We start from the raw sequence: 52,481 nt of genomic DNA, 5'->3' as shown, positions 1-52,481 counted from the left end.
TTCAGGAGTCAACTGCCTCCGACTGGCACTCCACGGTCACCACAGAACTCATCCCGTCTCGATCTAGGCATAACCGGGAACTGTGCCTAAAAGCGCTTATACGCTGCGGAGGATAAGCGCTTACCTTGTTCATACCTCTATCAAGTCTGGTTCTATCTTGCGAAGGGAGCGCGTGGCGCCGCCTTGAACATTCAAGGGTATTTCTACTGGGATCATTCGATCACGCTTCATGGCAGCGGGGAAGAACGAGGATGAACCTGTCGATTCGCACGCTCAGAGCGAATTCGCATTCATCCAGTCGAACAAAAACAAGCGCAGCGCGAATTGCTGCTCGCCGCTCATGGATTCGAACTCGAGGCCATGCGCGACCAAACCATCGGCATCTCGACTGTCCTTCACGTTACGCACCACGGCGACAGCGTCGAATTCGGTGTCGATCTGGGCCGTGCTGATCGGAAACGAAACGTGGACGCGCGCGCCAACCTCGCCAACCGCGCGCGGAGCGACGAGCGACATGCCCTGCACGCTCAAGTCGCGGCCGAGTCCAAGTCCTTGCCGCGCGTCGTGCGAGTCCGGCTCGCGATACGTGACGGCAAGCCGTGTTTGCACTCTCGTCGCTTTGCGCTCGCGCAGCATGCGGATAGCACCGGGCGCGGAGAGCACGAGGTAGTGAAACGGTTGGCCGCAAGCAGCGAGCACGGTGCAGGAGAACGAATAAACCGCATACGCTCCGATCGCGACCGCCTGCACGTTCTCGCCAGCCGTCAGGACGAGAGGCAGCTTGCCGACCCTAGGCGCGGTGACAAACAACGAGTGGTCTGGACTAAAGCCGATGATTCGGCTGCGCCGCATTGGACTGCTCGTTGCGTAGAAGCTGCGCATGCCGATCGGCGAGCCGATCGACAGCCGCATGTCAGCCACAGCGAGGTGCTCGGCTTGGCCGTCGACCGAACTCGCGCCTTGCGGTGCATCTGTCCTGGGTGCTCCCGCATAGAACGAAAAGTGCTCGAGCAGGAAGCACCGCTCCTCCTCGCTCGTGATCACGGTTCCCGCGCGCAACAATAGCCGGCCTTCCTGATCCAACAGCGGCCAGGCAAGCGCGGCGCCAACGACAATTTTCGCATCGGCAATCGGCTCATGCCGCTTGGTCTCGGGCGAGTCACTCATCGGTCGATTCCGCCATCGGCGCGTAACGATATGTTCATACGATCCTACTCCAATTGGCGCCTCGCGACGGCACACGTCTGCGTCGAATTTCGCCACGATTGATCCACGTCAAGCATGTTTCTTGTGCAGGAAGCGGATCAATTCATGGAAAAGGACGTGCTCGTGCTTGATCATGCAACGCCATTTCGGGACCCAGCTAGCATTCACACCATCAAGGTTTCACCGGCGCGCGCATCGAGGTTCGTACAGGCTTGGTGCGCGAAGGAGACTGCCGCGTCACATACAAGAGATAAGTCAGCAGCAAACTCGCAACCGCAAGAATCACGTAGACGACGTAGCCCCTACCGTACCCAACCGCTCCCATCGTCTGCGCAATGTGCCCGAGGATCGGAGGCACGACAAATCCCCCCAGCGCGCCGAGCCCGCCGACCCAACCCGCCGTTCCACCCACGGCGTCAGGCACATATTGGGGGACCAGTTTGAAGACGGCCGCATTCGCGCCCCCCATCCCTACTGCCACCAGCACTTCCCCCGTCACCGACAGGCCGAAGCTCCGCGACAGAGCCATCATCACCGCCCCAATCAGCAACAGACAATAAGACGCAAAAGCGATTCTCTCGCCGCCAAACCGATCGGACCAGTTTCCGGCCGGCACGCGGATCAAAGACGAGAGCAGCGAAAAGCTCGCCGTTAGCCCCAGCGCCTCCCAGTGAGAAGCCTTATACGACGCTCCCCAGTAGATCGGCAGCCATGCCGTCAACGCCAGAAATCCGCCGAAGGAAGTGAAATAGAGCGCCACGAGCGGCCATGTGCGCCAACTCGTCGCGGAATCGATCAACGCGCGCGATACGCTGGGCGCGGGAAACAGTTCCTGCCCAAGCGCCTTCGCCGCGTCGCGAGCCTCGGCTTGCGCCATGCCATGGCGTCGCAATTGAAAATACGGCGCGTTAAAACCGAGGACCACGTACAAACCAATTCCGGCAATCACGATGACGAGCGAAACGAAGTAGCCGACCCAGAGCCCGCCAACCGCGATGATGAGCGGCAGCACGATCGCCACGAGGCCGGGCGACGTATTGCCGAGCCCGGCATAGAACGAGAGGGCCTTGCCCTGCCGCTCCTTCGGAAACCAATAAGAAACCTGGCCGACGCCAACGGAAAACGTCGCGATGCCGCACCCGCCCAGTGCACCGAACAACAGCAACCAGGGATAGTGTTCAGCCGTCAAGTGTTCCGGATAGAGCGAAAGGAGCATCCAATAGAGCCCTCCTATGCCGACGACCGAGGCCAGCAACAACAGGAGGAACGGCATCTTTCCGCCGTTCAGGTCGACCCACGCTCCGAATGGAATACGGAGCAGCGAACCCGTGAGCATGGGCATCGCCACGAGCAAGCCGACTTGTTCCGGGCTCAACTGCATGACTTTGATGAAACTCTGCGCCGTCGGTCCGAACAGCGAAACCGCCCCGAAACCGATAAAAAAGCCGATGGTCGCCCCGGCCAACGACCGCGACGCACTACCGCCGGCGGCCGATATGGATGACGTGTTCGATCGCATGTCACTCTCCAAGTGAATGGCGAGTGTCGGAAGCGCACTCGCACGTTTCGCATGAACAATGTTCGCCGATCGCGATCAGCCGCACATTGACTTGACTCAGGTTCCGTTGGGAAGGACGAACAAAAAGATTCGCCTTCTCCGGTATCGGATCGGCGCCTGACTTCCCGCTCATTGAACCAACGGGTTATCGGTCCCGCCTAGTTCAACGCCGTCGACTTGGGCACCGCCGGCGAGCACGGTCAAATATTGACGCGTCGCACGAAGCCGCACCTGCTTGGACAGGAAGGCCGCAATCGCATCGGCGACATCGGAGAACGGAACGGTGTCGCCTTCCACGCGGCGATCGACGCGGACGATGTGAAATCCGAATCGCGTATTGACGAGGCGAGGCAGCAAACCCGCTTCTCGCGTGCCAAAGACGGCGGACTCGAATTCCGGCACGGTATCGCCGCGCATCAACTGCCCCAGGCTGCCGCCGACGCCGCTGGACGGACAATTCGACATCCGGCGAGCCACGTCCTCGAACGTTTCCGGTGCGGCAAGCACGCCTGCAAGCGCAGCTTCCGCATGTCGCCGCAAGGCCGAAAGCGGCACCCCATCCGTCACCGCGAAGAGAATATGGCTCGCATAAACGATATCGTTTCGACGAAAGCGGGCTGCATTGCGCTCGTAATAGTGCCTGCAAGCGTCAGTGTCCGGCATCGGCACGTGGGTCAGCTCGCACGCGAGCAATCGATCGAGTGCGTCGTCGTCGATCGGCTCATCTTGATCGATCAGTCCAAGGGCGAAAGCGCGCTGCCTCAGCAGCTCGCGCACGGCTAGCGCACGCCGCGCGGCATCCAGCGGATCAAACGCGTCGGCGTGATGGGCGCTCTCCGCCGAAATGGCATCGGCGTCCAAAACCACACCATTGATGCGCAGACAACCGTCGCCTGCGATCGCGTGAGAATCGAGTACGTTGCTCGCCATGACGCCCTCAACGCTTGCGAACGAGCTGATACGGACGGATCGCGTACGCCAGCGACGCAACACCGCTCCAAATATGCACCATCCGCGTGAACGGCGACACGAGAAAGATCGTGAAGCCAAGCAAAATGTGCAATCGATACGTCAGCGGCACACCGATGAGTAGGCCAGCGATGCCAGGCCGGAACGTCACGACGCCCTTCACGTAGTCGGTCAGTTGCTCAAACAAGGCACCGTCCATATGACGCATCGACAGCGCAACCGTACCGAGCCCTAGTGCGAGCTGTGCCCACAGCATCAACACGATGACGATGTCGGATTTGCGGCTATTACGCCGGATCCGCCGGTCTCCAAGCCGCCGCGCGATCAGGATTGTGAGGCCGACGATCGATACCGCCCCCGCCGAGCCGCCGGCGACCATCGCGACGAGCTGGTGACCCGACGCGGACAGAAACGGCGAGACGAGCCAATGCGGTGCGAGAAAGCCGGCGAAATGACCCAGCACGACGACGAGCACGCCCCAGTGAAACAGATTGCTGCCGAGCTTGAGCGCGCCGTGACGCAGCAGTTGAGAAGAGTCGCTCTTCCACGTGTACTGCTCACGATCGAAGCGAATGAGGCTGCCGATAAGCAACACCGCGAGACAGATGTACGGGTAGACGCCAAACAGAAATTGATGAAAATAGTCATTCATGGTTTTCCTCTCGTGGCATCGTGGAGCGCGGCGGTGACATGCCGCGGGCAGGCCGCTTGTCGTAAAACCGCATCGGTTGTTCGGCTGGCTCTGCAGCGCCGACGAAGCGTACCGCCTCCTCCGCGTATGAGGCGTCGAGCGCGCGGTAGTCGCCTGCGCTCGGCGTGTCACCGGCCGCATCGTCTTCGGGCTGATCAGGGGCGCCGACCGGTGCCGCGCCTGCGAGCGGCAGCAACGCCCCCACGACGCAGCTGTAGTGACTGCCTCGCTTCGCGAGCTGCTGCGCGAGCGCGCGCAAGATTTCTCCCGTCTCGCCGAGCAAGTCCTTCGCCTCGTTCGCCGGCAAGCGAGACAGATACTCGAGAAACACGGGCAGGTAATCGGGCAATTCGCCGGACCGGAGATAGAGCCCACGCTGCTCGTACATCCGCAGCAAATCGACCATCGCCTGTCCGCGATCCCGCGACTCGCCGTGTACATGCTCGAACAGATGCAGCGATGCCGCACGGCTGCGGTCGAACAACGCGACGTAATTTTCCTGAAGCGTCAATAGGTCACGTTCGCGCAGGTACCGAAAGAAACGATCGAGTTCCGCGCAGACCGCCTCCGGTAAATGCCTTGCATCGCGTACCAGAGATTCGATCGAATCGAGCGCGTCGATCAAACCCTCGTCCGGATAATCGAGCATGACCGAGAACGCCGCGTAGATCGAGTCGGATGCCAGGTTCATGTCATCGCTCCTGCCGGATAGGAATCGTCTTCGGCCCATTCCTAGGGCTGAACAAGCTCGCCTCGGAGCGTCCGCCCGAGCAGCCGTTGCCGAACGAGAAACCACATGATGCGCGCAGATCGAACGCATCTTCGGCATACTCGCGATGCGTCGTCGGAATCACGAAACGGTCCTCGTAATTGGCGATGGCTAGGTATCGATACATCTCCTCGGTCTGCTCGCGCGATAGCCCGACCTGGTTCAGCACCCCGGGCGCGTCCATCCGATCGACGTGGCGCGCGCGCATATAGGCGCGCATCGCAAGCAGCCGCTCGAGCGCGAGCTTCACGGGCGCCTCGTCGCCGGCCGTCAACAGGTTGGCGAGATAGCGCAGCGGAATGCGCAGCGATTCGACGTCGGGGAGATAACCGTTCATTCCGAGTTCGCCGCTCGTAGCCGCCGCGTTGATCGGCGACAGCGGAGGCACGTACCAGACCATCGGCAGCGTCCGATACTCGGGATGCAGCGGAAATGCGATCTTCCAATCGATGGCCATCTTGTAGGCGGGAGAGCGTCGCGCCGCGTCGAGCCACGCGGCAGGCACGCCGTCGCGTTCGGCCTGCGCAATGACGGCGGGATCGTTCGGATCGAGGAACAACGACAACTGCGCTTCGTAGAGGTCAGTTTCGTTCGCGACGCTCGCCGCCTCGGCGATCCGGTCGGCGTCGTAGAGCAGCACCCCGAGATAGCGGATGCGCCCGACGCACGTCTCCGAACAAACGGTCGGCTGGCCGGCTTCGATGCGCGGATAGCAGAAGATGCACTTTTCGGCCTTTCCGCTCTGCCAGTTGTAGTAGATCTTCTTGTACGGACAGCCCGATACGCACATCCGCCATCCGCGGCATTTGTCCTGATCGATCAACACGATGCCGTCTTCCTCGCGCTTATAGATCGATCCGGACGGGCACACCGCCACGCATGCCGGATTGAGGCAATGCTCGCAAAGGCGCGGCAGATACATCATGAACGTGTTCTCGAACTGCCCGTAGATGTCCTTTTGCACGGCCTCGAAGTTGTAGTCCCGCGAGCGCTTCTCGAACTCGCCGCCGAGGATTTCTTCCCAGTTCGGCCCCCACTCGATCTTCTCGAGCCGTTCGCCGCTCACGAGCGACCGCGGCCGCGCAACCGGCGTCGCTCGGGTATCTCCCGCTTCTTGCAGATGCGCATAGTCGAAGGTATACGGCTCGTAGTAATCGTCGATCTCGGGCAAATTCGGATTCGCGAAAAGCTGCGCCAGTACCCGCCACTTGCCGCCCAGCTGCGGCTCGATCTTGCCGTCGGCTCGCCGCTTCCAGCCGCCGTGCCAACGCTCCTGATTCTCCCAGTCCTTCGGATAGCCGATGCCGGGTTTCGTCTCGACGTTGTTGAACCACGCGTACTCCATACCCTCCCGGCTCGTCCATACGTTCTTGCACGTCACCGAGCAGGTATGGCAGCCAATGCATTTGTCGAGGTTCAGCACCATCGCGATCTGTGCTCGGACTTTCATGACGTTTCCCCCGTGCGCTCGTTCTGGGCTTCGGCACCGACGCCCGAGCCTTCCCCGTCGAGCCAGTCGATCTTGCTCATTTTGCGAACGATCAAAAACTCGTCGCGGTTGGAGCCGACCGTGCCGTAATAATTGAAGCCATATGACAGTTGAGCGTAGCCGCCGATCATATGCGTCGGCTTCAGCGCGACACGCGTCACCGAGTTATGAATACCGCCACGCGTTCCAGTGATTTCCGAGCCCGGCGTGTTCACGATCTTCTCCTGGGCGTGATACATCATGACCATTCCCGCCGGTATGCGTTGGCTCACAACCGCCCGGGCGCACAGCGCACCGTTGGAGTTGAAGCACTCGATCCAGTCGTTGTCGGCAACGCCTATTGCCTTGGCGTCCGTCTCCGAAATCCAGACGATCGGCCCACCGCGCGAGAGTGTCAGCATCAGCAGATTGTCGGAATACGTGCTGTGAATGCCCCACTTCTGGTGCGGTGTGAGGAAGTTGAGCACGCGCTCGGGCTGGCCGTTCGACCGCTTGCCAACCATATGAGCGTAGCTGCCCGTATCGATCGGCGGTTTGTACACGCAAAGCGATTCACCGAACGCCCGCATCCACGAATGGTCCTGATAGAGTTGTTGGCGCCCGGTAAGCGTTCGCCACGGCACCAGCTCGTGCACATTCACGTAGCCCGCGTTGTACGACACATGCTCGGATTCGATGCCGCTCCAGGTCGGTGACGAAATGATCTTGCGTGGCTGCGCCTGGATGTCGCGGAAGCGGATCTTCTCGTCGGCCCGCGCCTCGGCCAGGTGTGTATGGTCGATACCCGTTATCTGCGACAGCGCGCCCCAAGCCTTCATCGCAACAGCGCCGTTGGTTTCCGGCGCGAGCGAGAGAATGACCTCGGCCGCATCGAGCGCCGTTTCGATACGCGGCCGACCATGGGTCGCCCCGTAGTCGTTCACGCAATAATTGAGTTCGCCAAGCTGCGCCACCTCGTCCCTCGTGTCCCAGCCGATGCCTTTGCCGCCGTTTCCGAGCCGGTCCATTAGCGGGCCAAGCGACGTAAATCGGCGATAGGTGTTCGGGTAATCGCGCTCGACAACCGCGACCGAAGGCATCGTGCGGCCCGGTACGGGCTCGCATTCGCCGCGCTTCCAGTCTTTCACCTCGAACGGTTGCGCAAGCTCGCCCGGCGTGTCATGTGCGATCGGCGCGAGCACGAGATCGCGCTCGACGCCCAGATGGCCTTCGCTGAGTTCGGAAAAACGCTTCGCGATTGCCTTGAAGATCTCCCAGTCGGTTTTCGACTGCCAGGCCGGATCGACAGCCGCCGACAGCGGATGGACGAAAGGATGCATGTCGGACGTGTTCATGTCGTCCTTCTCGTACCAGGTCGCAGTCGGCAGTACGATGTCCGAATACATGCAGGTCGTGGACATCCGGAAATCGAGCGTGACGAGCAGATCGAGCTTGCCGCGCGGCGCTTCATCCCGCCATGCGACTTCCTCCGGACGCGCCCCGCCGGTGACGCCAAGGTCGTCACCCTGCACGCCGTGCGTCGTGCCGAGCAGATGCTTGAGGAAGTATTCGTGTCCTTTGCCCGACGAGCCCAGCAGGTTGGAACGCCAGACGAACAGGTTGCGCGGGAAATTGCACGGGTCGTCCGGATCCTCGCAGGCCATCTTCAGCTCGCCCGATTCGAGCCGCTTGGCGATCTCGCGCCCCGCTCCCGAAGCATCGCCGACGCTTCGGCCGACGGCGAGCGGGTTTTCAGCGAGCTGCGGCGCCGACGGCAACCAGCCCATGCGCTCGGCGCGCACGTTGTAATCGATCGGCGCACCGTGAAAGTGCGCCTTATCGGCGAGCGGCGACAGCAGCGCCGACGTGTCCATCGTGTCGTAGCGCCACTGGTCCGTGTGTGCGTAGAAGAATGACGTGGCGTTCATCTGCCGTGGAGGACGGTTCCAGTCGAGCGCGAACGCGAGCGCCGTCCAACCCGTTTGAGGCCGCAGCTTTTCCTGGCCGACGTAATGCGACCAGCCGCCGCCCGATTGGCCGACACAGCCGCACATGATCAACATGTTGATGATGGCGCGGTACGACATGTCCATGTGGTACCAATGGTTGATTCCCGCACCGATGATCACCATCGACTTGCCCTGCGTCTTGTCCGCGTTCTGCGCGAACTGACGCGCGACCGCGATCACGTCGGCGCGTTTCACCCCGGTGATGGCTTCCTGCCATGCCGGCGTGTACGGCAGATCGTCGTCGAAGCTCTCGGCGACGTCGCGCCCGCCCAGTCCCTGATCGAGACCGTAGTTCGCGACGAACAGATCGTAGACGGTTGCCACGAGCATGGTACCGCCGTGTGTCGCCACGCGACGGATACCAATCCGTCGCGAGAGCGTCGAGCCGTGCGACGTGTGGTTGAAATGCGCGTGGGGCTGATTGCCGAAATAAGGGAAGAGCACGTCGACGACGTCATCGTGCGCGGAAACGAGCGACAGTCGCGGGGATAACGGCTCGCCTCTCGACGTTTCGGCGCGCAGGTTCCACCTGCCCTTTTCGCCGCCGTCGCGCTGCTCCCAGCGAAAGCCGGCCGATCCGACTGGAACGACGAAGTCGCCGGTCGCGTCGTCGAGCACGACGCTCTTCCATTCCGAGTTTCTCGTCTCGCCGAGCGCACCGTCGAAATCGGACGCGCGCACGATCCGTTCGGGCACGTAGCCCTCTCCGTGCGGCACGAGCCGCACCAAGCAAGGCATGTCGGTGTAACGCCTGCAGTAGTCGATAAAGTAGCCGCTCTTGCCGGACAGATGAAATTCTTTGAGGATCACATGCCCCATCGCCAGCGCCAGCGCGGCGTCGGTGCCCTGCTTCGGGTGCAGCCAGAGATCGCCGAACTTCGCACCCTCCGCATAATCGGGGAAGATAGAGACGACCTTGGTGCCGCGATAGCGCGCCTCGACTAGAAAATGCGCATCCGGCGTGCGAGTTTGCGGCACGTTGGATCCCCACATGACGATGAAGGTGGAGTTGTACCAATCCGCCGATTCCGGCACGTCGGTCTGTTCGCCCCACGTTTGCGGCGAGGCCGGCGGCAGGTCGCAATACCAGTCGTAGAAGCTCAGGCAAACGCCGCCGATCAGCGAGAGATAACGCGAGCCTGCCGCGTAGGAGACCATCGACATCGCGGGAATCGGGGAGAATCCGACGACGCGATCGGGACCGTAGCGCTTCACCGTGTAGACGTTTGCCGCCGCGACGATTTCATCTACCTCGTCCCAGCGCGCCCGCACGAAGCCTCCAAGGCCGCGCCGGCTCTGGTATGCACGCCGCGCCTCGTCATCCTCGACAATCGAGCGCCATGCATCGACTGGCGCAAGCGTCTTGCGGCGCTCGCGCCAAAGCTTGACGAGCGCGCTGCGCACGAGCGGGTACTTGAGCCGATTTGCGCTATAGAGGTACCACGAATACGAAGCGCCGCGAGCGCAGCCACGCGGCTCGTGATTCGGCATGTCGGGACGCGTGCGTGGATAGTCGGTTTGCTGCGTTTCCCACGTGACGATGCCGCCTTTGACGTAGACCTTCCACGAGCACGAGCCGGTACAGTTCACGCCATGGGTCGAGCGCACGATCTTGTCGTGCTGCCATCGCTTGCGATAGCCGTCCTCCCACTGTCTGTCCTCGTTGGTGACAGCGCCGTGACCGTCGGCAAACTGCGGCCTTGTCGTCGAGAAATAGCGCAAGCGGTCGAGAAAATGGCTCATATGGGGTCTTCGTAGAGTGGTCGCTGCGGCAATGAGCCGCGGCGGGCATTGCCTCGGAACGCTAGCCTGCTTCTTGCCAGGCGTTCGATACGTGCCGTTGGCCGTTCGGGCACGTGCCTTGCTGGCGCTGCGCTCCTCTGGGTTGCCGGACTCAACGGTAGCCGCTAATCGCCGGGAAGCAGTTGACGCGCATCAAATGGTCCGAGAAGAGCGGCAGGGTGCGGGCGGTCGGTAGGTCACGGCGGGAAGGCGGCACGATGCCGGACCGGACGACGAAAACCGTTGATCTCGATCAGGCCGCGGAGGCACCTCACCTCCTATCGTGGATGTATCGCGGCGCCAGCGGGAGGAAGGACGTGAACGACGGCAAGGCACAATCGGTCGATCAGACCGAGGGGCACGTAATAGCCGTGCGCGGCGCAGTTGTCGATATCGAGTTCCGCCGCGCACCGTTGCCCCCGATCGACGACGCCGTCGAGATCGAATGCGAGGCCAGCGCACCGATCATCGCCGAAGTGCAAGCGCATCTAGGCGAACATGCGGTGCGGGCCGTCGCCTTGCGAGCGACATCGGGCTTGGCACGCGGCGTCGTGGTGAAACGGCTCGGCGTCCCGCTCACGGTGCCCGTTGGCGCTGCGGTGCTCGGGCGGCTAGTCGACGTGACGGGCGCAGCGTGCGACGGCGGCGAAGCATTGCCGGCCGATACCGCCCGGCGTCCGATTCATCGGACACCGCCCGCGCTTGCGGTGGGTCAGGCTGGTACCGCGATTCTCTCGACAGGTATCAAAGCGATCGATCTATTGACGCCTATCGCTCACGGTGGAAAGGCCGCCATGTTCGGCGGGGCGGGAGTCGGCAAGACCGTGCTAGTCATGGAACTCATCCATGCAATGGCGGAACGCTATAAAGGCATCTCCGTGTTCGCCGGCGTCGGCGAGCGCTCGCGCGAGGGTCAGGAGATGCTGTCCGATATGCAGGCATCGGGAGTACTCAGCCACGCAGTGCTCGTTTATGGTCAGATGAACGAGCCGCCCGGTGCGCGATGGCGCGTCCCGCTGACGGCACTGACGATCGCCGAGCACTTTCGCGATGATCAGAACCGTAACGTGCTGCTGCTGATGGACAACGTGTTCCGCTTCGTCCAGGCGGGCGCGGAAGTCTCGGGATCGCTCGGACGCATGCCGTCGCGCGTGGGCTACCAGCCGACGCTGGCAAGCGAAGTCGCAGCGTTGCAAGAGCGGATCGTTTCGGTCGGAGACGCGTCGGTCACCGCGATCGAGGCAGTCTATGTCCCCGCGGACGATTTCACCGACCCCGCGGTGACTGCCATCGCCGCGCATATGGACAGCATGGTGGTGCTCTCGCGCTCGATGGCGGCCGAGGGCATGTATCCCGCCATCGATCCGATCGCGTCGTCATCGGTGCTGCTCGACCCATTGGTCGTAGGTGAAAACCATGCGCGCGTCGCAACGGAGGTGCGCAGGCTCATCGAACATCATCGCGAACTGCAAGATGTCATCGCCCTGCTCGGCATTGACGAGCTGAGTGCGAACGATCGCCTGCTCGTACAACGTGCCCGGCGGCTCGAGCGGTTTCTCACACAGCCGTTCGCGGTGACGGAAGCATTTTCAGGAGTGCGAGGCGCTTCCGTCGCCATCGAAGATACGCTCGCCGGCTGCAACGCCATTGTTTCGGGCGAGTGTGACGACTGGCGAGAAAGCTCGCTTTATATGGTCGGCACGCTCGACGACGCACGTGTCAAGGAAGGCGCCAGCGCAGCAAGCGCTCGCGAGAAGGTGGCGCAATGAGACACGTTTGCTTGACGCTGTGCATCGCAACGCCGACGAACGTACCGGTCGACGCCTTGCCGATCCTATCGTTGCGCGCGGAGGACGAAAGCGGCTCGTTCGGCGTCAGGCAGGGTCATGCGGACCTCGTTGCGCTGTTGACGCCGACCGTCGTTCGTTGGACTGCAGCCGATGGCACACCCGGATTCTGCGCGGTAGACGGCGGCGTGCTGACCGTGTCTCTGGGCACGCGCATCGACATCGCCTGCCGTGATGCGGTTCGCGGCGACGACCTGGCGCGGCTCGAGGAGACGGTCTACGCGACCCGCGCCGCGCGTCTCGACGCGACGCGGCGTGCACACGTGGACGCCGTGCGGCTACATGCGCGCACGGTGCGGCAGATCGTTCGCTATCTCAGCTCGAGCCCCCCATCCGAAGCCGGATACGACCCGGCCGCACCAGAGGTGACACGATGACGACTAACGCGTCGGACGAGAAAGCGAAACCCAATCATATGGCGCACGCCGCGCGTCGGGCCGCGGCCGATGCGAAGCGGGCCGGCGAGGACCCGGAGCCCTCGCTCGGACGGCGGCTGGGCCAAATTGGCGTACTAGGCTGGACCATCGCGATGTCGGCGCTGGCCGGGGTGCTCACGGGCCGCGTGCTCGACCGGTTCTTCGGAACGCGCGTGCTCTTCAGCGCGGCGCTGCTGATGGTGGGCGCCGCGTGCGGTCTCTGGTTCGCATGGAAATGGATGCACGGCCAGCAACGGAGCACGCATGACTAACCTCCCTCTCGCCGCCATCCTCATCGGACTCGGAGCTGGTCTCGGAATCGGCTCGGCGCTATCCGCGACGCTGTATTGGAACGGGTGTCTGTTCGCGCGCGGACACGTGCTCGCCGCACTCGCGGCACAGCTGCTGCGGCTCGCTCTCGCGGCTCTGATGCTCGTGGTGCTTGCACGCATCGGCGCAACAACGCTCCTTGCCTCGTGCGCCGGCATCGTCGTCGCTCGCACGTGGTCGATTCGGCGCGTACTGGGGACGCTGCCATGACTCGCTCGCCGCTTGTCTCGGTGCCGCTATGGCACGTGGGCCCGCTCTCGATCACCGGCGCGGTGCTCACGACCTGGGCACTGATGGCGCTGCTCGCGGCGGGGGCCGCGATCGCGACACGCCGTCTCGCGCTGCAGCCCTCGAAGCCGCAGGCGCTGCTCGAACTACTGATCGAAACGATCGACGCACAGATCCGCGCGACGATGCAGACCGAACCCGCGCCATACCGCGCGCCGCTCGGCACCCTCTTCCTCTTCATATTGACTGCGAACTGGTCGTCGCTCGTGCCTGGCGTCGAGCCGCCGACATCCAAGCTTGAAACCGACGCGGCGCTCGCTTTGCTCGTGCTCGCCGCAACGCTGTATTACGGTATCCGAACGCGGGGCCTGCGCGGCTACCTCGCTACGTTCGCACAACCTTCATGGCTCATGATCCCGCTCAATGTCGTCGAACAACTGACGCGCACGTTTTCGCTGGTGGTGCGACTCTTCGGCAATGTGATGAGCGGCGTGTTTGTCGTCGGCATCGTGCTGTCCATCGCGGGCCTGCTGGTGCCGGTTCCGCTGATGGCGCTCGAGCTGTTGACGGGCGCCGTGCAAGCCTACATTTTTGCGGTGCTCGCCATGGTGTTCATCGGTGCCGCCATCGCGGAGCCGAGCGCACCGATCCAGCCCACTCACCGGGAAAGCCCATGAACCTGATTGAAATGGTCAGTCTTGCCGCCGCAGCGATCGCTGTCTCGTTCGGCGCGATCGGTCCCGCTCTGGCTGAGGGGCGCGCGGTAGCCGCTGCCATGGACGCTATCGCGCGGCAGCCCGATAGCGCCGGCACGCTGTCGCGCACGCTGTTCGTCGGTCTGGCGATGATCGAGACGATGGCGATCTATTGCCTCGTCGTTGCATTGCTGCTGCTGTTCGCGAACCCGTTCGTGAAGTAAGCATCGCAGATGCGAATTGCGCAGACTTACGCTGCCCTATCCGATTGACGCAGGTCAACGATGCCCACTCGCCACGGGACGATCATCAGATTGCAATTAACCGTAGGAGATATCATGAAGGGCCGAGTCATCGTCATAGGCGCCTCGCATGGCGGGGTCGAGACGCTCTCGCGACTGATCGAACTGCTGCCTGCCGATTTCCCGGCGCCTGTGTTCGTGACTCAGCACCTGGGAGCCGGAAGCCTGGGTACGCTTGCTCAGGCCTTGGGCCGCGGTAGCCGCTTGCCGGTTGCACATCCCGAAGACACCGAGATTTTCCAAAGAGGGCGAATCTACGTGGCGCCGCCGGACCGCCACATGCTTGTCCAGCGAGGCCATATCCGGCTCTCGAACGGCCCCCGCGAGAATTACTTCCGTCCCGCGATCGATCCGCTGTTTCGGTCTGCCGCCGTTGCTTACGGTCCCGCGGTCGTCGGCGTGGTATTGACCGGCGATCTCGATGACGGCACGGCCGGCTTAATGGCCGTTAAGGATCGCGGCGGCATCGCAATGGTCCAGGATCCCTCGGAAGCCATTGCCCCATCCATGCCAAGGAGTGCGGCAGCCCGCGTTTGCATCGATCATTGCTGCAAGGTTGCGGAAATGGGAGACATTCTCGTGAACCTAGCCAACGACGACTGGGCGCCTCCTGAGTCGGACGCTCACGATGAACTCGCTCAATTCGAAACCCGCATCTCGGAAGGCACGTTCGACGTTTCCGACTGGTTGCAATTCGAAAAGCTGAGCGTTCCGAGCGGTCTCACCTGTCCGGATTGCCAGAGCGCGCTGTTCACACTGAGTGATGAGCGGATGCTGCGCTTCAGATGCCGTGCCGGACATGCGTTTTCGGCGCGCTGCCTGCTCGAAGCGCAAGCTCGATCGCGCGAAGACAAGCTTGCGGCGCTATTCCGCTGCCTCATGGAAGAAGCCGTGCTCGCGAGACGCTTGTTGGAACCTCCCGAAGCCCAAAGCGCCGAGATTCGTGCCGCTCTGAACAGAAAAATCGCGAAGGCGGAGCAAGAAGCGAGACTGGCATGGGAACGCCTGTGCGCGCCTTCCGGCTTCGCGCCTCCGACTGTGACCGGCACTTGTGCTTCGCCGCCTCTCGAATCGCACCGCGGGTAATGCCGCAGCGGTTTCCATTTTGATCTGTCGACCGCTTTGAAGACACCATCGCTCAACCAGTTCGAAGCATTTTCGAGGGATTCCATCATGCACGTAAAAGCCATCGTCACACGGCCGGTAGAGACCTGCACTATCGACGAAAGCGCAGCCAATCTCGCGGCCCGGATGTTGCACAGCCATGTCGGTGACCTGATCGTCATCGAATATCGGAAAGACCAACCTGTGCCGATCGGAATCGTCACCGATCGCGACCTTGCGATCTCGGTCATGGCACCCAAGCTGAACCCGGAATCGGTAACGGCGGGACAAATCATGTCCCGCAGTCTGATCGTCGTCTCCGAGAAAGACGATGTCAGCGTCGCGTTGGAGGAGATGCGGCGCTCGGGCGTCCGGCGCCTTCCGGTCGTCAACGAAGACGGGCGGCTCTCAGGTGTCCTCGCGCTCGACGACGTGATGGCCTATCTTGCGTCGATCATGGTCGACATATCGCGAATCGGCCGCGTTCAACAAATCGCGGAGCAACGCACTCACGCGTGAGCGGAAGCGTCACGCGTCTTGATCGCGCGACGGTCAACCGAGATCGATGCGGGACCCGATTGCTTCCGCCCAGCGCTTCGCGGACACAATCGCGATACGGATCGCTCTTGCTTCCGGCAAACCGCGTCTCAGCAGCGCATTGGCAATCTCGATCGCCTTCTCCCTCACAGCGGGATCCAGGTTGCCCATTGACTCTGGGTAGTGATGCGAATTCCACGGCACCGTCGTCTCCTTCACGTCCTGATTGCAAGCGTCCGTTGACAGGAGCCGCGACCATGAATAGGGTTTATATCTTATGAATGACGCATACGTACGTCGGCCACGCTTCGCCCACAGGTGCCCTGCGAGCAATAAATCGCGCCTTGCACGATCGCATCCCCTTGATGTGCTCATTGCACTCACGTTCGTCGCGGCTCGCCTTGACTTCCATCAAGGACCGTCAATGCATGCCGCACTGACCGTTGAGCGTTGCACGGCTCGATGCGTCGCGTTTCGATTTCGCTCGATGAACCGGTGCGTGTGGCTCGTGTGGCTACAACATGGTTTGACGCTCGTCAGTCTGCGATACCCCGGTTCGTCCTAGCCTAGTTTTACCAAACCGTGATATCAGGAGGCTCCGGATGAACAGCTATCGCAGCGTGCTGGCCTATATAGGCAACGAGCAAGAGTCGGCGAGCATTCTTTCCTGGACTAACGTAATCCGCTCTTCGCAAGACGCCTTGTTGAGCGTGATGGCGAACGATGCTCTGCGCGATCGGGGGCTAGTCGAGCGACTTCGCAGCGTCGGGCTGTCGGCCAAGCCGGTCTGGATCGACGCTCGGGCCGACATCCCCGATGCGCTCGCTTCGGCGTCGCGTTATTGCGACGTGATGGTGGTCCCGCAACCCAGCGATAGTCCCGGGGACTTGTCGCACAGGCAGGCTTCCATGCTGGTCGTGGCCGCGTCGTGCCCGATAGTCCTCGTACCGCCCGCATCCGTGGCGCACGAGGTCAAGCGTGTGCTCATTGGATGGTCGGACACACGCGAAAGCGCTCGTGCGCTGCACGACGCGCTACCGCTGCTGCAACGCGCCCGCGGCACCGTTCAGGTGTGCCAATGGGTGTATGACGAGCGACGCACTCACTCGCTGGATGAACTCGAATGCTACTTGCAAGCGCAAGGCGTCAAGCCCCAATGCGTCGTGGAACGGCTGCGTGGCATGTCATTCGATGAGCGCATGATTACCCCCACGGTGGTGGATGCATCGATCGCCGAACGTCTGCTGTCGCACGCGGCCGAGATGAATGCCGACCTCGTCGTGACGGGGGGATACGGACATGCTCGATTGCATGAATGGGTACTCGGCGGCGTCACGCGAACGTTGCTTGGATCGATGACCGTACCGGTGCTGATGTCGCACTGAGCCGACAAGCGTTAGGACGCGCGAACTTCAACTACGGCGACACTCATGCGGATCACGGTGCATTGCACCGATCCCCTCGAAGTCAGAGCGCCCCTTGAAGCGCAAAGTAATCGTAGCCCAGCACGACAGCCGAACAGAACAAGCCCAGCGCGATATTCGTCAATCGATGCTCGAGGTCCGGATGACGCGTCGGCAATACGATAGCGATAAAAAGCACGCCGACGACAACCTGCACGGCGAATACGGCAAGCATGAGCACATACTCGTAGCCGGTCTGATTGAACTCGGCGAAGTTCATCCCAAATTGGGAAATCCAATATCCGACGCGATAGATCTCGTAGATCACGATCAACACCGGAAACAGGTAGCTAACCACGTAGGTCGGAACGGTAGCGTGCCGCAACTCGGGATGAAAAGCGTGGTGGGTTTGCATTTTGATCTCCTCGCTTGCGGAAGACATAAGTCAAGCGTATTGCCGCAGCCCGTCTGGACTTTGACGGAGGTCAATGGTTTGCCACACGTCAGCGACGCCGGTCGGAGTCGCGAGCCTTTGACATGCATCAACGGCGCTCCCCGTGCCGCGCGTAGGTTATCTGTCAAGCATGGACCGCGCCCCAATCACTCTTGTTCGCGGACAAAAAATGAAAGCACGAGCGCTTTGCTGCTTATTGTTGCTGTTGATCGCGCTCGGCTTGTCCGGATGCGGCTACAACGCCATTCAAACCGAAGATGAGCAGGTCCAGGCAAGCTGGTCGGAGGTGCTGAACCAGTATCAGCGCCGCGCCGACCTTGTGCCGAACCTCGTCAACACGGTCAAGGGATACGCGAACCAGGAAAAAGACGTGCTCACGAGCGTCACACAAGCTCGCGCTCAGGTGGGTTCGATTCAGGCGACGCCGGAACTCCTGTCGAACCCACAGGCATTCGCCAAATTCGAGGCAGCGCAGGGGCAGCTGACCTCATCGTTGTCCCGCCTTCTCGTGGTGTCCGAGAATTACCCACAACTGAAGTCCGATGCGAATTTCAGAGACCTGCAGTCGCAGCTCGAAGGCACCGAGAACCGCATTGCAGTTGCGCGGAACCGGTACATCAGGTCGGTGCAGGCGTACAACACGACCGTGCGTTCGTTTCCGAACAATCTGACGGCGAAGATGTTCGGGTATCAAGAGAAACCCAACTTCTCAGTCGCAAACGAGGCGGAAATTTCGAAGCCGCCGCGGGTCGATTTCGGCACAACGCCGGCGCCGGCAAGCGGAGCTTCCAATTGAAGTCTGTGCACGCGGTGCTCGCAATCATCGTCGCATTTGTCGGCGTTGTCGGAGTCGGGGCCGGATTCGGCGTCCAAGCCGACCAGCCGGTGCCGACCTTGACCGCAAGGGTGACGGACGAAACCGGCACGCTCTCAGATGAGCAAAAGGCCACGCTCGAGCAGACATTGAAGGACTTCGAGGCGAAGAAAGGGGCTCAGATCGCGATTCTCCTGGTTCCGACCACCGAGCCCGAGACCATCGAGCAATACTCGATACGTGTGGTCGAGCAGTGGAAGCTAGGTCGCAAGAACGTCGACGACGGCGTGCTCCTGATCGTGGCAAAGAACGATCACGCGCTGCGTATCGAGGTCGGATATGGCCTCGAGGGCGTGCTCACCGACGCGATGAGCAATCGCATCATCGGCGAGACGATCGTGCCGCGCTTCCGTCAGCAAGACTTCTATGGAGGCCTCTCGGCGGGTATCGAAAGCATCATGCGAGTCGTGAGCGGCGAGCCCCTGCCCGCACCGCCTGAACGGCCACGCGATTCCGGCGGCTTGGGGGCCTTGCTGCCGGTGCTGTTCTTGCTGACCGTCGTGGCAGGCGGGCTGCTGCGCGCGATGTTCGGCAGGCTGCCCGGCGCCGCCGTGACGGGCGGTCTGGTCGGCTTTCTGGCGTGGCTGTTGTCCGGCGCGATCTTCATCGCCATCGCAGCGGGCGCTATCGCGCTGTTCTTCACGCTGGTGGGTGGTGGAATGGGCACCTACCTCGGCGGCGGCGCACTAGGCGGGCGTTCGAACCGCGACATCTTTCGCGGCGGTGGGGGCGGATTCGGCGGCGGCGGCGCTTCAGGCAGGTGGTAGCCATGGACCCGAAACGACTCCTGCGGCACCTGTTCATGACCCGTTGGCGTGTCAACGCGGCATTCCCTCAACGTTCGCTTGCCGCGATCGAAAAGGCGGTGCGCGAGAGCCATCAGGCGCATATCGGCCAGGTCCGGTTTGCCGTGGAGGGCGCCCTGCACAACTCCGCGCTGTTCAGGGGCCTGTCGGCCCGCGAGCGCGCGATCGATGTTTTCTCCCAGCTTCGGATCTGGGATACGGAGCACAACAACGGCGTACTCGTCTACGTGCTTCTCGCCGACCGGGCCGTGGAGATCGTTGCGGATCGCGGCATTCACGCGAAAGTCGCCGGCGAAGAATGGGAAGCCATCTGCCGAAACATCGAAGCAAATTTCCGGCACGGCCAATACCAGGCCGGCGTCATTCGAGGTATCGAACAAGTGACGAAACTTCTGCGTCAACACTACCCCGCTCGTCGTCCGCCGCACGAGGAGCTGCCGAGCTCGCCGGTCGTGCTTTGATCGCTGCGTGCAGCTTGCGCACCGCGCTCACCGCGCGATGTTCGGATAAAGGCGCGCGCTGATCGCCACCACGGTGGCGAGCGAGCAGATCAATACGGCGCAGTCGAGCCCGAGCCCGAGGTGCGCCGTCTGCGCGAAACCCGGCAAGAGCAGCACCCGCAGCGCATCGACCTGATAGGTCAGCGGATTCATATGGGAAATCGTCTGAAGCGCGCGCGGCATCAGCGAGGTCGGATAGATCGCATTGCTGGCGAAAAAGAGCGGCATCGTCAAGAGCTGGCCGACGCCCATGAAACGCTCGCGCGTTTTCACGAGGCACGCAATGATCAGCGAAAAGCTCGAGAATACGGCCGCCCCCAGCACCACGAACACGATGAGTCCGGCAAGGGCCAAGGGATCGGCACGCATGTGCACACCAATCGCCGCGGACAGCGCGAGCACGACGGCAGCCTGGATCAGCGCGCGCACGCCGCCGCCGAGCGCCTTGCCGAGCACGAGCGACACGCGCGGCGTCGGGCTCGCGAGAAACTTGTGGACGATGCCCAGGTCGCGCTCCCAGATGATCGAAATGCCGTTGAAGATTGCGATGAACAGCACGCTCTGCGCGAGAATTCCCGGCATCAAAAAGTCGAGGTATGGCAGCCCGGCCGAATCGATCGCATGCGCACGGCTCATTACCTGTCCAAAGATCAGCAGCCACAGCGCGGGCTGAATCGCGCGGGTCGCAAGCTCCGTCGGATCGTGTCGCAGCTTGCGCACTTCCATGTCGGCGATTGCTAGCGTCTTCAGTGCAAAAGCGGCGAAGGCAGCAATGCGCGAAGGCGTCGGCTCAACCGAGCCGGTGCGCCGCTCGGCGAGTCTGAGAGGTCTCATCGTAGGCTCCAGGCAACATCGTATCCGCACCGGTGAAACGCTCGAATACGTCTTCGAAGGTCGCACCTGCGCCGACAGCGGCTTTCAGCTCAGCCGGCGTCCCCATCGCGGCGACGCGCCCGCGGCACAGAATCGCGACGCGACGGCACAGTTCCTCCGCTTCCTCCAGATAGTGGGTTGTGAGCAGGATCGCGCTGCCGGACTGCGATTGCAGCCGGCGCACCTGCTCCCACACTGAGACACGCGCGACGGGGTCGAGGCCGACCGTCGGCTCGTCGAGAAACAGCACGCGGGGACGGTGCAGCGTCGATTGCGCGATTTCAAGGCGGCGGATCATCCCGCCCGAGTAGGTCTTGACCAGCTTATCGGCGAAGTCCGACAGCCCCATGATGGCGAGCGAGTCGCGGATGCGTTCGGCCCGCTCGCCGCGCGCAATGTCATAGAGCTTCGCGAACACGAGCAAGTTCTCGTAGCCGGTTAGATCGCCGTCCGCTGACAGTGCCTGGGGCACGTACCCGATGCAGCGCCGAACCGATGCCGGCTCGCGCACGATATCGTAGCCGCCCACCGTCGCGCTTCCCGAGGTCGGGGGCAACAGCGTAGTCAACATCTTGATGACCGTCGACTTGCCTGCGCCATTGCGGCCGAGCAGCCCGAAGATCTCACCTGGCTCGACCGACAGCGTCAATGCGTCGACGGCTGTGAACGTGCCGAAGCGGCGCACCAACTGGCGTGTTTCGATGACAGGGTGACCGTTCATGAGCTGAGGTAACGCAACAGGTAACGAATGGATCGTGAGGCCTGCCTGTTGGTCGGCTCGCTCATCATCAGTCCTCCTTCATGTCAACGGAGAATTCATGATCGTCCGGATCGTCCGTTTCGAATTGACTCAAGTCAACTCAGGCTTTGCCAAGAGTTTCAGGCTTTGACGGTCGACTTCGCGGGGCGAGGTTGTAACCACCCCTGCGACCCATGGCTCTGCATTCAACTGGGCGACTATGGGGCTGAGTTCCGCAGGAGCAATCGACTCGAACGTAACGATCAGTTCGTCGATCCGTTTTTTGCCATCGCGGTGAACCCGCGTCCGCTTCGCCTTGGCGCCATATCGACCCAACGCTTGCCAGATCGAGATGATCCTCAACTCGCCAGCAGCGGCGCGCACCGCCAGGTTCAGCGAGAAGGTGTCGGTGGATCGATCGGAATTCGTCATCGGGATATGCTCAGAAATATCTGGTATTCGGTGTCAGTCAACCGTCGCCGCGGCAAAGTTCGTTATGCCGTCGGCCATTTTTTCAGATTAGATCGCTACGTTGACAAGCGCAACGTGGCCAGTGCGGCCGTTCATACTCTGACAGAGCGGAGCTCAACCGTCGTTGATTTCCTCGACCGAAGTTGATGCCCGTCAACGTGCACTCGCCCAACGCGGCGAAAGTGATCGTTATTCACCTCTGCCCAACGCGTTCCGAAGGCTCGCCATGTGGTATCCCCTTTTCGAACAGCAGCGTCAATGGCTGCGCATGTGGCGTGCGGCGACCCGGTCCGCGTGCGACGCATGGCCGGCGACGACGTTGCCCAATGCCGCGTCGTCGTGCTTTGCCGATCTGTTCGAGCCCCTGCTCGGTCTGACGGCCGGCGCGCCGCCGTTCGCGATCAGGTCCGTCGCGCTCGATGGCCATTGCAGCGACGTCGAGGGATGCGACCACTACGGACTGTTCACCGGCGAGACGTGGCGCGACAAGGTGCATCCGGTACTGCAAGCGGTGTTTGACCAGGCCGAAGCGGGTGGGCCGCGGCCGCACGTGCTTCGTCGGCAATTCCGTGCCACGGCAGGATAACGCCGCTACGCGGCAGCAGCACCGCGACGTCGGAGCGTCCCGCGGACGAGTACAACGCTTGCGGCGCGGGCGCCCGCATATTAGCCCAGCTTGTACGCGCAGTCTGGACAGTCAGGCAGATGCCACCTTCCCCACTGCGGTTCGCCCGAGAAGTGGACGCAATTGGTCAAGGGATCGACTATTGAGCACATCATGCTTTTCCAGCCAACCGCGCCGCGCCTCGTCGACACCACGGCGCAAATTGTCGAAATCGAACCGGCTGTGCGCGTCCGAATCGATCGAAATGAGCACGCCTTCGGCTTTCGCCATCTGGCAATAGATATCGGCAAGATCGAGCCTGTCGGGATGCGCGTCGAGCTCGAGGTGGCAACCGCACGCACGTGCTTTCCGAATGACGCGCACGAGATCGATGTCATACGGGTCGCGCTCGCCGATCAGCCGGCCGGTAGGATGCGCGAGGATCGAAAACGAGGGGTGAGTCATCGCGCGCAATACGCGCTCCGTCTGGCGCTCGCGCGGCAGATTGAAATGGCTATGCACCGCACCGACGACGACATCGAGGCGCTTCAGGATCGCGTCCGGCAGATCGAGGTGTCCATCTTCGAGGATATCGACTTCGATGCCTTTCAACAGCACAATGCCCTGCAGCGTGCGGTTGATCCGGTCAATCTCATCGATCTGCTGCGCGAGGCGCTTGGCATCGAGACCGTGCGTCACGGCCAGGCGGCTGGAATGATCGGTGATTGCGAGGTAGGAAAGCCCCCTCTCGCGCGCGGCGAGCGCCATGTCGAGCAAATCGTCGTGGCCGTCGCTCGCTTTCGTGTGCGCGTGAAGATCGCCGCTCAAATCCGCAAGTTGGATGAGCGTCGGTAGCCGTTGGGCGGCGGCTGCACGCAGCTCCCCTCTGTTTTCACGCAACTCGGGTGGGATCCAGGGCAGATCGATCGTCGCATAGACAGACGCTTCGGTGTCGCCGGCGATGCGTTTCTCACCACGGAATACGCCATACTCGTTGATTTTCAGGCCCCGCTGCTGCGCGATGCGGCGCATCGCAATGTTATGCGCCTTCGAGCCCGTTAAATAGACGAGCGCGGCACCGAAGCTCGCGGGTGCGACGACACGCAGATCGACCTGAATGCCGCTTCTCAGCACGACACTCGAACGCGTCTCGCCGCTCGAAAGCACTTCGGCCACCTCGTCGTAGCGCACGAAACGCTCCGTTACGGCAGCCGCATCGCGCGCCGTGACGAGAAGATCGAGATCGCCAACGGTTGAACACCGTCTTCGGAAACTGCCCGCCACGACCGCCTCGCCTACGCCCGGCGTCCTCCGCAGACAAGCAATGAGCGGCTGCGCATATTGCTCGGCAAGGGCGAGCTTGAAGCGCCGCGATTTATGCAGATGCGCTTCGATTGTCTCGATGATATGCGCTTCGGTCTTCTCTCCGAAGCCGGGGAGGTCACGAATTTTGCCCTCTTTGGCCGCACGGTGCAGTTGCTCGAGCGTTCGAACGTGCAGCGCATCATGGATCGCACGCACCCTTTTCGGCCCAAGGCCCTGAATCTCCAGCAACTCGGTAATAGCGGCGGGCATTTCGTGGTGCAGCTGCTCGAGCAGCCCGCACTTGCCTGTCGCCGCGATTTCGCGCAGTTTTTCGGCCAGGTCATTGCCCACACCACGAATGCCTTTTAAATCCTCGTTCTGCTCGATCATCGTCGACACGCTCTTGCCGAACTCGCCCACCGCGCGCGCTGCGTTTCGATATGCGCGCACGCGAAACGGATTCGCCCCTTGAATTTCGAGAAGATCTGCGATCTCGGAAAAGATCGCTGCCATATCGGCGTTATGAAGTGGCATACGGTGCCTCTCCTCACGAGGTTCATACGGCGGCCACCATTCGTCGAATCTCGTCGAGCATTTTCATGCTCAGCGTAATGCAGCCAAAGCTGATCGCGTTGACCTGAGTCAACGAGGGGCCTCTCTCCTTGCCGTTCGCGCGTCAGCGCCGCTGAGCGTCAATCCTTCATTGCAAGCATCGATGGACGTAGCACTTCATCGCGATGTGCTGTCTGATCCGCGTTGACGACCATCACCAGAGGTAGCACGTTGAAGGATTTGCGCCGCCACCTGCACAATTTCCAGGGCACCAATCCAGTCAGGCTGCGCCGTTATCGACCGATGATCTCTCGCGAGTCCTGCCATCGGTCGCGCCAACGATTGCGCAGGCATTGCGCTTGCCCCGCTCCACCGGACCGGTCAGGACCGGCATCGACGCGCTCGAAGCGATCGGGTTCGCACCACTCGTCGGCATGCGCGTCGGGCTCGTGACGAATCGAAGCGGTTTCGACAGCGTCGGCACTCGTACGATCGATCTCATCGCTCATGCGCCTGGCGTTACCTTGGCCTCCATATTTGCGCCTGAGCATGGTATCGACACGAGCGTCGACGAACCGCTCGCCGACACGCACGATGCGGCAACCGGCGTCGTCGTTCACAGTCTTTACGGCGCGACGCGACGAGTGCAAAGTCAATCGCCGAGGGTTACAGGTGCAAGGGCGACTGGACTGCCCAGGACTCTCCCGATTCCGCTCGCGAAACGACACGCCGGCATGTTTTCAAGCGGATCGCGACTCGGCCGCCCCTAGACTCATACGGCACACGCCGGTGGATCGCATTGCATTGACTGGCGTCGCAAGGGACGGCTACGCAGGCGTGACGCCGTCCGCCTGGCCTTTCAATGCCCCCTGCGCGGCAAGCCGCCCCTGCTGCCGCAGCGCGTTCACGTTAGCCGCCGAAAAATCGAAGTCCCTCGCGAACGCCGCGGTCGCGGCCCCTTCGAGCGCGATCCTCGATAAGCGAAGCGGCGTGCGATTTCCCATCAGCCGGATGTAATGCGGCATTTGCCGCACGCGCCGCGCAGCTTGCGAATCGAGCTTGCTCACGATGTCGTTGACGAGATCGCGGAAATCGCTCGCATACTCCTCGAAGCGCAGATCGTTGCGCACGCGGTCCGTATAGACGATCTCGTCCCGGCGCAGCATGACTTCGACGAGGTTCGACGGCATGCGCCGCGCCTGCGAATACAGATCGACGATGAAGACGCGGCCGCTCACGCGCCCGCACCGTTCGATCACCATATCCAGCGGCGAATTGCTGACGATGCCGCCGTCCCAGTAGGCTCTCCCGTCGATCGTCGTCCACGGCATGCCGGGCGGCAGACTTCCGCTCGCGAGCAGGTGGTCGGGCGTCAGGCGATCGACGTAGCTGTCGAAGGTCCGGCGCTCGCCCGTGAGGATGTCGACCGCCCCCAGTAACAGCCTGACGGGGCTCGACGCGAGCGCATCGAAATCGATGTAGCGCCCGATGAGTGCCTTCGCCGGCTCGGTGTCGTACCAGCTCGTCCACGACGCGGGGAGCGCGGAAAGCCCGACGCCGGCGCGCCACCACTTCGGCTGCAGGAAGTGAGGCACCCCAAACCATAGCGAATAGGCGGAAACGAGCGCACCGTGCAGGCACGGGTCGAACATCGCGGGCAGCTCGATCGAGATGTCGCGCCAGAAGCCTGCGAGGGCGCGCGCCGCGTGACCCGGATGGCTTGCCACGATGGCCGCATTTAATGCGCCGATCGATACGGCGGAAATAATGTCTGGGCACACGCCCGCCTCTTCGAGGGCTTCGATGGCGCCCCATTCGAACGAGCCGAGCGCGCCGCCGCCCTGCAAGATCAATGCGGTCTGCGAGGGCAGGCTGTCGAGGTCGAAGCGGCTGTCGGCCAGGCGCGAGCGCGCTGCATGCAGGCCGATCCGGTGGCGGATCAGTTCGCCGGCGGCGGCCGTTTCTTCCGCGTCGCGGCCCAGCGAGAAGATGGCGCGCAAGATGTTGTTCTTCAAATACAGCAGCGAGTACGAGCGTGCTTCCAAGGTGCCGCGCTCGACCAGGTCGCACCCATCCTCGGGTTTGCCGAGGAAGTTGTACGGCAGATCGAAGGCATCGCCCCAGAACATCGACACATCGCGATATGGCACGCGCTGCCCGGCCATGTTGCGAGCGGCTAGCTGACCCTGCTGCCGAGCGTTGTCCACGTGTTCGATGCGGCGGCGCAGGCCGAACACCGGGTCGAAAAAATTGGCCACGTCGCCCGCTGCAAACACGTCGGGGTCGCTCGCGCGAAGGCACTCGTCGACCACGACGCCGTCGTCGACGGCAAGCCCGCTTCCGTCGAGAAACTCGCAATTCGGCTGCACGCCGATTGCGACGATGGCCAGTTCGCACGGGATCATGCTACCGTCATCGAGCTCCACGGCGATTAGGCTACCCTCCGAGACGAAACGCGCGATGCTGCAGCCGGTCCGTGTCTGGACACCGTGCTCCACGCATAGGCGCGCAAAAAAATCGGACAAAACCGGCGCCCGGAGTTGCGACAAGATGCGCGGCTCACGTTCGATCAGCGTGACCTCGATGCCCATCGCACGCAACGACGCGGCGCTTTCGATGCCGACGAAGCCCGCGCCCATCACCACGGCGCGCTTCGCCCGGGCAGCGGCGGCGCGTATGCGCACCGCCTGCTGCTGGTCGTGCAGACAATAAACGCCCGGCGCCCCGACGCCCGCCACCTCCGGTACGATCGCGCGCGTACCGGTTGCGATCAGCAGTTTCCGATAGCCGAGCAGCCTGCCGTCGGCAAGATGCACGACATGGTTCGCCGTGTCGACACGCACCGCCTCGGCGCCGATGAGGACGTCGATGCCCTGCGCTTCATAAAAACCAGCCGGGTGGATGGCAAGCCTTCCCGCATCTGCGGTTCCGCTGAGAAAGCCTTTAGTCAGCGGCGGCCGATGATATGGGAGCACGGGTTCCGCGCAAACCATCCTGATACTCGCGGACGGCGCTTCCATCCGCAGTGTGTTGACCGCGCAGGCCGAGGCCATGCCCCCGCCGATCAGCAAGTAATCCGATCGATCCGCCGCCGCGTGGCCGGCAACGTCAGGCAGTTTGCCCTCGGGCCTGGGGTTCTCGATCATGCCTGAGGCGCAACGGCTGTCTGGGTACGCCATTGCTGTTCCGCCGCGGCCCCGCCGTCGATCAGCTGCAACAATGTCTCGTGATCGATGACTTCAATCTCGAGCAGCCGCTTCGCGATGCGCGCGAGCGGTTCGCGCCGCTCGCGCAGCGTGCGCGTGACGCGCTCGTGCGCCTCGCCCAGAAGCCGCCGCACTTCCTCGTCGATCAGCGCCGCGGTGCCCTCGGCATAACGTTCGCGCCCGGGCGGCGCAGGGAAACCGCCAGCCTCTTGCATATCGCCGAAAGTGGCAAGACCGAGCCGCTCGCTCATCCCGCAGCGCGTCACCATATGGCGCGCCAGCGCGCTGGCCCGGTCCAGATCGTTTGCCGCGCCGGTCGACACGTCGCCGAATACGATTTCCTCCGCCACCCGCCCGCCCAGCAGCGCGTCGAGCCGGTCGAGCAGCTCGCTTTCGCGCAGCACGTAACGGTCTTCGGTCGGCACCTGCTGCGTGTAGCCAAGCGCCGCCACGCCGCGCGGAATGATCGACACCTTCTTGACCGGGTCGCAATGCGCGCGGCTTTGCGCCACCAGTGCATGCCCCGCTTCGTGGTAGGCGATCGTGATCTTCTCTTGCTCGTTCATGACGCGGCTCTTGCGCTCCATGCCGGCCATCGCGCGATCGATCGCCTCGTCGAAATCGGCCATCCCGATCGCCTGCTTATCCTGCTCAGCCGCGTGCAGCGCCGCTTCGTTCACGACGTTCGCGAGATCGGCGCCGACGAAGCCCGGCGTGCGCGACGCGAGTTCGGCCAAATCGACGTCGGCGGCCAGCCTCACGTTCTTGACGTGCACCGCGAGGATCTGCTGCCGTCCGATCAGATCCGGGCGGTCGATCGCGATGTGCCGGTCGAAGCGGCCGGGACGCAAGAGCGCGGGATCGAGGATTTCCGGGCGATTGGTGGCCGCCAAGATGATGACGCCCGAGTTCGGCCGGAAGCCGTCCATCTCGACGAGCAGCTGATTGAGCGTCTGCTCGCGCTCATCGTTGCCCGACAGCACGCTCGCGCCGCGCACCTTTCCGAGCGCGTCGAGCGCGTCGAGCTCGTCGATGAAGACGATGCACGGCGCCTTCTGTTGCGCCTGCTCGAACAAATCGCGCACGCGTGCCGCGCCGACGCCGACGAACATCTCCACGAAGGCGGAGCCGCTGATGGTGAAGAACGGCACGCCGGCCTCGCCCGCGACGGCCTTGGCGAGCAGCGTCTTGCCCGTGCCCGGCGCACCGACGATCAACACGCCCTTCGGGATCTTGCCGCCGAGCCGCCGATAGCGCTCGCCATGGCGCAGGAATTCGACGATCTGCTGCAACTCCGCCTTCGCCTCGTCGATGCCGGCGATGTCGTCGAACGTTACGCCTGTGTCCGTCTGTGCATAGACGCGCGCGCGGCTCTTGCCGATGCCCGAAAAGTCGCGCATCGCACCGCTGCCGGCCCGCATCATGAAACTCCAGATCAGGACGAGTCCCGCGAGCGGCAGCGCCCATGACAACAGCACGCCGCCCCAACTGCTGTCGGATGCGCCGCTATAGCGGACACCCGCTGCCGCGAGAGCGTCGGCCAAATGTTCGTCCGAGACGCGATTCGTCCAAAAATGCCACGGCGCGCCATTGTTCTGAATCGCCTCGGCATCGGACGCGGGAAGCAGGCTGACCGCGGCGGGCATGTGCACATTGCCCGAAATCTGCGAGGGCGTAATTACGAGCTCGCCGACGTCTTTCGCGACCAGCAGCGTGCGGAAATCGCTGTAAGCGATTTCCTGCGACTGCGTTCGGCCCGCAAGCATCTCGAAGCCGAGCAGCAGCATGAAGCCCATGGCCATGACGATGGCGAGGTAGTCTTTTCTATGTTCCATGAGGACATGCGGTTTTCGGCCGCTCACGCGTATCTATGTCGAGAGCATAGATAGCCGCACCGCACGAGCACTGATCCGCGTCAATGGAACGAGATCGAATTCAGCCCTTGCGTGCCGCCGCTTCCTCGGCGGCCGCCACCTGCCGCTTCACCGCGATGAAGCTGTCGGGGCTCACCGACATCGAATCGATTCCGCGCTCCACGAGAAATTGCGCGAACTCCGGATGGTCGCTCGGCGCCTGTCCACACAGGCCGACCTTGGCGCCCGCCTTATGCGCTTCTCCGATCACGCTGCCGATCATCCATTTCACCGCCTCGTCCTGCTCGTCGAACAGTTCCGCGAGTTCGGCGGAATCGCGATCGACGCCGAGCGTCAATTGCGTCAGATCATTACTGCCGATCGAAAAGCCGTCGAAGCGCTCGGCGAACGCCTTCGCGAGAATCACGTTCGACGGGATCTCGCACATCACGTAGACCTTCAAACCCGCATCGCCGCGCTTGAGCCCGTAGTCGGCCATCACCGCCAGGACGCGGTCGGCCTCCCTAGTCGAGCGGCAAAACGGAATCATCACGACCACGTTCTTGAAGCCCATTTCATTGCGCAAGCGAGCGATCGCACGGCATTCGAGTGCGAAACCGTCCCGATAGCGCGGCGAGTAATAGCGTGAGGCACCTCGGAAACCGAGCATCGGATTTTCCTCTTTCGGCTCGAACTGCGCGCCGCCGATCAGATGCGCGTACTCGTTCGTCTTGAAGTCGCTCATGCGCACGATGGCCGGATGAGGATGGCAAACCGCCGCGATGCGCGCCAGTCCGCGCGCGAGCCGGTCGACAAAGTACTCGGTCTTGTCGGCATAGCCCGCCGTCAACGCCGCGATCGCCTGCCTCGCCTCCTCGTCCTTCAAATCGTCATAGCGCGCGAGTGCCATCGGGTGCACCTTGATGTGGTTGCTCACGACGAACTCCATGCGCGCAAGCCCGATGCCGTCGGCCGGAATGCGCCACCAGCGAAACGCCGCCGAGGGGTTGGCAAGATTCAGCATGACCTGGGTCCGCGTGGACGGAATCCGGCTGAAATCGATCTCCTCGACTTCATATTCGGCCATTCCCTCGTACACGAATCCTTCGCCTCCCTCCGCGCACGATGCCGTCACCTCTTGCTGGTCGTGCAGCAAGTGCGTCGCGTTGCCGGTGCCGACGATAGCCGGCAAGCCGAGTTCCCGACTCACGATAGCCGCGTGCGAGGTGCGCCCCCCGTGGTCGGTGACGATGGCCGCTGCTCGCCGCATAATCGGCACCCAATCGGGGTCCGTCGTCTGCGTCACGAGGATCGCGCCGTCGACGAAGCGGCCGATGTCCCGGGCGCTCTCGAGCACGCATACGGGGCCCGTCGCCACGGCTTCGCCGACGCTCACACCCGTAAGCAGCTTGCGGCCCTTCTTGCCGATCCGATAAGTTTTCACGGCGCCCGCTTCGCGGCGCGACTGCACCGTCTCGGGACGGGCCTGGACGACGAACATCTCGCCGCTCGCGCCGTCCTTCGCCCACTCGATGTCCATCGGCCGCGCGTAGTGTGCTTCGATCGTGCAGGCCCAGCGCGCGAGCCTCAGGATCTCGTCGTCGGCGAGCACGAACGCGGCGCGTTCCGCCTTCGACGTCGGCACGTTACGTGTGGACGCATCACCGGTGCTCGCGTAGACCATCTTCCGAGCCTTTTCGCCGCGCGTCTTGCCGATGATCGGGCTCAGCGACGAATCGTCCAGGAGCGGCTTGAACACTTCATACTCGTCCGGGTCCACCGCGCCTTGCACCACGTTTTCGCCGAGGCCCCACGCCGCATTGATGAGCACGACCTTGTCGAATCCGGTTTCGGTATCGATCGAGAACACCACGCCCGCGCCGCCGAGATCCGATCGCACCATGCGCTGCACGCCGATCGACAGTGCGACTCGTAGATGATCGAAGCCTTTGTCCTGCCGATAGCTGATCGCGCGGTCGGTGAAGAGCGACGCATAGCAGCGGCGGCATGCATCGAGCAGCGCGCGCTCGCCGCGCACGTTCAGAAACGTTTCCTGCTGCCCCGCGAAGCTCGCATCCGGAAGATCCTCGGCAGTGGCGCTCGAGCGCACCGCGACATCCACGTCCTCGCGCGCCGAGCGCCGGCACAGCGCGCGGTATGCACCGCAAAGCGCCTCGGCGATATCGGCCGGCCATTCGCCGCGCAAGACGGCGCGGCGAATAGCTGCGCCCGCTTCGGCGAGCATCACCTTGTGCGCGGCGAGCTCGCCGAGGTTTTCGGCAATCGTCTGCTGCAGTCCGTTCGCGTCGACGAAGCGCCAATACGCGTCCGCCGTGGTCGCGAAACCGGGCGGCACGTTTATCCCTTGCTTGGACAGATTGGCGGTCATTTCGCCCAATGACGCATTTTTGCCGCCCACCCGAGGCACGTCTGTCCGGCGAAGGTCCTCGAACCAGACGATGTGCGCGTTCTCGTCATCCATTTCTTGCTCCTATGACGCGTCTGACCATGACGAACCTCTCGCCGAGCGGGCTGCCAATGCACGCAGATTAGAAGTGCATCGCCGCATCCGATTGATGTCGATCAAGAAAGTGGGAACGATGCCGTCGATTCGTTTCGTGCCTTGTAGGAAAGAGCCGACAGGCGGCGACGAGATCCTACGCGAAGCTCAGCCCCGGCCGATTTGAATCGGGACGCGTGTATCCAATACTGCATTCATCGACCCAGCAAATCCGCCGGCTTCGCGCCGGCCGACGCTTTACCTAAGGCTTCGGTAAGCACCGAAGCGCAAACTGCGGTTGACACAGGAGAACTGCCATGTCGACGTTTACTTACACTGCCGGCACCGCGCAAGCCGTTGGCGCATCGAAGCCGTCCGAACAAATGGCTCTCTCCGAAGGCACGGTCAACTTCGATGCAATCGTCGAGCTCGCTCGTGAAGCGGGCATGCTCGTCACGCTCGACGGTCAGATCGGCCGCGAAAAGTATGAAAGCATCGTCGGCTCCCTTACGGCGTTCCGGCGCTTCATCCACGCACTGCACGGTAGCCTCGCGGAGCAATTCACGGCATCGTGAAAAGTGCGGCCAAAGGAGGTCGCAAAACGCCGGACGGGACGAGGAAGATCGTTGATCTCGATCAGGCTGAGGCGGCGCAGCAACCGTTATCGTCCAAGTGTCGCGACGGCAGCGGGAGGACGGAAGATGCGAATCGACTGGTCGACGCTCGTGCTGCAGACCGTCAACGCGGCGGTGCTGGTCTGGCTGCTGGCGCGCTTTTTGTTCAAGCCCATCGCTAATATCATTGTTGCGCGGCAGGATGCTGCACGGGCGCTGCTTACCGATGCGGAGGCGTTGAAACGCGCCGCCATTGAGGATCGCGAAGCTGTACTCGAAACGCGTCAAGCACTAGAAGCCTCGCGCGAGCGAGCCATTCAAGCCATCGACGCGCAAGCCGGCGCCGAAAAAACAGCATTGCTCAAGGCCGCGCAGGCCGAGATCGCGCAGATGCACTCAGCCGCGCAGGCGCAGATAGCGCGCGACGCCTCGGCGCACTGGCGTCAGGTCCAGGCGAGCGCCACCTTGCTTGCCGCGGATATCGCGGAAAAATTGCTCGCGAGATTGCCGCGCGAGTCGAAGATCACCGGATTTGCCGATGGTCTGGCCGGCGCCCTTGCGGCGCTGCCCCCGGCGGCGCGCGACGCGCTCGCCACGGCCGGTTCCCCGCTCACCCTCTGCCTGCCTCGAAAGCCTACAGACTCGGAGCAAGCGTCGATCCTCGAGACACTCTCTCGCGCCGCGGGGCATCCGTTGCTGATCGAGGTAACGATCGACCCCTCGTTGATCGCAGGGCTGGAGTTACGCGGACCGCACATCGTCGTCTCGAATCACCTGCGTCACGATCTCGACGAGATTCGCGCTTCGCTGGCCGATACCGATGCAAAAACAGCCTCCGTTTGATCTCGACGCGTGGCTGGCGGACAAGCGCGCCACGTTGGCAACGCTTGCGCCCGGTGCCCGCGCGGAGAATCTCGGCCGCGTCGAGCGCATCGCCGATGGCGTTGCGCAGGTCTCGGGCCTCGCCGACGTCACGCTCAACGAAATGGTCGCGTTCGCGGGGGGAGCGACGGGTTTCGTTCACGCACTCGACCGCGATCTCGTGAGTGTCGTGCTGCTCGATGACGATATCGCGGTGGTCGCCGGGGAAACCGTGACCCGTCGACGCGCGGTCGTGCAAGTGCCCGTGGGCGAAGGGCTTCTCGGACGTGTGATCGATCCGCTCGGGCGCCCCCTCGATCGCGACGAGCCGCTTGCGCACGACGGCTGGCTGCCGGTCGAACGCGCTGCGCCCGCGATCGTCGAGCGTGCCTCGGTCAGCGAGCCGCTCGAAACGGGGGTGCTGGCGATCGACGCCGTGTTTGCGATCGGCCGGGGGCAGCGAGAGCTGATCATCGGTGATCGAGCCACCGGCAAGACATCGCTTGCGCTCGACGCAATCGTCAGTCAGAAGGACTCGGACGTCATCTGTGTCTACGTCGCGGTCGGTCAACGCTCGACTGCCATCGAGCGAGCCATCGATGTCGTGCGCCGCTACGGCGATCCATCGCGCTGCGTGTTCGTGACTGCGGCAGCAGGCACTGCACCCGGTTTGCAGTGGATCGCCCCGTTCGCGGGATTCTCGATCGCCGAGTACTTCCGCGATCGGGGGCGCCACGCGCTGATCGTCATCGACGACCTAACGAAGCACGCTGCCACGCACCGGGAACTCGCGCTCCTGACGCAGGAGCCGCCCGGCCGTGAAGCGTATCCCGGCGACATCTTCTACGTGCATGCACGGCTGCTCGAACGCGCGGCCAAGCTGGCGCCCGCGCTCGGCGGCGGATCGCTCACGGCGTTACCGATCGCCGAGACCGACGCGGGCAATTTGTCAGCGTATATTCCGACGAATTTGATCTCGATCACCGACGGCCAGATCGTCATGGACGCACGATTATTCGCGGCAAACCAACGCCCTGCCGTCGATATCGGCCTCAGTGTGAGCCGGGTCGGCGGCAAGGCTCAACCGCGCGCGCTGCGCGACGTGGCGGGACGGCTGCGTTTCGACTACGCGCAGTTTCTCGAACTCGAAATATTCGCGCGCTTCGGAGCGCTGACCGACACGAGGCTCGCGGCTCAAATCGCGCGGGGCACGCGCATCCGCGCGCTGCTCGCGCAACCTCGGCTTTTTGCACTGCGGACCGTGGAGCAAATCGCCCTGCTCACCGCACTCGCGCAAGGCCTACTCGACATGGTGCCCCCTGAAGCACTCACCTCGGTCAGAATGCGACTCGTCGCGCGCCGCGCCGCATTGCAGGGACAAGAGATGTCCGGCGATGCCGAGAAAGGCGCGATCGCGGAACACGTGGAGGCGATCCGGCAGATCGCCGCGCAAATGGCGGCCACCGAGGGCATCGGTGATCAGGAGGCGGCACCGTGAGCGGCCGCCTTTCCGATCTGACGAATCGGATCTCGACCATGCGCCAACTTGATGGCGTCATCGGCGCGATGCGCGGGATCGCCGCTGCCCGCGCGAACGAGGCCCAAGCCCGGCTCGCCGGCATTCGCGCGTGCGCCGCGACGGTCGGCGAGGCGATTGCCAAGGTGCTACCGCTCGCTCCCGAGCACGCCGAGGCACATCCTTCGTCCGCTCGCTCGCCTGCCTGCGTCGTCATTGTTCTTTGCTCCGAGCAGGGGTTCGTCGGCGCCTTGAACACACAGATCGTCGCGCACGCGCAAACCTATGCGCCTCACGCTCCACGCGACTATATGCTCGTCGGATCGCGCGGCCTGCCGCTTGCCCGAGCGGTAGGCCTTTCGCTCGTCTGGACGGGGCCGGCCGCCGCGCATATCGGCGGTGTCGATGCACTAGCCAGTGCGCTGACCGATGCGCTGTACGTGCGCCTGACGACTAAGCCCGACGCGACGGTGTGCATTATTCACGCGACAATCAACTCCGCACAACACGTCGACATCATCGAGCGCCTCTTGTTGCCGTTCGACTTCGCCCGCTTCGCCATCGCGCGCAAAAGCCCGGTGCCAATCATTCAATTGCCGGTGCGGCAACTGCTCGACGGTCTCGTCGAGGCCTACGTCTATACCGAGCTTTGCGAAGCCATGACGCTGTCTTTCGCCGCCGAAAACGAAGCGCGCATCCAAGCGATGCTCGCGGCGCGCTCGAACGTGCAAGAACGGCTCGAGCTTCTGGTCGGCCAATACCGCCAACTGCGTCAAGAGGAAATCACGTCGGAAATCGTCGAGCTGACCGCTGGCGCGGCAGCAAGCCGTTGATGCGCCACTACGCCGGCGCTCCGGCGCGGCGTCCGTCGGGACAAGGTGTCGCGTGCCGCGAACGTCCTCGCTCTTGCCTCAATCGAGCGATTTCCTGAATCGCAGCACGCTCGCCGTCAGCGTTGGGTTCGATGAACTCCCTGACCAGCACCGAATGCGCGTGATCAAACATAGCGCAATCCTCGGAACTCATGTATGAGACCGACCGCGACTCGACACCGAATACGCGAACCTCGCCAGAGGATCCCGCGCCAAAAAGGGAGCGGCGCTTCCGGCAGAGTGAAGCGCCGCGTTGAACCAAACGTGCAGAATACGGACGACCGGGAGGGGCGAGCGGTCGCTAGCCAATCAGAGCGCTGGCTTTTCGCCCGTGTCCGCTCCGACATCGACGTTGTGCCGGATCAGCAGGACGGGCACGGAAGCTTCGCGCAAAAGCGATTCGGCCACGCTACCAAGCAGCGCGCGATTCAGTCCGTGTCTTCCATGGGTACCCATTACGATGAGATCGGGTTCCCATTCGTCGCACACGCGAGCAAGCGCCGCCGCCACGCTCTCGCCGTAGGCGTCGACCCCTCGAACGCTGCCATCGACGTGCTGAGCACTGAACGCCTCGCGCGCCTCCTCGAGCGCAACGGCAGCGGCTTCCGATTGCGTGGATTCCACCACTGGACCGGGCGCATAGACGGTACCTACGTCCACGATCTGCGGGGCGTGTTCGACAACTGACACGGCGAGCATTTGCGCGCCGAACGCCCGTGCGATCCCGATGCCCTCGTCTAGTGCTAGACGCGCCGCGCGGCTACCGTCGAGCGCCGCAAGAATACGCTTGTACATGATTTTCCTCCAAGCTACTGCGTTTTAGACAATATTGAGCACCGACACAAACAGCTTTTCGAGATCTTCCTCGAGCTTGTCACCGTCGAATGGATCGCGATTTACCGAAAATGCGGCGTCGACGTCCGCCCAGTCATCTTCGGTGAAATATCGCCGCGCGGCAGGCAGAATCACGTTCTCCTCGATGTGGCGATGCTGCGAGTAGAACTGTGCGTAGTCGTCCACGAGGGTGCGCAAGGCGGGCAGCACCGACTCGCCGGCGAGTTCATAGCGAGTCAGTGCGTGCTCGAGGTTGCGCACCTTTGATTCGCCTTGAGCGTGCTGCGACTCCAACTCGTCGATGACGTCGTCGAGTTCCTCGGTGCGTTCGCGCAGCCGGGCGAAAAGATGGAGATCTTCCTTGGGATGATGAATCCGCTCCGGATATTCGCGGATGTAGTAAAGCATTGCTCGAAAGATCGTCGTCGGAGGCGCATCGGCCCCGGTTTCGAGCAGCGAAACAAAACGCTGCATACCCGCTATCACGGCGGAGAGCTGTTGATGTTCCTTGACGATGACGTACGTTGCATCGCGCTGGGTGGCAGAACGCATATCAAACCTCCTGGGGCCGCTACCCGCTCTGTCGCTCGGACAGCGAGTGACAAAGCACATCGAGGTGTCGCACGCATCCACTGTCCGCCCGGAAACCGAACGCACGATTGACTTGAATCAGAGACTGGAGCTTCCGATCGGGAAAAGAGCCGGGTGCCGAATCGGGTTTCACACCGCGATCCGCCATCGATTTGATGTTCGTCAATCGCCGGCCGTTGCACGACGCCAATACTGATCGAAGCTATCGGCCAGACACTCAAACCGCCCCAAAATGCAGCGTTCGAGGACATCTAAGATGAGCTCCGACACACACGCGCCCGCGCCCAACATCGCCGTCCATTCGCTCGACCCGCAAGCAAGCATGAACAAAAAACTGCGCCACGCGGTGCAATACGCCGTGCTCGCACCGTCAAGCCACAATTCACAACCGTGGCATTTCATCGTCGACGACGATTCCATCACGCTGTGCGCCGATCGGATGCGCGCATTGCCGGTCGTCGATCCATTCGACCGCGAACTGACCATCAGTTGCGGGGCCGCGCTATTTAATCTGCGCACGGCACTCAATCACTATGGACTCGGCTACCGAATCACGTTGTTTCCCTCGCAGGTCGATCCCGACATGCTGGCTCACGTGCAGGTGTCGGAGAGAGGCTACCAAGACGAAAGCCTGGCCCCGCTGTTCAACGCGATTCCCGGGCGCGCCACCGTGCGCAAGGCGTTTTCGAGCACGCCCGTGGCGGACAACGTGAGACACAGCCTGATCGAAGCGGGCGAAACCGAAGGAGCGCAGATTCTATGCATCGACGATGCGGTAAAGCGATCGCGCCTCGCCGACCTAATCGCCGAGGCTGATGCGCTGCAATTCGCCGATCCATGCTTTCGCCGTGAACTGGCGTGCTGGATACATCCGAAACGCAGTAGCGATGGGATGCCAGCCGATGCGGCTGGCGTGGCGGCATTGCTGAACCTAGCGGTGCCGATCGCCGCGTCGGCGATCCGTACGTTCGATATCGGCGAAGGCATGGCCGCGATGCACCACAAACTGCTGGCGGGCTCGCCGCTCCTGCTCGTCGTCGCCACCGACAGCGACATCCGCGAGGCCTGGCTCGCCGCGGGCCAAGCGTTGGAGCGATTATTGTTGAGCGCCACCCGCCACGGCTTGACTGCGTCTTATTTGAATCAGCCGATCGAAATCGCGCCGTTGCGCGAGCGTCTGCGCGCGAGCGCGGGCTTGAATGCCATCCCGCAGTTGTTGCTGCGAATCGGTTACGGGCCGCAAATCGCGGAACGCGCGCCGCGCCGCCCGCTGAGCGATGTCCTGTGGTAACGAGCCGGCTCAATCGATCGAATCGGGCGCGACCACACTGAGAGGAAGCCGGATGGCAATCCGAAAACCTTCTCCGGGCGCGCTATCGATCGAGATCGAACCACTTAACTGCCGAACCCGCTCGTGCATACCGAGCAAGCCAAACGACTTTTCCTTGCGTGGGGCGTCGAGAGTCGCGCCATCGCCGTCGTCTTCGATGCGTATCGCGCATGCGTCACCGGCACGGTGCAATTCGATCCAAACGTTCGACGCTTGTGCATGCCGAACCACATTCGTCAGCGCTTCCTGAATCATACGAAAGATAGCGGTGGCAGCAGGCGGCGAAAATGCCAAGTCATCAGCCTCGACCCGCGCGCTCACGTTCACGCCATAGCGCTGGCCGAAACTGTCCACCAGCCACTCGATCGCTGCCTCGAGGCCCAGGTCGTCGAGCACTGGCGGGCGCAAGTCGGATGCAATTCGACGCACCGTCATTGCCATCGAATCGATCTGACTTTCAATGCCCTCTGTATCGGACAAGAGCAGTGCCGAAGCACCTTGAGCACCGAGCTTCGCTTCGAGCTCCGCCACGCTCATCTTGAGCGCGGTCAATCGTTGACCGAGATCGTCATGCAGTTCTCTCGCGATACGCTTTTGCTCGTCTTCTCTTGTAGCCAGCATTTGTGCAGAGACGAAGCTTGCATTTTCCAGTTCCGCGAGCCGTCTGCGTTCAGTCAAGTCGCGCGTAACCTTGATAAATCCGACGAGATTGCCAAGTGCGTCGTGCACGGCCGTGATAATGACGTCGGCCCAAAAGCGCGACCCATCGCGGCGCATGCGCCAGCCTTCGTCTTCAACCCGCCCTTGTGCCGACGCAGCAGCCAACTCACGCTCGGGCTTGCCAGCGGCGATATCCTCGGGGGTGTAAAAAACCGAGAAATGGAGGCCTATGATTTCTTCGGGTAAATATCCCTTGGCCCGCTGGGCGCCCTTATTCCAGCTCGCAATGTAGCCGGACGGATCAAGCATGAAAATCGCATAATCCTGAACGGCGTCGATGAATAGCTGATAGCGCTCCTCTGTCGGAACGTCGACGTGCAAGCTTGCTACGGTTCTTCGCGCCGGGTCGCTGTCCGGGGAGTTCATGCATTCTCCCTTGCGGTAGGGTTCCGCCGCATCCTTCGATCACCAATGCCTGGGTTATCGGATCGGAGCGGCGATAGAATGCATCTTCTTCCGCGCTTTTAAATAAGTCAAATACGACACGTTCGCAACGCCACGCACATGTTGCACATGCATCATGAAGTCATTTGATGTCGACCTGACGGTAAATCCGCTCGACCTCTTCCGAGTTGCATAGCCCGGTGCCGGGGCTCGCGAGCGATGCCGACGCGGCAGCCAGCCCATAGCGAAACGCCTCGGCGAGCGCAAGGTCTCGATCGAGCGCCCAGACGAGCGCACCCACCAAAGCGTCGCCCGCACCGATCGCGCTCACCACGCTCACCGGCAGCGCACCGGCTCGCAAAACCTCGTGCTCGGTCACGAGCAGCGCCCCAAGGCTACCCAGTGTCAAGGCAACGATTTGCGCCCGGCCGTTGCGGACTAAGTGGAGCGCGGCTGCACGCCATTCGGACTCGCCGGCAAGCGCTCGCCCGGCTAGCTCGGACAACTCGCCCAAACTCGGCTTGACAAGGAAGACGCCTGCGTCGAGCGCGGCGCGCAAGGCTGGGCCTGAGCTATCTAGCACGACACGAGTCCCGTTGGCTCGCGCCGCGCATATGAACGACACGTAGATATCGGCCGGAACGCCCGGCGGTAGGCTGCCGCTCAGCACAAGATAGTTTGCCGCCGGCTCGAACGACTCGAACCGCTCGAGACAGCTTTCCCACTCGCGCTCGGAGACCACTGGGCCGGGGAGTACGAAGCGAAATTGCCGCCCCGTCGATTTCTCGTAGACAGCGAAGCTTTCGCGCGTTTCGCCGGCAATTTCGATGCACTGCCCTCGCACGCCCTCCGCTTCGATAAGCTGGCATAATTCTTGTCCGAGTGGGCCGCCGGCCAAATACAGGGCGATGCAATCCCCGCCGAGCCGGTTGATCATGCGCGCGACGTTTATCCCTCCCCCACCAGGATGCTTTAACGCAGCATCGCAGCGCAGCTTAGATGTATCCGTCACCCGTTCGACGGCCGTCGACAAGTCGACAGCGGGGTTCAGCGTCACGGTGAGGATCCGGCTCATTGGTTCGTCGCCAGCATTCGCGTGCACGCGTGTTCAGTCACGCGTGAAACGCCGATTGCACACTGCCGGTGTTTTCTCGGCACTGTTCGCGATTGATGATGCTCCCGAGCAACCCCAATTCTCGGCCGAGCGCGGCCACGATGTCGTCGAGCGAAAGCACCCCGATGATGTCCTTGCTTCGGGTCGTCGTCGCGAGCCGCCGCACGCCATGCGTTGCCATCGCCTCCATCGCGTCGGCCACGTCCGCTCCCGCGTCGATCGTCACGACGTCGTTGGTCATGACGTCCGCGACCAGCATATCGTTCGTCGCCCTCCCTAAGGTGACGCCATGCAATACGATATCGCGGTCCGTCACGATGCCGGCAATGCGGCCGACGGGGCCACCGGTGACAATCAGTGCACCGACATGCTGATCGCGCATCTGAATGGCGGCTTCCCGCAGCGTGCAAGACATGGGAATGTGAATCGTGCCGCAACTATGGATGTCACTCACCTTCATGTTCATCTCCAATAGAAGTTGACGTTGGTGCCACCGTGTTGCGGCACCGTAGCCCATCGTTCGAGCTTTCCTTGCTCGCCCGTTGCGCTGATGTGATAACGCCCCGGTGCAAGCCGCGCATAAAGCATCGGCCCGCTGGTGCGCACCGTGAGGACATGCGCCCCGGAAGACCCGGTGACGACGACGTCGACATCGGACAGATAGATACCGTCCTTGCCCGCGAAGAGCATGCGCAGATTGAATTTCGACGACATCGCGCGGATCGCGGACGATTCATCCTCGCCCACGCCACCTGTTACGTAGGTCACGCCGTTTTCCGTAACGGGCGCGATCGGCTCCGCTTCCTGAGCGCGTGCAAGTGCACAGCTCAGCGTATAGCTTGCAATCAAGACGGCGACAGCGCGAACGAATCGCCTTCCGCGCACATGGCGCGCCCGCACGGCGGTACATTGGGCGCGAGCCCAATCGAACGGATCGATCACGCCGGCGAATTGCACGATCCTATTTCGCAGGCGAGCATCAATACACGCCGCGCCGAGAATCAGGAACGATCCCGGCAGCAGCAAGAAAAGGACGCAGATTAGCCTTTTAACCATAATGATCCTCGTACTGAAATGGCCCACCGACACCAGCGGGCTGAAGGAGGAAACTCAGGTCTCGATCAGCACTTTCAGTGCATGGGTGTCGGCGGCACGTCCAAACGTGTCGTAGGCTGCACCGATTTCCTCAAGCTTGAAGCGATGCGTAATGAGTTGCTTCGGGTCGAGCCTTCCGGAACGTACCGTCTTAAGCAGCATGGGCGTGCTGACCGTGTCGACGAGGCGCGTCGTGATCGCGATGTTGCGATCCCACAACCTTTCGAGATGGATGTCGGCCTTGATGCCGTGGACACCGATATTCGCAATGGTCCCGCCCGGCGCAACAAGCGCTTCGCACAATTCGAAAGTCGTGGGCACGCCGACGGCTTCGATCACGCAGTCGGCACCGACGCCCTCGGTCAGCTTCATCACGGCGGCCTGCGGATCGACCGCGCCGACGTCGATGCAATCGGTCGCGCCGAAACGATGCGCCATTTCGAGCCGATTCGTATCGCGGTCGATCATCATGATTCGCGCCGGGGAGTAGAACTGAGCGGTCAGGAGCGCCGCAAGACCGATCGGGCCGGCGCCTACGATCGCCACGGTGCTGCCTGGCTCGACCTTGCCGTTGAGCACACCGCATTCGAACCCCGTCGGCAAAATGTCCGACAACATCACGAGCGCATCCTCGTCCGCATTCGGCATGATGGGATAGAGGCTCGTGTCGGCGTGCGGAATGCGTACATACTCGGCCTGCGTGCCGTCGATGCGGTTGCCTAGGATCCAGCCACCCGTCGCGCAGTGGGAATACATGCCGCGCCGGCAGTATTCGCATTTCCCGCACGACGAAATGCAGGAGATCAAAACATGGTCGCCGGGCTTGAACGACGAGACGGCGGAACCGGCCTCGTGGATGACGCCCACGCCCTCATGGCCGAGGATGCGGCCAGGCTCGCAAGTCGGCACGTCTCCCTTGAGGATGTGCAGATCCGTGCCGCAAATTGTCGTACGCGTGACCCGCACGATCGCGTCTGTCGGATCGATGATGGCCGGCTGCTGTCGGTCTTCGAGCGAGCATTTTCCGGGGCCGTGATAGACGAGTGCTTTCATCGCAGAATTACCTCCGCAACATTGAATGAGTTGGTTCGCCACAGAAACTACCTTATGGCCTGCCCTGTCGCCCCGGCTTGACGTGTGTCAATCGAGAAAGGTTTCCGAGAGAGCCACCGGACAAAGGCTAGCTCCCGCGCTCAGGAAACCGTAGTCAGATCCACGACCTGCCGCACGCCGAAGCTCGCGCATGCGACGCCGTGGACCGCACGTTTTTCCTCCAGCGAACTCACCTGCCCGCGCAATGTCACGACGCCGTCTTTGACTTCGATCTGGAGCTTCCGTGCATCGTCCAGCGCATGGTGCTTCAGAGCCGCCGTGATCTGCTCGGCGATCAACGTCGGATCGGCGTCGCGCTTTACAGCGATCTGATTCATCACACCGATCACCCCGAGTGTGCGGCTTGCCACCAACTCGGCCGTGTAGCGCTGTGAGCCCCAATCGACCTCTCCAGTGAGGGTCACGCACCCACGATCGACCCGCACTTTAATGGCCTCGCTGGGAACGCCCTCAGCCCATTTCAGTTCGTCTTCCACTTCCTGCTTCAGTTGCGCATCGGATTTCATTGCCGCTCTCCATTCCATTCGACCGTATCAGGTCATCGCATGGATATAGCTTTGCGCAGCGGCGAAGAACGTCGTTGACGCGAATCAAGTCGACGCAATTGAGCACCTAGGTTGATCTGCGTCAGCCACGAAATTCGTCATGAGGAAGAAGATGCAACTACGGCGACTGAGCCGCCCCGATGCACGACCAACCCACGAGACACTCGATGACCGAGCGTTCTGATCTCGAGAGTGATGCCGAAGCGCGCGAGCGCGTCCGCAGACTCATTGCGAGCCCGAGCTACCAGCAAGCAGATGAAGATAGGGCTTTTCTACTTCGGCCCGAAATGTGCGGAGTGCGCCTGCAACTGGACTTCTGGAAGACCGAAGAAATCCTGCAACGCCTCGGAATCGAGCACACCGTGGTGGTCTACGGCAGCACGCGCTTGATCGAGCCGGAAGTCGCCGCGCAGCGATTGAGCGCGGCACAGCGAGCACTGGCGAACGCGCCTTGCGATTCCGGCCTCGCGCGAGCCGTCGAGATAGCGAAACGGTTGGCGGACAAAAGCCGCTATTACTCGATTGCACGCGAATTCGGCCGCATCGTCGCCACCCGATGTGCCACGGAGAGGGTTCCGAGACTCGCTGTCGTTACGGGCGGCGGCCCGGGCATCATGGAAGCAGCCAATCGCGGCGCATTCGAATCGGGCGCGCCTAGCATCGGTTTGAACATCTCCCTGCCGCGCGAACAACTCCCCAATCCCTATATCAGCCCGGACCTGTGTTTCAAGCTGCATTATTTCGCCATCCGAAAGATGCACTTGCTCGAACGTGCCAAAGCCGCGGTTTTCTTCCCCGGAGGCTACGGGACCTGCGATGAACTCTTCGAGGTACTAACGTTGTTGCAGACGAGCAAGATCGCGTCGCTGCCCGTCGTGCTGGTCGGCGAGCGATATTGGCGACATGCAATCGATTTCGATTTCCTAGTCGATGAAGGCGCCATCGCCCCGAACGATGCGGAATTGCTGACGTTCGCGGAATCCGCCGACGAAATCTGGGATGTGATTTCCAAGTGGTACGGCTCGCAGGAGTCGGTGTGCGAGCCGATGAATCGGCGGCCTGCCATGGCCGCGGGAGAGAAACCATGAAGCTGACGTTCCTTGGCGCCGCCGAGACGGTCACCGGTTCGAAATATCTGCTCGAGGGAGCCGGCATCCGAGTATTGATCGATTGCGGCTTGTTCGAAGGCACCAAGAACTTACGCCTGCGCAATTGGGCGCCGCCGCCGTTCGCCATCGATAAGCTCGATGCGGTGATCCTCACCCATGCCCATATCGATCATTCCGGGTACTTGCCCGTGCTCGCCCGTATGGGATACCGCGGCCCAGTCTATGCGACCTCGGGCACGGTCGACTTGTGCGGCGTCATGCTACGCGACAGCGCGAAGCTACAGGAGGAAGAAGCCGAATTCGCGAACCGGCATGCCTACTCGAAACACCATCCCGCCTTGCCGCTCTATACCCTCGACGACGCCGAGCGCGTCCTCAAGCAACTTGTACCCTGTGAATTCAACACGCCAGTCACGCTTGCCGATCAAGCATGCTTTCGGCTTCTTCCCGCAGGGCATATCTTGGGCGCCGCGAGCCTCGTCATTTACATGAACGGAAAGCTAGTCGCTTTCTCCGGCGACCTCGGGCGTCTCTCCGATCCCATCATGCGCGAGCCGATGCCGATCATGCATGCGGACTATCTCGTCGTCGAGTCGACCTATGGGGATCGTCTGCATGCCGAAAGCGATCCGGCGGCCGAACTCGAAGCAGTCTTCGCGCGCACCTTCAAACACGGCGGTGTTGTGATCATCCCCTCATTTGCCGTCGGTCGCACACAAACGATACTGCACTACATCGCGCTGCTGAAGGAAGCGGGCCGTATGCCCAATGTCCCGGTCTTTCTCGATAGTCCAATGGCGATAGCCGTGACCGATCTCTATCGGCGCCATCTGCGCGAGCATCGGCTCACCCTTTCTCAAGCCGATTCGATCAGCAAAGCCGCGATCATGGTGCAAACCGTTGACCAGTCGAAAGAGGTATCGGGCAGGCGCGGGCCGATGGTCGTGATCGCCGGAAGCGGAATGCTCACCGGCGGCCGCGTGCTTCATCACCTGAAGGCGTTCGCACCGGATTCACGCAACACGATCGCGCTGGTCGGATACCAAGCGGCGGGGACCCGCGGCGCAGCGCTGGAGGCTCATGCGCCAACCCTAAAAATTCACGGCGAATACGTACCGGTGCGCGCTAAGGTCGAATCGATTTCATCGCTGTCCGCGCACGCCGACTATCGCGAAACGCTGAAGTGGCTCTCGTCGATGTCGACGCCGCCCGAGCGGACATTCATCACGCACGGAGAACCGGCGGCCGCCGATGCGTTGCGGCGCCGGATCGCAGAAGAGTTGCATTGGCCTTGCGAGGTGCCGAGCTACCTCGAATCCGTCGAGTTGGCGGATGTGCCGCATCGTCAGCCGACATCGCCATTGCCTGCCAGCGTGGGGAGCGAGTGCATGGGCAATTGCCGATTCTGATTCCGCGCACGCCTGAAAGCAATGCGCGATCGGCTTGGGGACTTATGTCGACTAGATCGATGGCGACTAGATGCTGAAAATATTCGCCATCTTTTGCCCAATCCACCCCATCCCCTCGCGCAGCCCTTCCAGCACCGCTTCACGCTCCGTTCGAGACACCTTGTGGTGCTTGAAATGGTGCTCGAATTTACCTTTTGGTTTGTTATGAATTACATGGATCGCCGGCACGAACCCGTCCGGCACCCGAACAACTTCGACCGATACGGACCAATCCTCACCGCTGACCTTCCCGGACACCGCCATGGTAAATGCCTCGATTTTGCAAAACCGCCTAGTCAACCGTGATCACGCCGGCTGTGCGAGCCGGCGATGACCCTACTCGATCTCGAGGTCGTCGACCACGGCGTGAACGCCGGGTGCCGACCATGCCGCCCCGCGCGCAAGCGAACGCTCCGCGTAGGACGCCACCTTACCGGTCAACGTCACCGTGCCGTCCCGAACCTTGATCTGAATATGCTTCGCCGCGCGTTCCGCATGGCGTTGCAACGCACGGTTGATATTCCCGGCGACATCACCGGCCGCCCTCGGTCCGGACACCTCGATGAGATTCGTCACACCCGTCACGCTGCGCATCTGACCAATCGTGCGTGCAGCTAGATAACTGCGACGCGGGCTTTCGACCTCGCCGCGCAACGTCACCCAGCCGTTTTCGACTTGCACTTTGACCGAGTTCTCATCGAGACCGACCATCCATCGCAGCAGGGCGCGCACGGCGTTCGCCGTTTCCTCGTCGGTATGCAAGTCGTCGTTCGGAAGGCGAACATGCATATCCACGACGACCGCCTTCACGCCCGATACGCGTTGCGCAGCCTTCTCGGCGGCGACCTTTTCGGCGTAGCTCGACGGGTGGCCGGAGAGCGTCACCACGCGATCGGTGACCTCGACGCCGATTTGCGCCGAATTGATCAAGGTATCGAAATCGAGCTCTTCCGCCACCTCATCCCTCAGTTGCTTGTCAGTCTTCATCTCATACTCCTTTCATGTTCCCACCATCAACACCACTCGGCCGGCGGATGCCTACCTCTCGCTCATGGATATCGATTGCCGACTCGGATAGTTCAATATTGAGGTCGAACGCGTGAGCGTCACTGACGTGCATCAAACACGGCGGAAAGAGCGCGAACAGAAAAATGGCGCGGCCACCGAAGTGCAACCGCGCCACAGACACTGTCGGATAGCGATTAGTTGATCTGCAACCGCTTTTGGGGTGCGTCCTTTTTCTTCTGCAGCGTCAGAGACAGCACGCCATCCTGATACTGCGCGGACGAGGTTCCCTCGTCGATGTCTGCGGCCAGCGAGAACGAGCGGCTGATGACACCGGAATAGCGCTCTCGGCGAATCAAGCGCTCGCCGTTCTTCGTCTCTTTGTCACGCTCGGCCTTAGCGCTGATCGATACCACGTTGCCGTCGATGCTGACGTCGATATCTTTCTTGTCGACACCGGGCAACTCCGCCTTCACCGTATAGGCGGTCTCGCTTTCGGAGACATCGATCTTGATGTCCGAAAGCGGGGTTTCTCCTTCGAGCGCCAGGCTGCGCATCGGCCGGAAGAAACCTTGAAACAAATCCGCCATGGGTTCCAAAGAAAACGGATCGTAACGAGTTACATTGCTCATAGCATTCACCTCTCGGTTCACCGCTCACTTCACCCAAAAACCACGGGCGCTTCCGCACCCATGCCAAGCCCTCGCCCTAGACCGTCCAGAATGCGTTCAGGCGCTGCTACTTCCGTCCGCGATTTCACACTGGCTGCCGCAAAGCGATGCTGAACCCACTGTAGGCCCCACGGCTCCGCGGCGATTGACGTGTATCAACAGGCAGCGCTCGAGCATCATTGCATGTGCATACCGCCATTGACCGCGAGGTCTGCGCCTGTGATGAAGGCTGCATCGTCCGAGCAGAGAAACGCGACGAGCGCCGCGACCTCGTCCGGCCGCCCGAGCCGGCCGACCGGAATCTGCGGCAAAATTCGCGTCTCCATGATGTCTCTTGGCACCGACGCGATCATCGCCGTATCCAGGTACCCAGGCGAAACGGTGTTGACCGTCACGCCCCGCTTCGCGACTTCCAGCGCCAACGCTTTCGTAAAACCATGGACGCCCGACTTCGCCGCGGAGTAATTAGTCTGTCCGAATGCTCCGCGCGATCCGTTCACCGAGCCGATGTTCACCACGCGTCCGAAACCGCTCTCAACCATTCCTCCGATGAACTGCTTCGTCACGTTGAACAGCGCGTCGAGATCCGTGTGCATCACGGCGTTCCAATCGGTCTTGGTCATCTTGGCGAAAGTCGCGTCTCGCGTAATGCCGGCGTTGTTGACGAGTATGTCGACAGCACCATGCTCCGCGATGACACGTCTGGCGCAGTGCGCGCACGAATCGTATTCGTCGACGTTCATCTCGTATGCGTGGAACGAACGTCCCACGTCGTGCTCATGCATCAACCAGGTGGCAACGTGGTCATTTCGCTCGGAATGCGACATCGCGACGACCATTCCCATATCGTGCAGCCGCCGGCTGATCGCCGCGCCTAAACCTCCCATTCCTCCGGTGACGAATGCGACTCGCTTGGTGGACATCATGTTCTCCTGACTAAACAAAGGAAACGGAGTGCTCGCGCACTGCTTCATTCTCATGCGCGATAAACGGATGACTACCGGTCCAATTTAGACCGCATCGTGTGCGGCCCATTGACGTCCATCAACCCATCGCGCGGAGTCGCGCTTTCGCTTATCTCCCGCGTACATACTTCGCTGCCATGAAGCGCACTTGCCTGACGCCGCTTCGCTTGATTTGCGTCAACCGCTCAGCCGGCCGTACTCCTAGACTAGAAATCACGTTCATGCGCGGTCGAGTGCTCGAATTTCTACCCTGGGAGCAATGGCAATGAGTTACAAAAGCATCCTCGTTCACCTAGATACGAGTGAAGGCGTGCATAGCCGGCTCGAACTCGCGCAGACGCTCGCCAAGCAATTCGATGCCTATCTCACGGGTTTTTTCACGGTCTACAGGCCCGAGCCGGGTTCCTTCTATGTGTTGGCAGGCAACCCCGAGTACTACGTGGAGTTCGAGCATCGCCGACTCGAACAACAAGGTGCACTCGAGCGTCTGTTCCGCGCCGAGATTTTGCGCCTGAAGGTCGCGGGCGAATGGCAATGGTCTACGGAATACGCCAATCGGTGCGTTCCGAAGGCCGCTCGCCTGGCCGACCTCGCAATCGTTGGCCAGTACAACCCCGAGGATCCGGAGTCGTTCGTCGCCGAGCAGTTCATCGAGAACCTCGTACTGTCCTCGGGACGCCCTGTGCTTGTCGTGCCCTACGCCGGCAAGTTTCCCACCATCGCCTCGCATGTGCTGATTGCGTGGGACGGCAGCCGCGAAGCTACACGCGCACTGCACGATGCACTGCCGTTCCTCGGCCGCGCAAAGAAAGTCACGGTGCTTACGGTCAATGCCATGAGCGGCGAGCCTCCCTCGAGCCGAATTCCCGGGTCCGATATCGCAGCGATCGTTGCCCGTTACGGCGCGAATGTCACCACGCAGGAGATCGAGGGTGTAAAGGACGTGCCGATCGGAGAAACGATCCTTTCCCGCGCTGCCGACCTCGATGCCGATCTGCTCGTGATGGGCTGCTACGGTCATTCTCGCTGGCGCGAATTAGTCCTTGGTGGCGCAACCCGTTCGATTCTCAAATCGATGACCGTACCGGTGCTTATGTCGCATTGACATGACTCGATTTGTCGGCGCCGCACGCGCTAGACGTCAACTATTCAAAAGGCTCGACTATGTACACACGAATTTTGGTGCCTATGGACGGCAGTTCCACGGCACAACGCGCGTTCGACCACGCACTCGCCATGGCACGCGAATGTCATGCCGAACTGATACCGCTCTATGTCGTCGATGTTCCGATGGTGGCCTATGAGGCGCCTGGCTTCGATCCCACGATCGTTCGAGAGGCGCTGCTTCAGACCGGTGAGCAACTGAAGAAGGAAACCGGCGCCGCGATGAAGCGAGACGACGTCAAAGGTACGCCGCGGGTGGTCGAGGCCGATAAACCTGGCGCCAATATCCCCGAACGTATCTTGGAAGAAGCTCGCGCGACCCACTGCGATCTCGTGGTCATGGGCACACACGGCAGACGTGGAGTCAAGCGGCTGATGCTCGGCAGCGTCGCGGAGCGGTTCACGCGCATGTCCTGTTGCCCTGTCTTGCTCGTACCCGGCAGCATCGAAGGCGCGGCGGAAACGCAAGACGCAGCCGACAACCGAACCAAGCAGGTCCTGCTATGACATACAAAACCATGCTCGTCCATATCGACGACAGCCGGCACAGCGATGCGCGCGTTGCCTTCGCCCTAGACCTTGCATTGAAGCACAACATGCACGTCATCGGCCTGTACGTAGTCTGCCAGGATACTTTTCGGCCGCTGCTGAAGCGTGACGACGGCCTGAGTTTGGCGAAGCTCGAAGCCCAGGCTGCCACGCGAATGAACAGCGCCCGCGAACGATTTACGGCCGCGGCAGAACGCGCCGGATGCCCGTTCGACTGGCACGCCCCGGAGGGCTCCGCTGTCGATGCCACGGTGCTGCATGCGCGACATGCCGATATCATCGTACTGGGTCAGCAAGATCCTGACGATCAAGGGTCCTTCATCGCGCGCGATTTCGTCGAGGACATCGTGATGAACTCGGGCCGGCCTATAGTCGTTCTACCCTACGCGGGCCATATGCCGTCGTTCGGCGGGAATGTCGTAGTGGCTTGGGATGGAAGCCGAGAAGCCGCGCGCGCACTCGCGGATGCACTTCCGATTCTCAAGCGCGCACGCTTCGTTACGGTCGCGATCGTCGAGAAACATCCTGATCGCGAGGAACCCGCCGGCTTCGATGCAGCGGGCTATCTGGAGCGCCACGGCATACGCGCCGGGTTCGCGTCGATACCGCGCATTTCGGGCGTGAGCACAGGCGCCACGCTCCTGAATCATCTCACCGACGTGCATGCCGACCTGCTCGTCATGGGGGCTTACGGACACGCACGCGCTATGGAGCATGTATTGGGAGGTGTCACGCGTGCGCTGCTCGAAACCATGACGGTACCGGTTCTGATGTCTCACTGGTTCCGTTCGCGCTCCAAGCCGAGATAGCACGCCGATATCCGATTGAGCCGTTCGCTGGGCAAGGTGTCCAGACGCCGCACCCCGCTGCAACGCCCGACGCGCCGCGCCCCGATGGCCTCGTGCAGAGGCCGTTGGGGATCGGCGCGCTCGAATTTGTCCTAACTCCTTGATGCGTGTCAGACGATGCCTACATGCTGACCGAAGATCCTACATTCGTCTCAGGATCCGCCGATTTCGCTCGCCCGCGGAATCGGCCATAGTGAAATTAGCGAACGGGGCGACCACAGACCAATTCCTTGATAACACGAGCGAGCTCGATCTCGCCTGGAATACGCTTGCGCACATTTTCTCGCGCATTCAGAATTCGATTCCATGAGTTGTCTGGAGGCCGTCATGTCTTCCGCAGTCGAATACCCCCAAGGATCCGCCGTCGCGGCCCCCATCCCCAGCAAAGTCATTACCATTACCGATGCAAGTGCAAAGAGCGCTTCGGCGCGGTGCTCCAGTTGCACGATGCGCGCGGTCTGCATGCCCGCCGATTTGACCTCATCCGAAATGAGGCAGCTCGATTCGCTGATCTACTCGACACGAACGGTCAAACGCGGCGAAACGCTGTATCGCACCAACGACGATTTCCGGAGCCTGTACGCCGTCCGGACGGGGTCGTTCAAGACCGTCATCACGGATCGCGACGGCGGCGAGCAAGTCATAGGTTTTCATCTGATCGGCGAAACGCTGGGCCTCGACGGTGTCTACGGCGAGCATTACAACTGCGATGCCATTGCGTTGGAAGACAGCACCGTCTGCATCGTTCCATTCCGGTTGCTCGAGGGCATGTGCCGCGAGGTGCCGGCCATGCAACACCACGTGCATCGAATGATGAGCAGTGAAATCGTGCGCGAGTCCGGGATCATGATGCTGCTCGGCGCAAAGACCGCGGAGCAGCGTCTCGCCGCATTCTTGCTCAATCTGTCGAAGCGGATGAAACTGCGCGGCTATTCCGCGTCCGAGTTCTATCTTCGGATGACACGCGAAGAGATGGGCAGCTACCTTGGCATGAAGCTCGAAACCGTGAGCCGCATGTTCTCCAAGCTGCAAAGGGAGGGCGTCGTCGATACGCATGGAAAGCAGGTCCGGATCGTCGATTT

At 62.0% G+C, this 52,481-nt stretch carries 53 protein-coding genes and 1 pseudogene (1 of these 54 only partly in view); 25 read left to right on the top strand and 29 right to left on the bottom strand.

Annotated elements, in window-relative coordinates; translation table 11 throughout:
* Positions 1-273: 273 nt before the first annotated feature.
* From DWV00_RS09840 to DWV00_RS09810, 7 genes are all read right to left on the bottom strand, one after another.
* On the bottom strand, positions 274-1,167 hold the full coding sequence (locus DWV00_RS09840) for a flagellar brake protein (RefSeq protein WP_115533370.1): 894 nt from the start codon (positions 1,165-1,167) through the stop codon (positions 274-276).
* A gap of 211 nt (positions 1,168-1,378) precedes the next feature.
* Positions 1,379-2,725: an MFS transporter gene (locus tag DWV00_RS09835; RefSeq protein ID WP_115533369.1), complete on the bottom strand. Its 1,347-nt coding sequence runs from the start codon at positions 2,723-2,725 to the stop codon at positions 1,379-1,381.
* Positions 2,726-2,893: 168 nt separating this feature from the next.
* On the bottom strand, positions 2,894-3,694 hold the full coding sequence (locus tag DWV00_RS09830; RefSeq protein WP_115533368.1) for a peptidylprolyl isomerase: 801 nt from the start codon (positions 3,692-3,694) through the stop codon (positions 2,894-2,896).
* Between the two features lie 7 nt (positions 3,695-3,701).
* Positions 3,702-4,385, bottom strand: a complete 684-nt coding sequence (gene narI / locus DWV00_RS09825; protein WP_115533367.1) for a respiratory nitrate reductase subunit gamma — start codon at positions 4,383-4,385, stop codon at positions 3,702-3,704.
* Entirely contained in the window at positions 4,378-5,115 is a 738-nt protein-coding gene (gene narJ / locus DWV00_RS09820; protein ID WP_115533366.1) for a nitrate reductase molybdenum cofactor assembly chaperone, read from the bottom strand. Before narJ ends, narI begins: the two co-directional genes overlap by 8 nt.
* A 1-nt stretch (position 5,116) precedes the next feature.
* Positions 5,117-6,643 (bottom strand): nitrate reductase subunit beta, encoded by a 1,527-nt coding sequence (narH, locus tag DWV00_RS09815; RefSeq protein ID WP_115533365.1) that lies wholly within the window; start codon positions 6,641-6,643, stop codon positions 5,117-5,119.
* Positions 6,640-10,413, bottom strand: coding sequence for a nitrate reductase subunit alpha (locus DWV00_RS09810; protein WP_115533364.1), 3,774 nt, complete (start codon positions 10,411-10,413; stop codon positions 6,640-6,642). The genes narH and DWV00_RS09810 overlap by 4 nt, the downstream gene beginning before the upstream one ends.
* A gap of 326 nt (positions 10,414-10,739) precedes the next feature.
* Here DWV00_RS09810 and atpD point away from each other — a divergent pair, with 326 nt between their 5' ends.
* The 8 genes from atpD (at position 10,740) to DWV00_RS09770 (ending at position 15,893) form a co-directional block, all read left to right on the top strand.
* On the top strand, positions 10,740-12,221 hold the full coding sequence (atpD, locus tag DWV00_RS09805) for a F0F1 ATP synthase subunit beta (protein WP_115533363.1): 1,482 nt from the start codon (positions 10,740-10,742) through the stop codon (positions 12,219-12,221).
* Entirely contained in the window at positions 12,218-12,676 is a 459-nt protein-coding gene (locus DWV00_RS09800) for a F0F1 ATP synthase subunit epsilon (protein ID WP_115533362.1), read from the top strand. Before atpD ends, DWV00_RS09800 begins: the two co-directional genes overlap by 4 nt.
* A complete protein-coding gene (locus DWV00_RS09795; protein WP_115533361.1) occupies positions 12,673-12,987 on the top strand; it encodes an AtpZ/AtpI family protein in 315 nt (104 codons plus the stop codon). Before DWV00_RS09800 ends, DWV00_RS09795 begins: the two co-directional genes overlap by 4 nt.
* Positions 12,980-13,255 (top strand): N-ATPase subunit AtpR, encoded by a 276-nt coding sequence (locus DWV00_RS09790; protein ID WP_115533360.1) that lies wholly within the window; start codon positions 12,980-12,982, stop codon positions 13,253-13,255. Before DWV00_RS09795 ends, DWV00_RS09790 begins: the two co-directional genes overlap by 8 nt.
* The gene (locus tag DWV00_RS09785; RefSeq protein ID WP_115533359.1) at positions 13,252-13,950 is read left to right on the top strand and encodes a F0F1 ATP synthase subunit A; all 699 of its coding nucleotides are present in this window, start codon (positions 13,252-13,254) and stop codon (positions 13,948-13,950) included. Before DWV00_RS09790 ends, DWV00_RS09785 begins: the two co-directional genes overlap by 4 nt.
* On the top strand, positions 13,947-14,192 hold the full coding sequence (locus tag DWV00_RS09780) for a F0F1 ATP synthase subunit C (RefSeq protein WP_115533358.1): 246 nt from the start codon (positions 13,947-13,949) through the stop codon (positions 14,190-14,192). The genes DWV00_RS09785 and DWV00_RS09780 overlap by 4 nt, the downstream gene beginning before the upstream one ends.
* A gap of 114 nt (positions 14,193-14,306) precedes the next feature.
* The gene (locus DWV00_RS09775) at positions 14,307-15,356 is read left to right on the top strand and encodes a chemotaxis protein CheB (RefSeq protein WP_115533357.1); all 1,050 of its coding nucleotides are present in this window, start codon (positions 14,307-14,309) and stop codon (positions 15,354-15,356) included.
* An 87-nt stretch (positions 15,357-15,443) separates the two neighbouring features.
* A complete protein-coding gene (locus tag DWV00_RS09770; protein WP_115533356.1) occupies positions 15,444-15,893 on the top strand; it encodes a CBS domain-containing protein in 450 nt (149 codons plus the stop codon).
* 33 nt (positions 15,894-15,926) lie between these two features.
* On the opposite strand, the gene DWV00_RS09765 is transcribed toward DWV00_RS09770, so the two are convergent.
* Positions 15,927-16,130: a DUF2188 domain-containing protein gene (locus tag DWV00_RS09765; protein WP_245964801.1), complete on the bottom strand. Its 204-nt coding sequence runs from the start codon at positions 16,128-16,130 to the stop codon at positions 15,927-15,929.
* A gap of 383 nt (positions 16,131-16,513) precedes the next feature.
* On the opposite strand from DWV00_RS09765, the gene DWV00_RS09760 reads away from it, so the two are divergent.
* Complete coding sequence (locus tag DWV00_RS09760) at positions 16,514-17,296, top strand: universal stress protein (protein WP_115533355.1); 783 nt, start codon at positions 16,514-16,516, stop codon at positions 17,294-17,296.
* An 82-nt stretch (positions 17,297-17,378) separates the two neighbouring features.
* Here DWV00_RS09760 and DWV00_RS09755 read toward each other — a convergent pair whose 3' ends face one another.
* On the bottom strand, positions 17,379-17,729 hold the full coding sequence (locus DWV00_RS09755) for a hypothetical protein (RefSeq protein ID WP_115533405.1): 351 nt from the start codon (positions 17,727-17,729) through the stop codon (positions 17,379-17,381).
* Positions 17,730-17,937: 208 nt separating this feature from the next.
* On the opposite strand from DWV00_RS09755, the gene DWV00_RS09750 reads away from it, so the two are divergent.
* From DWV00_RS09750 to DWV00_RS09740, 3 genes are read left to right on the top strand one after another with little or no spacing between them, the layout of a single operon-like run.
* The gene (locus DWV00_RS09750) at positions 17,938-18,564 is read left to right on the top strand and encodes a LemA family protein (protein WP_115533354.1); all 627 of its coding nucleotides are present in this window, start codon (positions 17,938-17,940) and stop codon (positions 18,562-18,564) included.
* Positions 18,561-19,409: a TPM domain-containing protein gene (locus DWV00_RS09745; RefSeq protein ID WP_115533353.1), complete on the top strand. Its 849-nt coding sequence runs from the start codon at positions 18,561-18,563 to the stop codon at positions 19,407-19,409. Before DWV00_RS09750 ends, DWV00_RS09745 begins: the two co-directional genes overlap by 4 nt.
* A gap of 2 nt (positions 19,410-19,411) precedes the next feature.
* A complete protein-coding gene (locus tag DWV00_RS09740) occupies positions 19,412-19,909 on the top strand; it encodes a TPM domain-containing protein (protein ID WP_115533352.1) in 498 nt (165 codons plus the stop codon).
* Between the two features lie 27 nt (positions 19,910-19,936).
* Here DWV00_RS09740 and DWV00_RS09735 read toward each other — a convergent pair whose 3' ends face one another.
* The 3 genes from DWV00_RS09735 to DWV00_RS09725 form a co-directional block, all read right to left on the bottom strand.
* A complete protein-coding gene (locus tag DWV00_RS09735) occupies positions 19,937-20,782 on the bottom strand; it encodes an ABC transporter permease (RefSeq protein ID WP_115533351.1) in 846 nt (281 codons plus the stop codon).
* A complete protein-coding gene (locus DWV00_RS09730; RefSeq protein ID WP_115533350.1) occupies positions 20,739-21,542 on the bottom strand; it encodes an ATP-binding cassette domain-containing protein in 804 nt (267 codons plus the stop codon). The genes DWV00_RS09735 and DWV00_RS09730 overlap by 44 nt, the downstream gene beginning before the upstream one ends.
* Before the next feature lie 129 nt (positions 21,543-21,671).
* Complete coding sequence (locus DWV00_RS09725) at positions 21,672-21,992, bottom strand: hypothetical protein (RefSeq protein WP_115533349.1); 321 nt, start codon at positions 21,990-21,992, stop codon at positions 21,672-21,674.
* 265 nt (positions 21,993-22,257) lie between these two features.
* On the opposite strand from DWV00_RS09725, the pseudogene DWV00_RS33980 reads away from it, so the two are divergent.
* Positions 22,258-22,428 (top strand): annotated as a pseudogene (locus DWV00_RS33980) (polyhydroxyalkanoate depolymerase); the annotation flags it as partial.
* 300 nt (positions 22,429-22,728) lie between these two features.
* Here DWV00_RS33980 and polX read toward each other — a convergent pair.
* Positions 22,729-24,474, bottom strand: coding sequence for a DNA polymerase/3'-5' exonuclease PolX (polX, locus tag DWV00_RS09715; protein ID WP_115533348.1), 1,746 nt, complete (start codon positions 24,472-24,474; stop codon positions 22,729-22,731).
* 311 nt (positions 24,475-24,785) lie between these two features.
* Complete coding sequence (locus tag DWV00_RS34525; RefSeq protein WP_245964810.1) at positions 24,786-25,001, bottom strand: hypothetical protein; 216 nt, start codon at positions 24,999-25,001, stop codon at positions 24,786-24,788.
* Between DWV00_RS34525 and DWV00_RS09710 the strand changes: the two genes are divergently transcribed.
* Entirely contained in the window at positions 24,927-25,262 is a 336-nt protein-coding gene (locus tag DWV00_RS09710; protein ID WP_245964808.1) for an exo-beta-N-acetylmuramidase NamZ domain-containing protein, read from the top strand. The two genes, DWV00_RS34525 and DWV00_RS09710, sit on opposite strands and share 75 nt — an antisense overlap.
* Positions 25,263-25,319: 57 nt before the next feature.
* Here the strand turns inward: DWV00_RS09710 and DWV00_RS09705 are convergent, their stop codons facing one another.
* The 3 genes from DWV00_RS09705 to ppsA all read right to left on the bottom strand — a co-directional run bounded on the left by DWV00_RS09705 (position 25,320) and on the right by ppsA (position 32,033).
* A complete protein-coding gene (locus DWV00_RS09705) occupies positions 25,320-27,545 on the bottom strand; it encodes an FAD-dependent oxidoreductase (RefSeq protein WP_245964807.1) in 2,226 nt (741 codons plus the stop codon).
* An 89-nt stretch (positions 27,546-27,634) separates the two neighbouring features.
* Positions 27,635-29,533 (bottom strand): ATP-dependent zinc metalloprotease FtsH, encoded by a 1,899-nt coding sequence (ftsH, locus tag DWV00_RS09700; protein WP_115533345.1) that lies wholly within the window; start codon positions 29,531-29,533, stop codon positions 27,635-27,637.
* A 100-nt stretch (positions 29,534-29,633) separates the two neighbouring features.
* The gene (gene ppsA / locus DWV00_RS09695) at positions 29,634-32,033 is read right to left on the bottom strand and encodes a phosphoenolpyruvate synthase (protein ID WP_115533344.1); all 2,400 of its coding nucleotides are present in this window, start codon (positions 32,031-32,033) and stop codon (positions 29,634-29,636) included.
* Between the two features lie 335 nt (positions 32,034-32,368).
* Here ppsA and DWV00_RS09690 point away from each other — a divergent pair, with 335 nt between their 5' ends.
* The 4 genes from DWV00_RS09690 to DWV00_RS09675 all read left to right on the top strand — a co-directional run bounded on the left by DWV00_RS09690 (position 32,369) and on the right by DWV00_RS09675 (position 35,875).
* Positions 32,369-32,626 (top strand): hypothetical protein, encoded by a 258-nt coding sequence (locus tag DWV00_RS09690; protein WP_425452744.1) that lies wholly within the window; start codon positions 32,369-32,371, stop codon positions 32,624-32,626.
* Positions 32,627-32,776: 150 nt separating this feature from the next.
* Positions 32,777-33,508 (top strand): F0F1 ATP synthase subunit B, encoded by a 732-nt coding sequence (locus DWV00_RS09685; RefSeq protein ID WP_220274676.1) that lies wholly within the window; start codon positions 32,777-32,779, stop codon positions 33,506-33,508.
* A complete protein-coding gene (locus tag DWV00_RS09680) occupies positions 33,486-35,024 on the top strand; it encodes a F0F1 ATP synthase subunit alpha (RefSeq protein ID WP_115533342.1) in 1,539 nt (512 codons plus the stop codon). The genes DWV00_RS09685 and DWV00_RS09680 overlap by 23 nt, the downstream gene beginning before the upstream one ends.
* Positions 35,021-35,875: a F0F1 ATP synthase subunit gamma gene (locus tag DWV00_RS09675; protein ID WP_115533341.1), complete on the top strand. Its 855-nt coding sequence runs from the start codon at positions 35,021-35,023 to the stop codon at positions 35,873-35,875. The genes DWV00_RS09680 and DWV00_RS09675 overlap by 4 nt, the downstream gene beginning before the upstream one ends.
* Positions 35,876-36,223: 348 nt before the next feature.
* Here the strand turns inward: DWV00_RS09675 and DWV00_RS09670 are convergent, their stop codons facing one another.
* Positions 36,224-36,709 (bottom strand): universal stress protein, encoded by a 486-nt coding sequence (locus tag DWV00_RS09670; RefSeq protein WP_115533340.1) that lies wholly within the window; start codon positions 36,707-36,709, stop codon positions 36,224-36,226.
* Positions 36,710-36,733: 24 nt separating this feature from the next.
* Positions 36,734-37,405, bottom strand: a complete 672-nt coding sequence (locus tag DWV00_RS09665) for a hemerythrin domain-containing protein (RefSeq protein WP_342766969.1) — start codon at positions 37,403-37,405, stop codon at positions 36,734-36,736.
* A 190-nt stretch (positions 37,406-37,595) separates the two neighbouring features.
* Between DWV00_RS09665 and DWV00_RS09655 the strand changes: the two genes are divergently transcribed.
* Complete coding sequence (locus tag DWV00_RS09655) at positions 37,596-38,630, top strand: Acg family FMN-binding oxidoreductase (RefSeq protein WP_115533337.1); 1,035 nt, start codon at positions 37,596-37,598, stop codon at positions 38,628-38,630.
* A gap of 9 nt (positions 38,631-38,639) precedes the next feature.
* Here the strand turns inward: DWV00_RS09655 and DWV00_RS09650 are convergent, their stop codons facing one another.
* The 6 genes from DWV00_RS09650 to DWV00_RS09625 form a co-directional block, all read right to left on the bottom strand.
* On the bottom strand, positions 38,640-39,755 hold the full coding sequence (locus tag DWV00_RS09650; protein ID WP_115533336.1) for a PAS domain-containing sensor histidine kinase: 1,116 nt from the start codon (positions 39,753-39,755) through the stop codon (positions 38,640-38,642).
* 160 nt (positions 39,756-39,915) lie between these two features.
* Positions 39,916-40,848 (bottom strand): 1-phosphofructokinase family hexose kinase, encoded by a 933-nt coding sequence (locus DWV00_RS09645; protein WP_115533335.1) that lies wholly within the window; start codon positions 40,846-40,848, stop codon positions 39,916-39,918.
* A 37-nt stretch (positions 40,849-40,885) separates the two neighbouring features.
* Positions 40,886-41,347, bottom strand: coding sequence for a CBS domain-containing protein (locus tag DWV00_RS09640; protein WP_115533403.1), 462 nt, complete (start codon positions 41,345-41,347; stop codon positions 40,886-40,888).
* A 2-nt stretch (positions 41,348-41,349) separates the two neighbouring features.
* Positions 41,350-41,844, bottom strand: coding sequence for a carboxypeptidase regulatory-like domain-containing protein (locus DWV00_RS09635; RefSeq protein WP_147297861.1), 495 nt, complete (start codon positions 41,842-41,844; stop codon positions 41,350-41,352).
* A 153-nt stretch (positions 41,845-41,997) separates the two neighbouring features.
* Positions 41,998-43,035 (bottom strand): zinc-dependent alcohol dehydrogenase family protein, encoded by a 1,038-nt coding sequence (locus DWV00_RS09630; protein WP_115533333.1) that lies wholly within the window; start codon positions 43,033-43,035, stop codon positions 41,998-42,000.
* Between the two features lie 140 nt (positions 43,036-43,175).
* Positions 43,176-43,601, bottom strand: a complete 426-nt coding sequence (locus DWV00_RS09625; protein ID WP_181885407.1) for a BON domain-containing protein — start codon at positions 43,599-43,601, stop codon at positions 43,176-43,178.
* 206 nt (positions 43,602-43,807) lie between these two features.
* Between DWV00_RS09625 and DWV00_RS09620 the strand changes: the two genes are divergently transcribed.
* Positions 43,808-44,728: an LOG family protein gene (locus DWV00_RS09620; RefSeq protein ID WP_181885406.1), complete on the top strand. Its 921-nt coding sequence runs from the start codon at positions 43,808-43,810 to the stop codon at positions 44,726-44,728.
* The gene (locus DWV00_RS09615) at positions 44,725-46,158 is read left to right on the top strand and encodes an MBL fold metallo-hydrolase RNA specificity domain-containing protein (RefSeq protein ID WP_115533330.1); all 1,434 of its coding nucleotides are present in this window, start codon (positions 44,725-44,727) and stop codon (positions 46,156-46,158) included. Before DWV00_RS09620 ends, DWV00_RS09615 begins: the two co-directional genes overlap by 4 nt.
* Before the next feature lie 66 nt (positions 46,159-46,224).
* Here the strand turns inward: DWV00_RS09615 and DWV00_RS09610 are convergent, their stop codons facing one another.
* The 4 genes from DWV00_RS09610 to DWV00_RS09590 all read right to left on the bottom strand — a co-directional run bounded on the left by DWV00_RS09610 (position 46,225) and on the right by DWV00_RS09590 (position 48,796).
* Positions 46,225-46,461 (bottom strand): hypothetical protein, encoded by a 237-nt coding sequence (locus DWV00_RS09610; protein ID WP_115533329.1) that lies wholly within the window; start codon positions 46,459-46,461, stop codon positions 46,225-46,227.
* A gap of 72 nt (positions 46,462-46,533) precedes the next feature.
* A complete protein-coding gene (locus tag DWV00_RS09605; protein ID WP_115533328.1) occupies positions 46,534-47,184 on the bottom strand; it encodes a BON domain-containing protein in 651 nt (216 codons plus the stop codon).
* A gap of 215 nt (positions 47,185-47,399) precedes the next feature.
* Positions 47,400-47,834, bottom strand: coding sequence for an Hsp20/alpha crystallin family protein (locus tag DWV00_RS09595; RefSeq protein WP_115533326.1), 435 nt, complete (start codon positions 47,832-47,834; stop codon positions 47,400-47,402).
* A 215-nt stretch (positions 47,835-48,049) separates the two neighbouring features.
* A complete protein-coding gene (locus tag DWV00_RS09590; RefSeq protein ID WP_115533402.1) occupies positions 48,050-48,796 on the bottom strand; it encodes a beta-ketoacyl-ACP reductase in 747 nt (248 codons plus the stop codon).
* A gap of 307 nt (positions 48,797-49,103) precedes the next feature.
* Between DWV00_RS09590 and DWV00_RS09585 the strand changes: the two genes are divergently transcribed.
* The 4 genes from DWV00_RS09585 to DWV00_RS09570 form a co-directional block, all read left to right on the top strand.
* Positions 49,104-49,943 (top strand): universal stress protein, encoded by an 840-nt coding sequence (locus DWV00_RS09585; protein WP_115533401.1) that lies wholly within the window; start codon positions 49,104-49,106, stop codon positions 49,941-49,943.
* Positions 49,944-50,002: 59 nt separating this feature from the next.
* Positions 50,003-50,509 (top strand): universal stress protein, encoded by a 507-nt coding sequence (locus tag DWV00_RS09580; protein WP_115533325.1) that lies wholly within the window; start codon positions 50,003-50,005, stop codon positions 50,507-50,509.
* Complete coding sequence (locus tag DWV00_RS09575; protein ID WP_115533324.1) at positions 50,506-51,360, top strand: universal stress protein; 855 nt, start codon at positions 50,506-50,508, stop codon at positions 51,358-51,360. The genes DWV00_RS09580 and DWV00_RS09575 overlap by 4 nt, the downstream gene beginning before the upstream one ends.
* A gap of 366 nt (positions 51,361-51,726) precedes the next feature.
* Positions 51,727-52,481 carry the 5' portion of a helix-turn-helix domain-containing protein gene (locus DWV00_RS09570; RefSeq protein ID WP_115533323.1) on the top strand. 22 nt of this gene lie beyond the right edge of the window, so the window shows 755 of its 777 coding nt (coding positions 1-755); the start codon lies at positions 51,727-51,729; the stop codon falls past the right edge of the window.

The organism is Trinickia dinghuensis, assembly GCF_003367175.1.
Classification (GTDB): domain Bacteria; phylum Pseudomonadota; class Gammaproteobacteria; order Burkholderiales; family Burkholderiaceae; genus Trinickia; species Trinickia dinghuensis.
The sequence above is the reverse complement of the archived record's forward strand: the minus strand, read 5'-3'. Positions and strand labels throughout refer to the sequence as shown.

What these genes read in the sequence shown, in the direction of transcription:
- DWV00_RS09830 (WP_115533368.1), bottom strand. Translation starts at nt 3,694, where the DNA reads ATGGCGAGCAACGTACTCGATTCTCACGCGATCGCAGGCGACGGTTGT.
- DWV00_RS09615 (WP_115533330.1), top strand. Translation starts at nt 44,725, where the DNA reads ATGAAGCTGACGTTCCTTGGCGCCGCCGAGACGGTCACCGGTTCGAAA.
- DWV00_RS09785 (WP_115533359.1), top strand. Translation starts at nt 13,252, where the DNA reads ATGACTCGCTCGCCGCTTGTCTCGGTGCCGCTATGGCACGTGGGCCCG.
- DWV00_RS09835 (WP_115533369.1), bottom strand. Translation starts at nt 2,725, where the DNA reads ATGCGATCGAACACGTCATCCATATCGGCCGCCGGCGGTAGTGCGTCG.
- DWV00_RS09725 (WP_115533349.1), bottom strand. Translation starts at nt 21,992, where the DNA reads ATGACGAATTCCGATCGATCCACCGACACCTTCTCGCTGAACCTGGCG.
- DWV00_RS09670 (WP_115533340.1), bottom strand. Translation starts at nt 36,709, where the DNA reads ATGTACAAGCGTATTCTTGCGGCGCTCGACGGTAGCCGCGCGGCGCGT.
- ppsA (WP_115533344.1), bottom strand. Translation starts at nt 32,033, where the DNA reads ATGGATGACGAGAACGCGCACATCGTCTGGTTCGAGGACCTTCGCCGG.
- DWV00_RS09750 (WP_115533354.1), top strand. Translation starts at nt 17,938, where the DNA reads ATGAAAGCACGAGCGCTTTGCTGCTTATTGTTGCTGTTGATCGCGCTC.
- DWV00_RS09710 (WP_245964808.1), top strand. Translation starts at nt 24,927, where the DNA reads ATGCGCGTCGGGCTCGTGACGAATCGAAGCGGTTTCGACAGCGTCGGC.
- DWV00_RS09620 (WP_181885406.1), top strand. Translation starts at nt 43,808, where the DNA reads ATGACCGAGCGTTCTGATCTCGAGAGTGATGCCGAAGCGCGCGAGCGC.
- ftsH (WP_115533345.1), bottom strand. Translation starts at nt 29,533, where the DNA reads ATGGAACATAGAAAAGACTACCTCGCCATCGTCATGGCCATGGGCTTC.
- DWV00_RS09650 (WP_115533336.1), bottom strand. Translation starts at nt 39,755, where the DNA reads ATGAACTCCCCGGACAGCGACCCGGCGCGAAGAACCGTAGCAAGCTTG.
- narJ (WP_115533366.1), bottom strand. Translation starts at nt 5,115, where the DNA reads ATGAACCTGGCATCCGACTCGATCTACGCGGCGTTCTCGGTCATGCTC.
- DWV00_RS09645 (WP_115533335.1), bottom strand. Translation starts at nt 40,848, where the DNA reads ATGAGCCGGATCCTCACCGTGACGCTGAACCCCGCTGTCGACTTGTCG.
- narI (WP_115533367.1), bottom strand. Translation starts at nt 4,385, where the DNA reads ATGAATGACTATTTTCATCAATTTCTGTTTGGCGTCTACCCGTACATC.
- DWV00_RS09585 (WP_115533401.1), top strand. Translation starts at nt 49,104, where the DNA reads ATGAGTTACAAAAGCATCCTCGTTCACCTAGATACGAGTGAAGGCGTG.
- DWV00_RS09605 (WP_115533328.1), bottom strand. Translation starts at nt 47,184, where the DNA reads ATGAAGACTGACAAGCAACTGAGGGATGAGGTGGCGGAAGAGCTCGAT.
- DWV00_RS09795 (WP_115533361.1), top strand. Translation starts at nt 12,673, where the DNA reads ATGACGACTAACGCGTCGGACGAGAAAGCGAAACCCAATCATATGGCG.
- DWV00_RS09630 (WP_115533333.1), bottom strand. Translation starts at nt 43,035, where the DNA reads ATGAAAGCACTCGTCTATCACGGCCCCGGAAAATGCTCGCTCGAAGAC.
- DWV00_RS09580 (WP_115533325.1), top strand. Translation starts at nt 50,003, where the DNA reads ATGTACACACGAATTTTGGTGCCTATGGACGGCAGTTCCACGGCACAA.
- DWV00_RS09800 (WP_115533362.1), top strand. Translation starts at nt 12,218, where the DNA reads ATGAGACACGTTTGCTTGACGCTGTGCATCGCAACGCCGACGAACGTA.
- DWV00_RS09790 (WP_115533360.1), top strand. Translation starts at nt 12,980, where the DNA reads ATGACTAACCTCCCTCTCGCCGCCATCCTCATCGGACTCGGAGCTGGT.
- DWV00_RS09810 (WP_115533364.1), bottom strand. Translation starts at nt 10,413, where the DNA reads ATGAGCCATTTTCTCGACCGCTTGCGCTATTTCTCGACGACAAGGCCG.
- DWV00_RS09730 (WP_115533350.1), bottom strand. Translation starts at nt 21,542, where the DNA reads ATGAACGGTCACCCTGTCATCGAAACACGCCAGTTGGTGCGCCGCTTC.
- narH (WP_115533365.1), bottom strand. Translation starts at nt 6,643, where the DNA reads ATGAAAGTCCGAGCACAGATCGCGATGGTGCTGAACCTCGACAAATGC.
- DWV00_RS09590 (WP_115533402.1), bottom strand. Translation starts at nt 48,796, where the DNA reads ATGTCCACCAAGCGAGTCGCATTCGTCACCGGAGGAATGGGAGGTTTA.
- DWV00_RS09735 (WP_115533351.1), bottom strand. Translation starts at nt 20,782, where the DNA reads ATGAGACCTCTCAGACTCGCCGAGCGGCGCACCGGCTCGGTTGAGCCG.
- DWV00_RS09770 (WP_115533356.1), top strand. Translation starts at nt 15,444, where the DNA reads ATGCACGTAAAAGCCATCGTCACACGGCCGGTAGAGACCTGCACTATC.
- DWV00_RS09575 (WP_115533324.1), top strand. Translation starts at nt 50,506, where the DNA reads ATGACATACAAAACCATGCTCGTCCATATCGACGACAGCCGGCACAGC.
- DWV00_RS09705 (WP_245964807.1), bottom strand. Translation starts at nt 27,545, where the DNA reads ATGGCCTCGGCCTGCGCGGTCAACACACTGCGGATGGAAGCGCCGTCC.
- DWV00_RS09625 (WP_181885407.1), bottom strand. Translation starts at nt 43,601, where the DNA reads ATGAAATCCGATGCGCAACTGAAGCAGGAAGTGGAAGACGAACTGAAA.
- DWV00_RS09755 (WP_115533405.1), bottom strand. Translation starts at nt 17,729, where the DNA reads ATGCAAACCCACCACGCTTTTCATCCCGAGTTGCGGCACGCTACCGTT.
- DWV00_RS09775 (WP_115533357.1), top strand. Translation starts at nt 14,307, where the DNA reads ATGAAGGGCCGAGTCATCGTCATAGGCGCCTCGCATGGCGGGGTCGAG.
- polX (WP_115533348.1), bottom strand. Translation starts at nt 24,474, where the DNA reads ATGCCACTTCATAACGCCGATATGGCAGCGATCTTTTCCGAGATCGCA.
- atpD (WP_115533363.1), top strand. Translation starts at nt 10,740, where the DNA reads ATGTATCGCGGCGCCAGCGGGAGGAAGGACGTGAACGACGGCAAGGCA.
- DWV00_RS09690 (WP_425452744.1), top strand. Translation starts at nt 32,369, where the DNA reads ATGTCGACGTTTACTTACACTGCCGGCACCGCGCAAGCCGTTGGCGCA.
- DWV00_RS09595 (WP_115533326.1), bottom strand. Translation starts at nt 47,834, where the DNA reads ATGAGCAATGTAACTCGTTACGATCCGTTTTCTTTGGAACCCATGGCG.
- DWV00_RS09610 (WP_115533329.1), bottom strand. Translation starts at nt 46,461, where the DNA reads ATGGCGGTGTCCGGGAAGGTCAGCGGTGAGGATTGGTCCGTATCGGTC.
- DWV00_RS09780 (WP_115533358.1), top strand. Translation starts at nt 13,947, where the DNA reads ATGAACCTGATTGAAATGGTCAGTCTTGCCGCCGCAGCGATCGCTGTC.
- DWV00_RS09740 (WP_115533352.1), top strand. Translation starts at nt 19,412, where the DNA reads ATGGACCCGAAACGACTCCTGCGGCACCTGTTCATGACCCGTTGGCGT.
- DWV00_RS34525 (WP_245964810.1), bottom strand. Translation starts at nt 25,001, where the DNA reads ATGAGCGATGAGATCGATCGTACGAGTGCCGACGCTGTCGAAACCGCT.
- DWV00_RS09640 (WP_115533403.1), bottom strand. Translation starts at nt 41,347, where the DNA reads ATGAAGGTGAGTGACATCCATAGTTGCGGCACGATTCACATTCCCATG.
- DWV00_RS09680 (WP_115533342.1), top strand. Translation starts at nt 33,486, where the DNA reads ATGCAAAAACAGCCTCCGTTTGATCTCGACGCGTGGCTGGCGGACAAG.
- DWV00_RS09840 (WP_115533370.1), bottom strand. Translation starts at nt 1,167, where the DNA reads ATGAGTGACTCGCCCGAGACCAAGCGGCATGAGCCGATTGCCGATGCG.
- DWV00_RS09655 (WP_115533337.1), top strand. Translation starts at nt 37,596, where the DNA reads ATGAGCTCCGACACACACGCGCCCGCGCCCAACATCGCCGTCCATTCG.
- DWV00_RS09760 (WP_115533355.1), top strand. Translation starts at nt 16,514, where the DNA reads ATGAACAGCTATCGCAGCGTGCTGGCCTATATAGGCAACGAGCAAGAG.